Genomic DNA, 50,151 nt, shown 5'->3' on the forward strand with positions numbered 1-50,151 from the left:
GGGCCGGATGCAGTACCTAATAGCCGAGTGGGTAGAGCACCCTACGAAGAAACGCAAATTGGTTCGATCATCACCGATTTGCGTAAGGGGGACTTGATTGGTGTTGTCTGGGGCATATTTTGCATTACGATTTTGGGGACATATCTCGCGGAAAAACTACAGAACTTAAAGCTGTCGCCCCCCCCTAGCCTGACCTACCCCGCCATCATCGAATGGTCCAAACCCCTGCCGCCCGAGCAATGGGCCAAGCGCTCCCCCGAGCTGGAAGCCGCCATCGCCAAGCGTGGGGCCGAATTAGCTACGCAGACGCAGCCTGTGGACGAGACATGAGTACGCCACCGGCAGGTACCACAAAAAAACGGCTGTTTTCGCGCAACGACTACTTGGCCCCCTTGCCAATCCCCACCGGTGAAAATCCCTCAGATGTGCTCAACACCATTTGGCGCAAGAACGAGGTGTTTCTCGATATCGGTAATTACAGCATCGGTTCGGCGGTGATGGGGATATGGCCAATAGTGATGTTGTTTTTGGGGCTGGCCTACGGTCTCAATGATCCTGACGCACTGATATTGGGGGCTTGTATTACAGGCCTCCCTATCTGCTTTGTAATCCAGGGCCTGTTCCGCGAAGTACCTTTACCGGTGCGCTTTAATCGTAAGCGTCCGAGCTACACCGCCTTACAACTCAAGCCTTAATCCGTTTAAACCACTGGTTCACGCGCTCGCACTCAAATGCCGCTGGATCAAAAACATCGCCATGCCATTCAACCATGGCGTCATGCTCTGGATGATTGGGGTTGGCCATCACCTCCAGAAACTCCTCGTAACCAGGCCCGCCACCCACGTCTTCCGGTGGGCAAGCATTGGCGCCGTCGATGCAATACGGCACCTGAGGACAGGCAATAGCGGGTAGCGTTTTTTCGACCTTGATACTGTGATGCCAACTGTCACCAAAATCGTAGAGATAATTGAATGTCCGCTTTCCGTTCAGCGCCTTGATCAGCGTTTTACGGGCTTCCGGGTTTACCGTCGGCCCCCAGCCATCAGGGTCGGGCATGCCGTAGTTCTCACCGGCAATTTCAAACTCATGCAGATGGCTATCACTCCATCCCATCACGACCTGGATGACATGGTGCAGTTTGCCCAAGGTAATGTTCTCAGGCACCGCGAACCGACGCCAAATCTTCGGAGTGATCCACTTCAGCTCGATGTGCAGCAGTAACAGGTCGGGGGCGGGTTTGGGTAAACGGACAGTTTTAACCATGGATCAGGCGGCCTCGCAGTGTTCAGTGTGATTCAAAGAAATGTTCCAAGGCAGCAACTCGCTCACCCGATTGATCGGGTGTTCGGCAATGTGCTCAAGTACGTAGGCCAGATAGGCCTGTGGGTTTAACCCGTTTAGCTTGGCAGTACCCACCAGGCTGTAAATCGCAGCGGCTCGTTCTCCGCCGGCATCGGAACCGGCAAACAAGTAGTTTTTGCGGCCCAGCGCGACGGCGCGTAGCGCCCGTTCGGCGGCGTTGTTGTCGATTTCGATTCGGCCGTCATTGCAGTAGCGCGTTAAGGCCTGCCACCGGTTGAGGGCATAGAGGATTGCACCGCCCAATGCCGACTTTTTCGACAGTTGAGTCAGCGTCTGATTAAGCCATGTGTGCAGGTGCTCCAGCAGCGGACTGGCCCGACTTTGCCGAACCGTTTTTCGCAGGTTGGGCGGCTGCCCTCGGATCTCGCTTTCGATGGCATACAGGGCTGCAATCCGTTGCAGCGCCTCGGCGGTAAGGGGTGAAACCAAGTCTTTGTAGACATCGTAAAACTTGCGCCGGGCGTGAGCCCAGCATGCGGCTTCCTCAATAGTGCCCGTCGCATACAGCTGAGCAAAACCGGCATAACCGTCAGCCTGCAAGATCCCGCTAAAGCCCTTGAGATGAGCGCGCGGATGTTGCCCCTTGCGATCCGGCGAGTAGGCAAACCAAACTGCCGCCGGTGTCGAGTCACCCGCAGGTCGGTCGTCCCGCATGTATGTCCACAGGCGAGCCGTTTTGGTCTTGCCGTTGCCCGGTGCGAGTACGCCAATCGGCGTGTCGTCGGCATGGACTTTGTGACCGCTCATGACGTGGTGCTCAAGGGCATTGATCAGTGGCCTGAGCAACTGACTGCTCTGGCCGACCCAGTCGGCCAGGGTTGAGCGCTCCAGCTCGACGCCCTCACGGGCGTAGATCTCGGACTGCCGATACAACGGCAAATGATCAACAAACTTGGAGACCAGCACATGGGCCAACAACCCCGGGCCTGCAAGGCCTCGGGCTATTGGTCGACTCGGCGCCGGCACCTGGGCGATGTGCTCGCAGCAGCGGCAGACCCACTTCGGACGGACATGGCGAATGACTTTGAAACGTGCCGGAACGTACTCCAGCACTTCGGACACATCCTCACCTAAATAGCGAAGCTTCCCACCGCAGTCCGTGCATTGCGACTCGGGCTGATGCACGTGAGTTTCGCGAGGCAGGTGTTCGGGCAATGGTTTGCGGCGCGAAACTGCGCGAGGTGCCGGTTCGACTGGCGGTGTCATTTCGGCTTGGCTGACTTGCAGCTCTTCAAGGCTCAACTGGAGTTGATCGATCATCGCGTCCAGTTGCTCGGAGCTGCGACCGAACTGCATACGACGCAGCTTGGCGATCATCATTTTCAAGCGCTCAATCTCTGCCCGCTGGGCAGAGACCAGGGCCTTCAAGGCTTGAAGATCGTTCGGCAGGGAGTCGGTCACGAGAGTCATGACCGCATGTTACTGGGGATTTTTTCAGCGCGGCAAGTCAGACCGCGAGGACGGGTGCTGTACGAATTGGCCTGCGCCAATCAATGCCTTCCAACAGCATCGACAATTGCGCAGCCGTTAGCGACACGACGCCGCTGGTTGCTTGCGGCCAGACGAAGCGCCCTTGTTCCAACCGTTTGCAAAACAGACACAAGCCGTCGCCATCCCACCACAACAGCTTGATCCGGTCACCGCGCCGTCCGCGAAAGGCAAAGATCTGACCGGAGAACGGATCGGCTTCCAGCTGTGTCTGCACCAGTGCCGCTAAACCGTCGAAGCCACGACGCATGTCGGTGACGCCTGCGGCAATCCAGATACGGGTTCCAGCGGGCGGGGCAATCATCGCAATAACTGCTGCAAGACGAATTGCAGCGTCTGCGGATCGGGGGCGCCCGTGATACACAGCTTGGCTTTTCCGACCTCAACTGCGATCTCGGAATGACACTCCGCCTGTGGCTGGAGGACTTGTGGCAGATCGATTGGTGCCTCAATCACCTGGACGGGCAAAAGCGTTGCGCTCTGGCTGACGGCGCCGAATAACCCTTCCTGATATTGATGCCGCCAGCGAAACACCAGGTTGGCATTGACGTCATGCTCACGAGCGATCAACGACACGGAGGCGCCAGGCTGGAGGGTCGCCTCGACGACTTGGCGTTTGAACGCCAGCGAGAAGTTGGGGCGGCGGCCGGTTCGACGAGCGGGGGCAACGTTATCCAAGATAGTGTCCACTAAAAAATGGTGTCCACTATCTTGGCTAATTTGGAGGGCTGTCAGGAGAGGGTGCTGGCCGGACGGTTACCTTTAATCGGCAACGCCGCGAGGTGTGTGTACCGCAAGCAGATGGCGAGTACTGGATCGTCCCTTGGGAAAGCGTGACGGCGGCGGCGACGCAACATTCGTCGGTGAGCCAGGCGGGTAAAGCAACAATGGGCTTGTTAATCATCGGCTTTGAAAACCCTGATCCGCTGGCCAAAGACGATAATAAGCATTTCTCACTGGGCTTTAACTGTGGGGGTGGCACCACCGCCATGGCGTTGTGGGAATGCATACGCAGTTACATGGAGATTGGGCCGGATGCAGCGCCGGAGGCGGCTGCACTTAACTCAGGCGGGAGCCTGCGCTACTACATCGATTACATGGGTGATAAAGCTAAAACTCGCGGTTGGATTCTGACGATATTGTGGGAGGGTTTAGTTGGGGTATTTATTTTCAACGCACCTTTGGCCACCTACCTACAAAGAAAAAAGTTATACCCGCCTCCAGACCTGACCTACCCCGCCATCATCGAATGGTCCAAACCCCTGCCGCCCGAGCAATGGGCCAAGCGTTCCCCCGAGCTGGAAGCCGCCATCGCCAAGCGTGAGGCCGAGTTAGCCGCGCAGACGGCACGAGAGCAATTTTGATGCTACCGCCTACTGGGCGCCAAGGCGGTCGGCGAACGTCAGACGGCGTGGGCACCGATGAAATTCTTGCCCCGAGCGCCCTGAAGGGCTTGGGCGATCATCGCCTGGACCTCGTCGGCATCGACGCCGTAGTCGGCGAAGTCAGTCTTTACCCCGAGGCTATGAAGGAACTCGCGCAGACGCGCGCGCGCCTGCTCCAGGTCCGCGCCGAAGACCCGTTGCAAGGTACGGTCGCGAGCATCGTCGCGGCCCCACGCCAGGCCCAGCACCAGCGGCAAGGAGAACGAGCAGGCGATACCATGGGGAAGGCCGTGACGCAGGGTCATTTCGTAGGAAATGGCGTGCGCCAACGCGGTCTTGGTGTTGGAAAACGCCATGCCAGCCTTGAGCGCCGCCAGCGCCATGCGCGCGCGCAGGTCACGATTGCTCAGGTCACGTTGCAGCTTGGGCAGGCACTCGAGGATGTCTTCTATCGCCGACACCGCGAAGGTGTCGGAGAGCGGGTTGGCGTTGACGTTCCAGATCGCTTCCAGGGCATGGGACAGTGCGTCCAGCCCAGTGGACACCGTGACCCCGGCCGGTACCGTGAGCATCAGCTCCGGATCGACAATCGCAGCCTTCGGCCAGGTGCACTCCAGGTGCAACGAGTATTTCTTCTGCGCAGCACTGTCCCAGATGGTCGCCCAGGGTGTTACTTCACTGCCTGTACCGGCAGTGGTCGGGATAGCGATCAGGGCTTTGCTGCGTGCCGGGGTGAAGGGCTTGCCCAGCGCCAGTAAACCAAGCAACTCATCAAATTGCCCGGAATCAGTACCGACGATCAGGGCCTTGGCGGTGTCGATGGCACTGCCCCCACCCAGGGCGATGACCGTCTGGCAATCCTCGGCCTCAGCCCAAAAACGCTCGTAGGTGCTGCGCAACTGGGCCACGTCCGGGTTGGGTTGGACGTCTTCGACGATGTACACCAGGCGTTCGCCCAGCAACGCCTGGACGCGATCGATAAGCCCCAGAGCGCGTGCTTCGGGGAACGTTACCAGCGCGACGTTCTGGCGCTCGGTCAGCGTACTGAGTTGATTGAGGCTGCCGCTGCCGAAGCAAGTGGCTACCGGATTATGGAAATAGGCAGGCATGGTGGTTTCCTTTGTTGTTCCGGCTGGGGACATAGCCGGGGCCGAACAACCTTCGCTCAAATCGATTGATTCAAGGCTTGCATTGAAAGAACGGATATACACACGTGCAGCGCCCTAATGCTGGCTATCGCCTTGAATGCGGCGGCGCAGACGGCTGGACACCAGGTCTGCGGCCACCACCATCAAGGTGATGACGATGATGCACGTCGCCGTCTCTTGGTACTTGAACAGCTTCAGGCTGCTGACCAGCTCAAAACCCAGCCCCCCCGCCCCGACCATGCCCAGCACGGTTGCCGAACGCAAGTTGACCTCGAAGCGGTACAGCACCACGGCAATCCAGGCGGTGATGACCTGCGGGATCACCCCGAAGACGATCACCTGCAGTGGTCTGGCGCCAGTGGCTTGCAGCGCCTCAATCGGCCCTTGGTCGATTTCTTCGATACTGTCGGCAAAGAACTTGCCGAGCATGCCCACCCCGTGCAGCGCCAGGGCCAGGACCCCTGGAAACGGGCCTAGACCAACGGCCGAGACGAACACCAGAGCAAGAATCAGCTCATTGATACTGCGAATGACATTGAGCAACTGCCGGGTACCGGCATACACCCAGCGATTGCGCTGCAGGTTGCGTGCTGCCAGAAACGCCAGGGGGATGGCAAAGACAATCCCCAGCAACGTGCCCCACAAGGCGATCTGCAAGGTCTCCACTGCCGGCTGCCATAAGCGCGGCAAAATGCTCAGGTCTGGCGGCATCGAGCGGGTCAGAAAGTCACCGATCTGCGGCACGCCGTTACTCAATTCTGTCCAGCTCAATTGCGTGCCTTGGGCGCTCCAGTGCAGCAGCAATACAGCCAGCAACATCCAGGCGCCAGTGACGAGCCAGCCACGCGCGGTGTCTGGAGTGCTGACCATCCAGCGGTAAGCCGAAGACTGATTGTTCATCGTCAAAGCCCTCCTTGCAGGTGTAACCGCGCCACGGCAACCGCGACGTGCTGCCCTTCCTCTACCCGCTCCGGTTGTGGGTAGATACGCTGCAGGCTGGCCTCGTCGAGGACCTCATGCTGGCTGTCAAACACCAGCCGGCCTTGGGCCAGACCGATGATGCGGTCGCCAAACTCCTCGGCCAAATCCACTTGATGCAGGTTGCACACCACGGTGATACCCAGCTCGCGGGTGGCATCGCGCAAGTATTGCATCACCCGCCGCGCGGTCTTCGGGTCCAGGCTGGCCACCGGCTCATCGGCGAGGATCACCTTGGGCCGTTGTGCCAACGCACGGGCGATGCCAACCCGTTGCCGTTGCCCACCCGAGAGTGAATCGGTGCGCGCCTCGGCCTTGTGCTGCAAATCAACCTGTTGCAGGCAGTTCAGCGCCAGGGCTACATCGCGGCGACTGAACAGCTGCAGCACCGAAGCCAGGGTCGACAGCGAACCCAGACGTCCGGTCAGCACGTTCTTGAGCACCGACAGACGCGGCACGACATTGTGATGCTGGAAGATCATCGCCACCTGTCGGCGCAAGTCGCGTGGGCAGCCAGCGCCCATGGCATCGATGCCGGCGACCTGCAACTCACCGCTATCAGCCTGCACCAGGCGATTCATGCAGCGAAGCAACGTCGACTTGCCTGCACCGGACTGGCCCAGCACCACAACGAACTCGCTGGCGCCGATATCCAGGTCAATGCCCTTGAGTACCGGATTGTCTGCATAGCCCTTGAGCAGGCCGCGCACGCGGATCATTTCATGCTCCGCAGGTCGAGATCGAGGACCTTGGCGGTTTCGCGCACCACATCATAGGCGGCATCGGTGGTGGGCTGAAAACCGTTGAGCTGGCCCTGATCCCCCCAGGGTACGTCCTTGATATTGGCCATGGCCGCTGCCAGTTTCTGCTTCAGCGCCGGGTCCAGGTCCTGGCGCCAAACCATCGGTGACTCGGGAATGTCGGCTGATGACCAGACGATCTGCAGCTCGTCCGGTTTAACTTGGCCCTGGGCTACAGCGGAGGCGTAGATACGGTCAGCGACCGCAGCGGCATCGACCTTGCGGTTGGCCACCGCAAGAATGCTGGCGTCATGGGAGCCAGAGAAGATCACCCGTGAGAATAGTTTGTCCGGTTGATAGCCCGCCGCTTCCAAGCCGGCCTTGGGAAACAGGTGACCAGAGGCAGAGCTTGGATCGACGAAGGCGAACGTATGGCCCTTGAGGTCGCTCAGCTGTTTGATGCCGCTGTCCTTGCGCGCCACGATCTGGCTGCGGTAGGCACTCTTGCCGGCCTTTTTGGTGACGGCGACAGCGAACGCATCCACACCTGCTACCTGATGGGCCAAGACGTATGAGAACGGGCCCAGGTAGGCCACGTCGAGCTTGCCGGCGCGCAGCGCTTCGATCACGCCGTTGTAGTCGGTGGCCACGAACGGCTGGACCGGCATGCCCAGCTGGCGCTCCAGATCCGCCAGGACCTGTTTGCTGCTTTCGATCATGGCCTGGGAGTCTTCGGAAGGAATCAGACCGATGCTCAGTGACGATTGTGCAGAAACCTGGGTGCACGCCAACAAAGGCAACAGACCAAAGCCAGTCAAACGAAGCAGTTTGGCAAACGGGGTCATGGTGGACGTCCTGCAAAGTGGAGTGAAGGTCGCTCCACACTAGGGCTGTCACGTGACAGTCACAGCTTCAAATCACTATGCGTTTTCCCGCAAAACCATTGATGGAAGCTATGGATGTCTACCACCAAACTGCGCACCTTTCTCGCCGTCGCCCGCCAGGGCAGCTTCAGTGCGGGCGCCCGGGCCCTGGGCCTGAGCCAGCCAACGGTGACCACACAGATCCAGGCCTTGGAGCGTGACTACAACGTCGAACTGTTTTATCGCCGAGGGCGGCGTATCGAACTGACAGTGGTCGGCCGTCAATTGCTGCCGATTGCCCAGCAACTGGGTGTGCTGGAGCTTGAAGCGTTCAATTTGCTGCGCGACTCCGGCAAGCTCAATCGCGGCCAGTTGAAGATAGGTGCGGTTGGGCCGTTCCATGTTATCGAGATGGTCGATGCCTATCGTCATCAGTACCCGCAGATCGACCTGTCGATCAAGGTCGGCAACTCGGCCACAGTGCTGGCAGAGCTGGAAAACTATGTAACGGACGTGGGAGTACTCGCGGGCCTGCATGATGACCCTGCGTTCAGTGCGCAGCTTTATGCGCGCCACCCCGTAGTGCTGTTTGCCAATATCGACCATCCCCTGGCGCGCTTCGATGAAATTCCCTTGCAGGCCCTGCAGGGGCAACCACTGCTGCACAGGGAAAGCGGCTCCACCACCCGTCTGGCTCTGGAGAAGGCCTTGCGTGAACACGAAGTTACGCCACGGCCGGTGATGGAGATCGGCAGCCGCGAAGCACTGCGAGAAGCGGTCATTCGCGGGATCGGCGTTGGAGTCGTGTCGCAAGCCGAGTTCATTGCTGATCCACGGCTCAAGGCCATTCGCTTTTGCGGCGACCCGGTGTGCACCGAAACCTACCTGTATTGCCTTGCTGAGCGGCGTAACAGCCAGGTCATTGATTCGTTTCTGCAATTGGTGACCCAGTACCGAACCGACAGTTACTAGTCTCAACATTGCTGCATCTGATGCAGCAGTTCACTGCGTTCACGGGCAATTGTTGAATGTTCGGTCAGTCAATATCCTCGCGGTTACGGTTACCCCAACTATTCCGAGGAACTGAACATGGTTATGCACGTGCGCCTTGAACACACCGGCGACCCGCAGGTAATGCACCTGCAATCGGCCCAGGTACAAGCTCCGGGGCCAGGCGAAGTATGGCTGGAACAGGTAGCGATCGGCGTCAACCCGCTGGATGTCAACCAGCGCAAGGGTGATGTAGCACTTGCCCTGCCTACAGGCCTTGGCCTGGAAGGTGCCGGCACCGTGACTGCGGTCGGCGCGGGAGTGACCACGGTGCGCCTTGGCGACCGCGTGGCGTATGCCACCGGCCCGTTGGGTGCTTATGCCAGCGCCCGGCTGTTTCCCGCGGAGCGTCTGATCAAACTGCCTGACTCTGTTAGCTTCGAAGCGGCAGCCGCGGTGTTGTTCAAAGGTATCACCGCTCAGTACCTGCTCAAGAGCACCTATCCGGTCGGGCCGGGTACGCGAGTTTTGATCTATGGCGCCGCCGGCGCGCTTGGCCAGTTGCTGGTGCCTTGGGCCAAGCACCTGGGGGCGTTCGTCATTGGCGTGGTGTCCAAATCATCAAGTGTCGAACGCGCCAGAGCTGCCGGTTGCGACGAGGTACTGGTGTTCGATGCGGCGTCGCTGCCCACTCAAGTGCTGGACCTCACCCAGGGGCACAAGGTAGATGTCGTCTATGATTCGGTGGGGCGCGTGTCGCTCCAGGCATCGCTTGATAGCCTGCGTCCACGTGGATTGCTAGTGTCCTTCGGGGTGACCTCAGGTGTCCCCGAGCCGCTGGCAATGAGTACCTTGAACAGCAAGGGCTCGTTGTTTGTAACCCGCCCTTCCCTGGCCGCTCACACTGCCACGGCGCAAGAATATCAAGCGCGAGCGCAAGACGTGCTGGCAGCGCTGGCGGCAGGTATCATCCAGGCGCGGATCTGGCGTCGCTACCCGTTGGCCGAGGTGGCCACTGCCCATGACGACATGCAGCACGGGCGTAGCCAGGGCGCGATTATCCTTATCCCCTGATCCTGAGCGAGGCGCAGCACTGACATGGACCCGTTCGACAGTCGCCAGGCCGATGAGCTGGCTACCCTGCTGGCACTGTTCACTCACGGCTCGTTTGCCGCTGCAGGCCGCCAGTTGCAACGTCATCCTTCGTTACTGTCCAAACGCCTGAGCGCGATGGAGCAGCGCCTGGGCATCCGCTTGGTGGAACGCACCACCCGCCAATTGCGTTTCACCGATGAAGGCTCGCGGTTGGTCGAACGTCTGCAGCATGCCGCCAATCTGATCAGCGACGCTGAACGTGAAGCGGCCCAAGGCGCGACTCAGGTGCGCGGGCGCTTGCGCTTGGCGCTGCCGGCCAACCTGGGTCGGCTGTGGCTGAGCCCAATGCTCGCCGAGTTTGCCCTGGCCAACCCACAAGTAACCCTGGAAATAGAGTACGCGGAGCGTTTTGTCGACCTGGTTGCCGAAGGGTTCGATGCCGCAATCCGCATCGGCGAACTGGCTGACAGCCGCCTGGTGGCGCGCAAGCTGTGTGAACACCGGAGAATCCTCTGCGCCTCGCCTGCTTACTTACAGCGCTGCGGGCAACCAACGTCGCCGGCCGATCTTGCACAGCACAACTGTCTAGGCTTTACCGGCCTGCGTTCTTTCCCGCAATGGCAGTTGTACCGTGAGGATGAATTGCACAGCGTAAAAATACAGGGTTCGATGCAAAGCAATGATAACGAAGCGTTGCTAGGTGCCGCACGCGCCGGAGTCGGCATCATCGCCGGGGGTGACTGGATGATGAAGCGTGATATGGACAGCGGTGGTCTGGTGCGCGTGCTGGCGCAATGGCAACTGGACCACGCTGCCGGCATCTACCTGGTCCGCCCTGGCGCGCGCTTTAATAGTGCAGTCACCAATGCCTTCAAACACTGGATCGAGCTGCAGTTCAGCAAGGGTGCGCCCTGGCGCTAGCCGTTGCGATTCAATCGAACTCGTCGGCCGCCTGCTCAAGGGTCGCGATATCGATCTTCTTCATCTTCAACATTGCCGACATCACGCGACCAGCCCGATCGGCATCCGAATCTTCAAGCAGTTCGAACAAGCGTACCGGCACCACCTGCCAACTCAGGCCGTAATGATCCTTCAACCACCCGCACACCTGCGCCTGCGGATCGCCACCTTGGCTCAGGGCACTCCAGTAATGGTCGATCTCGGCTTGGTCCTGGCAATTGATCTGCAGTGAAATGGCTTCGGTAAAGGTGAAGATCGGGCCGCCATTGAGGGCGCTGAATTGCTGGCCGTCGAGCTCGAAGGAGATGGCCATGACAGAACCTGCCGGGCGCCCGTGGATTTCGGTGCCGACCTCGCTGTAATAGCTGGTGGTGAGAATTCTGGAGGAGCCGCCGAATACCTGGATGTAGAACTTTACGGCTTGCTCGGCCTGGTGGTCGAACCACAGGCACGGGGTGATGGTCTGGATGCGTTGCACGTTCAGCCTCCCAGGGCTGCTGTGCAACCCAGCGCTGGCAACGCCAGCTCCCACACTGGTCCAGCGGTGAGCCAGTAACCTGATGGGAGCTGGCTTGCCAGCGATGGATGAACGCCTTAGTAGTAGGCGTTCTCTTTCTGACTGTGGTCAGTTACATCACGCACACCCTTGAGCTCAGGGATACGCTCGAGCAAGGTGCGCTCGATGCCTTCCTTCAAGGTCACATCGGCCTGGCCACAGCCCTGGCAACCGCCGCCGAACTGCAGCACGGCAATACCGTCTTCGACTACTTCGATCAGGCTGACCTGACCGCCGTGGCTGGCCAGCCCCGGGTTGATCTCGGTTTGCAGGTAGTAATTGATGCGCTCGTTGACCGGGCTGTCTTCGTTGACCATCGGCACCTTGGCATTCGGTGCTTTGATGGTCAGTTGGCCACCCATGCGGTCGGTGGCGTAGTCGACCACGGCATCTTCAAGAAACGGCACACTCACCGCGTCCAGGTAGGCGGTAAAACTGGCCAGGCCCACGGCGGTATCTTCAGGCTTTTCTTCGCCCGGCTTGCAGTAGGCAATGCAAGTTTCGGCGTAGGTGGTGCCCGGTTGGGTAATAAAGATGCGAATGCCAATACCCGGGGTGTTCTGCTTGGACAGCAGATCAGCCAGGTAATCATGCGCGGCGTCGGTAATAGTTATGGCGCTCATGGAAGTTCCTCACAGACTTGTCGGCAGTTTACGCCAACCTGGCCGCCGAACAAAGTCCTAGTAATTCTGTCGGGAAAGCATGACAGGCGCCGGCGCGCCCTGCGCGGGCGTAAACCAGTCACTCAAGCGCCGGTACAAGCGCTTTTCCAGCAACAGGTAGCTGAGCCAGGACAACACTGCAATCAACGGCACGCACAGGCTGAACACGGCATAGGGGTTCAAGTCCAGGCGCTGACTGGCAAACCAGCCGGCATACAGCACCAACACATGAATCAGGTACACCGAGTACGAGCAGTCACCGAGCGCTTTGAGTACCCGATTGCCCTTGAAATAAGGCTCCAGCGAAACGCAGGCCAACACGATCAAGGCACTCGGCAGCCCCCAGTGCAAGACGCGCCGTGATGCATCCAGGTAGTGGATCGCCACCCCGGCGCTCAGCAGGATCGCCAATGGCAGCCACAGCCCCTGAGCGATCCAGCCACGCCGATACAGTACGCCGATGCCAATGCCCAGCAAAAACTCGTAGACAATGTTGTTGCGGTAGAAGTGATTGAGTAGCCCGGCACGCGTCAGCACTTCACTGAACAGCAACAGCGCCGCCGCCACCAACAGCAAGCGATGCTGCTGGCGCACGAGGAACACCAGCGAGAACAGCAGGTAGAAAAACATCTCGTAGTTCAGCGTCCAGCCGACGTTCAAGGTCGGGTACTGGCCGTAACCGCCGGGATTTTCTGCCGGGATAAACAGTAATGACAGCACGAAGTGCTCAAGGTCAATCGCCTGGTGTGGCATCCACTGACGTGCCGTGAGCAGCAACAGCCCCATCAGTGCCGTATAGAACCAGTAGGCAGGAACGATACGCAGCGCCCGGTTGAGCAAAAAGCGCTTGGGCTCGATTGCCTTGTCACGGGTCGACAGGTAGATCACCAGGCCACTGATGACAAAGAAGACATCCACCCCCACGGCCCCACGGTCGACCAGAAACTGCCCGACCGGGCCACTGGCATGGAAGTCGAAGAAGATTTGCATGAAGTGATGGCAGACCACCACCCAGGCGGCGAGCGCGCGTAGCGCCTGAAGCGAAAACAACATCCGGATACCTGTGTGTAAATCCTCCTCAAGCCCTGGTTGCCACCAGAGCCGCGTCAGAGGTCGGACCACAGGTTGCCGGGAAAGGTCAGATGACCTTCCCGGCGGTCGTGTTCAGAGGTTTTCGTAGCGGTTCATGTCCAGTACGCCCGCCTCTACAGTATCGGTTTCCTTGATGTAGCTGTTGAGGTCGTGGAAGTACTCCCAAAATTGCGGGTGGCTGCGACGCACGCCCCAACGCATGACCACGCGCTCGAACTTGGCGGTGTCGTCACGGGCCGCTTCCAGGTCTTCGACGAACTCCGGCACATCGCTGGCCGGGACGTTGAACATGAAGTTGGGATAGCTGCTCAACACCCCGGGGTACAGGGTCAGGGTGTCCAGGCCCGGCTGGTAGCGATAAGCCTCGCCGAGCATGAACGCCACGTTGCTGTGCGCCCGATTGCGCAGCAGGCTGTAGACCTGACGTTGGCCGCCCTGCCCCTCGATACGCAGCAGGGTCGCTTCGGGCAGTTGGTTGATCACTTTGAGCCCGGCCGCCGGGCGCGAGACCAATCGGCTCAGGGTTTGCTCAACATCACGGAATTGCTGATTCATTTGCGGGCGTGAGCAAAAGGCGCCCTGGCAACGGTTGATCGGGTCAGGGGCGGCATTGAGGCTACCGGTGCGCTGGATCAGCTTGAGGCCAAAATCGCGCTTGGGATCAAGCGCATCAAGTTTCAGGGCACTCGGGGTATCGGTGTCGATGTCCTCGTAGTCCATCCACATCTTCACTTTGCCGCTGTTCTGGTACCAGTCGCTGAGGATGGCACCCCGTTGCTCTGCCGGCATCAGGCGCAAAAAGTTGACCTCGGCGCCATTGCGGATCAGATCGAAGTACAAACGCGTCTGAGCCTGGTGCGAGACGTTGCCATAGACATCGAAGTTGACCGCAAGCTGGTAATACGTGCGTTCGAACAACGGGTAGTCGAACAGCCACATGGTCTTGGGTACATCACCGATAAGGCCCTTGGTGACCGAGGCGCTGTCGAAATGCCGGAAAATCGTCAGCAAGGCGTTGTCGTTGCCCGCCCACAAGGTCGACCAGCTTGGTGCTGGCTGGTCAGCATAGGCTTCGCGGCGCAGATTCTCGTAGTCGTTGCGCTTGTCGCGGTAGGCATGCCACAGCGACAGGATGCTGCCGACATCGTCAATCTGGCCAGGCATGGCCAACAGTGGCGTGGCCTGCCCGCGGTACTCGGCATCGGTCAGGTAGCGGTCATGGATCGGCTCCTGGAACAGCGCCCAGAAATGGTCACGAATCACATCGGTCGCAATCTGGCCACGGCATACCGGGCCACGAATAAAGGTCCGGACGAAGTACTCGGCGTTATCCAGCATGAACTGGTAACGGGCCACAGCCGGGATCGCCTCGAAAGTTTCGAAGGGGTTGGCGCGGTGACGCGGGCCGTAGCCCGGGAGCGCATTGGCGTGCCAGTCACCGCTGTAGAACAGCTGCTTGACGCGCTTGAGCTTGTTCGGGCCCATCGGGTAAGTGATGTGGGTTTTATGTACGATCACACCCTGCACCGGCAGCAGTCGATAGTAGAAGTCGGTGCCCGGCGGGTCATTGGGTCGACGCGTGGCGATCAAGTCAATGGCTTGGCCACTTGGCGTGCGCGAACGCACCCACTGGAAGAAATGCCCCTGCTCGCCACCGACGAAATAAACGTGGGCAAGAAACAGGTGTTCGTACAACCAGCGGCCGACCAGCGCCTCGGTTGAACCGGGGCGGTTCAGCAGCGCTTCCCAGTCGGCGATCTGTGCAGCCTCGGTAGCACTTGGCTGGATCGGCTCATGTTCTACCGGCGCGCCTGCTGCCAACCAGCGTTGCAGGGTCTGATACTGAGCGTCGGTCAAGCCTGTAACAGCCAGGGGCATGCCCTCTTTGGGATGGGCGCCGGCATAGGCATCAAACTCACCGGGCTGTGGGCACATGTTGTTGCGGTTAAGGCCCAGGACGATCTCTTCGGGCAATTTGGCATTGGGCGTCAGCGGTGTCTTGTGCCCCAGCTCGAGCATCCTTGCCATCAGCGCGGCTTGGCTGCCCTGGTTGTCGAGCACCGAGTAAAAGCCCTTGCGCTGCCACGCCTCAGTGCTTTGTGCGTCGTAAAACAACCGGGTCGGGGCGACGGCAGTGCTGCGGTCACCTTGATACACCGGCACTTTGGAGGCGCCGCGTGAAGCGCCCTCGGCACTGCCCAGGTTCAGCTGGCAGGCGGCGTCGTTGCAGGCGTGGCAGGCCACGCATTTCTCGGTGAAGATCGGTTGAATGTCCCGGGTATATGAAATAGCCGAGCTCGATTGTGGGGCTTGCCCCAACGCCACGCCGCTGATGAACAGGGCGAAAGCGCCGGCAAGTAAACGATGCACCATGTGCCGAATGTCCTGGGTATTGATAGCTTCACGATTCTACCGGTGCTGGCGGCGTGCCAACATGAATGAAATTCATGTAAATCTTCAACACGTCTAAAAACCGCGCAGCTTTGTTATTATTCCGCAACTTTTGTTTTCGCCCGACCAGGTAGTCCTATGTCTGACCGCAGCGCTCGTTTCCAAGCACTTCAGCAAGCACTCAAAGAGCGCATTCTGATTCTCGATGGCGGCATGGGTACTATGATCCAAAGCTACCGCCTCGAGGAACACGACTATCGTGGCACGCGCTTCGCCGATTGGCCAAGCGATGTCAAAGGCAACAACGACCTGTTGCTGCTCTCGCGCCCGGATGTCATCTCCGCTATTGAGAAGGCGTACCTCGACGCTGGCGCCGATATTCTCGAAACCAACACCTTCAACGCCACGCAGATTTCCCAGGCCGACTACGGCATGGAATCACTGGCCTATGAGCTGAACCTCGAAGGCGCCCGCATCGCCCGCCAGGTGGCCGATGCCAAGACCCTGGAAACCCCGCACAAGCCGCGCTTCGTCGCCGGCGTGCTCGGCCCGACCAGCCGCACCTGCTCGATCTCCCCGGACGTCAACGACCCCGGCTATCGCAACGTCACGTTCGATCTGTTGGTAGAAAACTACCTTGAGGCCACGCGCGGCCTGATCGCAGGCGGCGCCGACCTGATCCTGATCGAGACCATCTTCGACACCCTTAACGCCAAGGCGGCGATCTTCGCCGTGCAGCAAGTGTTCGAAGAAGACGGCGTGGAATTGCCGATCATGATTTCCGGGACCATCACCGATGCCTCCGGCCGCACCCTCTCCGGGCAGACAACCGAAGCGTTCTGGAACTCGGTGCGCCATGCCAACCCGATCTCGGTGGGCCTGAACTGCGCCCTTGGTGCCAAGGACCTGCGCCCGTATCTGGAAGAGCTGTCGAGTAAAGCCGGCACCCACGTTTCGGCGCACCCCAACGCCGGCCTGCCGAACGCTTTCGGTGAATACGACGAAACCCCGGCCGAGATGGCCGTGGTGGTCGAAGAATTCGCCGCCAGTGGTTTTCTCAACATCATCGGGGGTTGCTGCGGTACCACCCCTGGGCACATCCAGGCGATTGCCGAAGCTGTCAGCAAGTACCCACCGCGGGTGATCCCGGACATCCCCAAGGCCTGTCGCCTGTCGGGCCTGGAGCCGTTCACCATCGACCGCAACTCGCTGTTCGTCAACGTCGGCGAACGCACCAATATCACCGGTTCCGCCAAATTCGCCCGGCTGATCCGCGAAGAGAACTACACCGAAGCCCTGGAAGTGGCCCTGCAGCAAGTTGAGGCCGGTGCTCAGGTTATCGACATCAACATGGACGAAGGGATGCTCGATTCCCAGGCGGCCATGGTCAAGTTCCTCAACTTGATCGCCGGTGAGCCGGACATCTCCCGCGTGCCGATCATGATCGACTCCTCCAAGTGGGAAGTGATCGAGGCGGGCCTCAAATGCATTCAGGGCAAGGGCATCGTCAACTCGATCTCGATGAAGGAAGGCGTCGACGCTTTCAAACATCACGCCAAACTGTGCAAGCGCTACGGTGCTGCAGTGGTGGTGATGGCCTTCGACGAAGTCGGCCAGGCCGATACCGCCGCGCGCAAACGCGAAATCTGCCAGCGCAGTTACGACATTCTGGTCAATGAAGTCGGCTTCCCGCCGGAAGACATCATCTTCGACCCGAACATTTTCGCCGTCGCCACCGGCATCGAAGAGCACAACAACTACGCGGTCGACTTCATCGAAGCCTGCGCTTACATTCGCGACCACCTGCCCTACGCGCTGACCTCCGGAGGGGTGTCCAACGTTTCGTTCTCGTTCCGTGGCAACAACCCGGTGCGCGAGGCGATTCACTCGGTGTTCCTCTACCACGCGATTCAGAATGGCCTGACCATGGGTATCGTCAACGCCGGGCAGTTGGAGATCTACGACGAGATCCCGGCAGTGCTGCGCGAGAAGGTCGAGGACGTGGTGCTCAACCGCACCCCGGAGGGCACGGACGCCCTGCTGGCGATTGCCGACGACTACAAGGGCGGCGGTGCGGTCAAGGAAGTCGAGAACGAAGAATGGCGTTCACTGCCGGTCGACAAGCGCCTTGAGCATGCACTGGTCAAAGGCATCACTGCCTTTATCGTCGAAGACACCGAAGAATGCCGCCAGCAATGCGCGCGGCCGATCGAAGTCATTGAAGGCCCGCTGATGAGCGGCATGAACGTGGTCGGTGACCTGTTCGGCGCCGGCAAGATGTTCCTGCCGCAGGTGGTGAAGTCGGCGCGGGTAATGAAGCAGGCGGTTGCGCACCTGATCCCCTTCATCGAAGCCGAGAAAGGCGACAAGCCTGAAGCCAAGGGCAAGATCCTCATGGCCACGGTTAAAGGTGACGTGCACGACATCGGCAAGAACATTGTCGGCGTAGTGCTGGGCTGCAACGGCTACGACATTGTCGACCTGGGCGTGATGGTCCCGGCAGAAAAGATCCTGCAGACCGCCCGCGAGCAGAAGTGCGACATCATCGGCCTGTCTGGCTTGATCACCCCGTCGTTGGACGAAATGGTCCATGTCGCCCGCGAGATGCAGCGCCAGGACTTCCACCTGCCGCTGATGATTGGTGGCGCGACCACTTCCAAGGCGCATACCGCGGTGAAGATCGAACCCAAGTACAGCAATGACGCGGTGGTCTACGTCACCGACGCCTCACGCGCAGTGGGTGTTGCCACCCAATTGTTGTCCAAGGAACTCAAGCCGGGCTTTGTCGAGAAGACGCGCCTGGACTACATCGAAGTGCGCGAGCGTACGGCCAACCGCAGCGCCCGCACCGAACGCCTGAGCTACGCACAGTCGATTGCCGCCAAGCCCAAATATGACTGGGCAGGCTACCAGCCAGTAAAACCGACCTTCACCGGCGCCAAGGTGCTGGAAAACATCGACCTCAAGGTGCTGGCCGAGTACATCGACTGGACGCCGTTCTTCATCTCCTGGGACCTGGCCGGTAAGTACCCGCGCATCCTCACCGACGAAGTGGTCGGCGAAGCCGCCACCGCGCTGTTCAAGGATGCCCAGGAAATGCTCGCCAAGCTGATCGACGAGAAGCTGATCAGTGCCCGTGCGGTGTTCGGCTTCTGGCCGGCCAACCAGGTCAACCATGACGACATCGAAGTCTACGGCGCTGACGGCCAGGCACTGGCGCAATTACATCACCTGCGCCAACAGACGATCAAGCCGGACAGCAAGCCGAACTTCTCCCTGGCCGACTTCGTTGCGCCGAAAGAAACCGGCATCACCGACTATGTCGGCGGCTTCATCACCACCGCCGGTATCGGTGCCGAAGAAGTGGCCAAGGCCTATCAGGACAAGGGCGACGACTACAACTCGATCATGGTCAAGGCCCTGGCCGACCGCCTGGCCGAAGCCTGCGCCGAATGGCTGCACGAACAGGTACGTAAAGACTATTGGGGTTACGCCAAGGACGAGCACCTGGACAATGATGCGCTGATCAAAGAGCAGTATTCCGGTATCCGCCCTGCCCCGGGCTACCCGGCGTGCCCGGATCATACCGAGAAAGAAACCCTGTTCCGCCTGCTCGACGGCACGGCGATTGGAGAGACCGGCCCAAGTGGTGTGTTCCTCACCGAACACTTCGCCATGTTCCCGGCGGCAGCGGTCAGCGGCTGGTACTTCGCGCATCCGCAGGCGCAGTACTTTGCCGTGGGCAAGGTCGACAAGGATCAGGTGCAGAGCTATACCGAGCGTAAAGGCCAGGATTTGAGCGTCAGTGAGCGTTGGTTGGCGCCCAACCTTGGCTATGACGGCTAAAGTTGTAAGCTACAAGCTACAAGCTGCAAGTTGGCCCATGACCTTCTTGTAGCTTGTAACTTGCAGCTACCGCCTACCAAGGAGCCCCTCATGGACGACCCAGCCCAAGGCAAACCACCCACCTTCTGGCAAATGCTGCAAAGCATTCTAGCAGCGGCGTTTGGCGTGCAGACCGGCAAGAACCGCGCGCGCGACTTCAATCACGGCAAAGCCAGCCACTTTATCGCGCTGGGCACCGTATTCACCTTGATCTTCATTCTGGTACTGGTCGGACTGGTGCAACTGGCCATGCACCTGACTGCCCGCTGAAACGTAATCCGCCCGCAGATGTCCATTCTGCGGGCGGTTCATGGTTACCCATCGCGTGATGTCACTGGTGGCTGACCCAATACACGGCGGTCACAACCACCAGGATGATCAGACAGAGTATCGCCCAGGCGTCGACACGGCTGTCACTCTTACCCGCTTTGGTCGAGTTTTCCATTGCATCGCCTCTTGTAGTGATTATGGGAATGCATGTCACCCGTAGCAGTTAAGTTCAGCAATGCCCTTTGCTCAAGCAGGGGCTTTCAATAGTTGACCGGTTCGCTCAAAAACGGATAACGGTAATCCGCGGGGCGACCCTGGGCGCTGAAGCGGTTGAAATCCAGGCCGTAATCGGCCCGATCCTGAAGGTTCAGCCAGCGCCGGGCGCGTGGCGGATCGATCAGTTGCAAGACCGGAACCAAATGGGTGCGCTGCCCATCGCGATCAATTGGCAGGTTCAGCGCATCATCGTGCAGTAATACCATCGCCCACCCCCCCAAGGAAAAGTGTCCGCCCATCAGTACGCTCAGGCGACCATCAATGCGTGCTTGTAGCGCTTGCGGCGAGCTGTTGACAGCACTGAACAGCACATCCTTGCCTGGCGTGCGACCCGCCTCGGTAAACGCCTGCATGGCGCCAAAGGCCATTTCATCGTTGGCCGACCAGACCAATTCAATATTCGGATAGCGCTTGAGCAGTTGCTGAGCCTGCTCATAAGCGCGCTCTTGCCCCCAACCACCGTACACCACCTGGCGCAAGCGCACCTCCGGGTGTTCGGCCAGGGCCCGGCGCATGCCCTGCTCCCGCAACTGCGCGGCAGGGGTGGTCTTGAGCCCGGAAAAGGCCAGCATTTCGATCGGCCGGTTGCTTGCCTTGCGCTTGTGCACCGCAAGCAACGCTTTGAGCATCTGGTAGCCAGCCTGTTCGTCGTTGCCTACCAAGGTGCCTAGCACTGGCGGGTACTTGTCCGGGTGATCTTCAATCAACTCGGTTTGATCTTCAGTCAAGCCGTTATTGACCACAAACAGCTTGACCCCACTGCCGCGCGACAGGCGAATGATCTCCGGGGCAATGTACTGCTCGTTGACCAGCACCAGGTAGTCAGGCCGCTGTGGGCTTTGCAGCACCTTGCGGGCCTGGGTCAAGGCCAGTTCCGGGCGCCGCTCGCTGTACTCGATACGCAGGTCCATGCCCAGGTCCTTGGCCGCGGCTTGCATGAACTGTGAATAGCTGACCCAGAAGGTTTCATTGGAATAGCCCGGATTGAGAAACACCACCGAAGCAGCCTGCGCGCTGGCAGCCAGTGGCAGACTCAGCCATAGGCTTTGGCACAAGGCCTTGAGCATGGGGATTCAACTCCTGCTATTCAAACCGTTAATTATAAACACCGCAGGGGGTCAAACGGCCAAATGGCATTCAGTCTCACTTAGTCCAAATGGTTCTTTTCATATGCAAAAACATCACTTTTGCGCATAACCGCAAACTGCTATCTTTCCTTCCGCTCCGCTTTGGGAGAGCGCGGCCGTGCGCGCGATTAGCTGCAAGCAGCTTGAGAACAGGACCCCTATGTACGTATACGACGAGTACGATCAGCGGATCATCGAGGACCGCGTCAAGCAGTTCCGTGATCAGACCCGCCGCTACCTGGCCGGTGAGCTGAGCGAAGAAGAGTTCCGCCCCCTGCGCCTGCAAAATGGCCTCTATATTCAACGTTTTGCCCCGATGTTGCGGGTCGCGGTGCCCTATGGCCAGCTGACCTCGCGTCAGACGCGGATGCTGGCGAAGATCGCGCGCGACTACGACAAGGGCTACGCCCACATCAGTACCCGGCAGAACGTGCAATACAACTGGCCAGCGCTGGAAGACATCCCCGATATCCTCGCCGAGCTGGCCACCGTGCAGATGCACGCGATCCAGACCAGCGGCAACTGCCTGCGCAACGTCACCACCGACCAGTTCGCCGGTGTCGCTGCCGACGAGGTGATCGATCCGCGCCCATGGTGCGAAATCGTCCGTCAGTGGACCACCTTCCACCCCGAGTTCGCCTACCTGCCACGTAAGTTCAAGATCGCCATCAACGGTGCCAACAGCGACCGTGCGGCCATCGAAGTACACGATATCGGCCTGGAGCCGGTGTACAACGCAGCCGGCGAACTGGGCTTCCGTGTGCTGGTCGGTGGCGGCCTGGGCCGTACTCCGGTGGTCGGCGCCTTCATCAATGAGTTCCTGCCCTGGCAGGACCTGCTCAGCTACCTCGACGCGATTCTGCGGGTGTACAACCGCTATGGCCGTCGCGACAACAAATACAAGGCGCGGATCAAGATTCTGGTCAAAGCGCTCACCCCGGAAGTCTTCGCTGAGAAGGTCGACGCCGAAATGGTGCACCTGCGCGGCGGCAGCACTACGCTGACCGAAGCCGAACTGCACCGCGTGGCCAAGCACTTCGTCGACCCGGACTACAAACAGCTGGATAACCTCGACTTCAGCGAGCTTGAGCAACAGCATCCAGGCTTTGCCCGCTGGCGTACCCGTAACGTCCTGGCGCACAAGAAGCCCGGTTACGTTGCCGTGACCCTGTCACTCAAGCCTACCGGTGTCGCACCGGGCGACCTGACCGACAAACAGCTCGATGCTGTTGCCGATCTTGCTGATCGCTACAGCTTTGGCCAGCTGCGCACCTCTCACGAACAGAACATCATCCTCGCCGATGTCGAGCAGAGCCAACTGCATGCCTTGTGGCTGGAGCTGCGTGAAAACGGTTTCGCCACGCCGAACATAGGCCTGCTGACCGATATCATCTGCTGCCCTGGTGGTGATTTCTGCTCCTTGGCCAACGCCAAGTCGATTCCGATTGCCGAATCCATCCAGCGCCGTTTCGACAACCTGGATTATCTGTTCGACATCGGCGAACTGGACCTGAACATCTCCGGCTGCATGAACGCCTGTGGCCACCACCACGTCGGTCACATCGGCATTCTCGGGGTGGACAAGAAAGGCGAAGAGTTCTACCAGGTTTCCCTCGGTGGCAGCGCCAGTCGCGACGCCAGCCTGGGCAAGATCCTCGGTCCGTCCTTCGCCCAGGACGACATGCCGGATGTGATCGAGAAGCTGATCAATGTCTACGTTGAACAACGCACCGAAGATGAGCGCTTCATCGACACTTACCAGCGTATTGGCATCGACCCTTTCAAGGAACGCGTCTATGCAGCGAATCATTAAGCACAACCAAATCGTCGACGAAACCTGGCACCTGTTGCCCAAGGACGTCACCCTCGACGAACTGACCAACTGCGACGACTACATCGTGCCGTTGCAGCTGTGGCGCGATCACGGCCACGCGCTCAAGGCCCGCGATGGTGGTCTGGGTGTGTGGCTGGATGCCGACGAAGAAGCCGAAGAAATCGGTGATGACGTCAGCTGTTTCCAGGTTATCGCCCTGAACTTCCCAGCCTTCACCGACGGGCGCAACTACTCCAACGCGCGCCTGCTACGTGACCGCTACAAGTTCACTGGTGAGCTGCGCGCCGTTGGCGACGTGCTGCGCGATCAGCTGTTCTACATGAAGCGCTGTGGCTTCGACGCCTTCGCCCTGCGCGCCGACAAGGACCCGGTTGAAGCACTGGAAAGCCTCAAAGACTTCTCGGTGACCTACCAGGCTGCAACCGACGAACCGCAACCGTTGTTCCGTCGCCGCTAAAAAAAGGCCCCGCATGCGGGGCCTTTTTTATTCAGACTGCCGCCTCTTCAAGTTGGGTCAATCTCAGCATCAGCGCCGCGTCGGCTGTTTTTTGTGCCATGACAATCGCATCAATCGCCTTCAGGTACACCTGGCTACTGAGTTCAAGCTTTCGCAACGTACCGTCCGGCGCAACGGGTTCTTCATCTAGCGCCACGCGCAATACTTGCACCACCTCATTATTGAGCGTTGCGGGTACCTGGTCACCACCATTGCAGAAATCCAGGTACTCCAAACCGTCTTGCCAAACCTGAGTGAACGCCTCGAACTGTGCCTCATAGCGGCGCTTAAGGTAACGCTGCCAACTGGTGTCTTCGACCATCCAGACGTGACGGTTGGCGACTGTGTCAGTCGCCCGTACTGCAGTTTCAACACGCTTGACCGTCTGCGGCGTCACATTGGCCATTTGCCGGTACAACATTTCGCTTGAAGGTTCCGGGTAGTCGAGCACAGCGGCCAGATCCTGGCGCAAGGCCAGCCGAATCTCGACATCATCTACCCGTTCTCGACGCAACACGTCATCGCTGATGTCATCCAGCGGGTCCAGTGGGGGCAATTCAACGTTGTCAACTAACGCCCGACGCCGAGCAGTGCGAGCCAACGACAGCACATCGGCCCTGCGCTGGACCTCATAGCGACGGAACAGCTGCCTGTACAGAGCCAACAGTTCAGCACCGTGCTCACTTGAAGTTGCCTCGGAACTACGTTGAAACACCAGAACGGCAATTTCCATGTCACTGAAGGCATCGGCACCGGCATCGCCACAAGTGACCGGAAAGGCTTCGGCGATGGCCTGCAGCTCCTCCCTGAGCCGGGTATGTTGCGACGCCAGTTCGAGCATTGCCCATACTCGCGTGCGCAACTGAGGAGCATTGCGCTGGAATTCTCTGGACACTGAAAGGCGGTCGAGCATTTCACTGAGTGCACGCTGGCGCCGCGACTGGAACAGTGTATTCCACAGCTCACGCCGGGCTGGACTGGCGCCCTCAAGCCAGACTGCTCCCGGCTGCGGCGGCTGCCTTTGAATTTCAGCAGCGAATTCCGCGCCCACTTCGCTCAGTCGGGCAATGGCGCCAGCTTCAAGCGGGTTAAAATACACGTTGAGTCTCAGCGTACTATCAACCTGGGCGCGCAGATCGGTACCAAAACGCGTGCTGGCCAAGTCCGGCAATTGCGTAATTTGATTGTGGCTGAGGTCCACAGTACGCAGCTGGCAAGGCTCCTGATTCATTAAGGTCGTCAATCCGGTAGGCCACTCCCTCAACCGGCAATTGTTCAGCTCCAGATGTTGCAGTTGCACCAAACCGCCAAGTTCGGGTGCCTCACCCAAGTGGTTGTGGCTCATCCGTAAGCGCTGCAGGTGGACAAACCGCGAGAAAACCTGGGCACTGGTCTGATCGAGTACTAGCCCAGTACTGCTCAAGTCCAGATCTTGCAACGGCAAACGGGTCAGCATCGCCAAGCCGTTGTTGCTCAAGCCCTGGTTGTAGCGCAAATTCAGGCGCGTCAATGCGGGTAATCTGGCCAGCGCTTGCACCGCTGCATCGGGGATGCTGCGTAGCAGATTGCTTTGCAGCTCCAGCGACTGCAGCCTGAGCAGTGGCGTTAACGCATTGAACATGGTTTCGTTGGAGGTAAGCCTGATCTCTCTCAAATTCAGATATTCGAGTTCCGTCAATGTGCTGACGTCCGGAGGAATTACGCCCAACGAGTTGCCTTCCAATGTCAGGCGCTGGAGCCGGGGAAAGCAGCGCAAAAATCCGCCAGGCAATTGCGGAAGGTTCATGCGTTCGATACTTAGACTTTGAATGTGTTCGAAACGTGCAGTTAGCACGGGTAGCGATCTGATATCCGGTGCAGTCAGTATCAGCTCCCTGCGCGGACGACGACCTTGTCGGCGCCAGGCACTGAGCAGTTGTGCCCTGATTCTTTGGCGAGAGTGATAGGTAAGGAACTCGCCGCGAACATCCTCTACCCACAGATCAAGGGTTCGTTGCAGCATGTTGCGTTCGCCCTCGAGCCGAAATACGGCGTCTCCCAAAGTTTGATTCTCTTCCAGCAAGCGTCTTTTCAGCGCCTCAAGCTCTGCGTCCCGTAGCGTAGGGAACAGCGCGTTTAGCCGAGCATTGATTACCCGATCGCTGCTGACTATTCCACCTAAAGGATAGCCCACACGGCCGTCTGCCAAACGCAACGGGGAGCGAAACCAGGGCCTGATAGGTTGCTGTCCAAGCAACGTCGCCGCCCTGAATCGATCCTGCACAGCAAGCGAACATAGCTTCGAGCGCAACGATTGGGCACTGTGTATATCGAGATTGACCGCCTCGCGCTCACTATCGGGCAGGGCTTTGAGCAAGGTGGTGTACAACGACTCGCCTTTGCTCAGTTCAAGACCGTGAGCGTCGTAAGCGGCATAGTGTCGACCCTTACGCACGAGAGACTTGAGTTCACCTTCAGGTGGACCTGCGTTGGCCAACAATCGGCCAGTTAACGTATCTTCACGTAGCTGGATACAAACCGTGTCGCTCCACCCCGGCAATTGGCCCATTAGCCCCACCGCCAGGCGATCGCTGTCCAGGTTTGCCAGTGTGGGTTCATACAATCCCTGGATGGCTCGACTCAGGGCAAACTGGCGCTGATAGATACGGGCCTCCTCGGCCAAGTGCAACGGAACGCGGCCATCAGCGGCCTGCAACTGCTGGCGCTCCTCGGCGTTTGCGGCGCTGATGATCTCTTGGGCGCCCGCGTCGGTGAGCAAAGGAAAATCCCGGATCAAACGCTGTTGTTCAATGCTGCCAGGCACACGGCCACGCTGATCCATAATCCGGTAGATCTCATCGCGTCGCATAACGGCACGCTCGGCAATGAGCCGGCGCAATACCGCCAGGCGTTTATCCGGCTCGACAGAGGAACCAAACAACGCAAGGGCTTCCGCCGGGTCCAGGTCTGCCAACACCTTATCGGCCAGCTGATTGGCGTACAACTCTTGGACCGATATACGTATGACCCGCCCGCTCGGCCAGCGATTTGCGCCATAGCGAACGGGCACTCGATAAGGATCAGCATCGTCATATACTTCAAGCACCCGCTCTGGCCAGCGTACTAAGTCCAGGCTCAACCCCGGTCCCAGGTCCAGCCCCTCCGTTTGAGCTTGGCCACTGCTCAGGCTGTCAATCAACCGGGTCACCCGCCGATTGACCTGAAAGTGCCGCAAGGCATCACCCAGCAGCGGCGGTACCGGCAACTGATCAACGTGCATGCGTCGCAACACATCGTCGTCAACCCCACTGATCTGCGCTGCCTGTTTCAGCGCGTCATCCGACAACCCGCGTGTAGCGTGACCAATCCTTCTGAGCAGTTGAACATGACTCCACTGCAACGGATGCTCACCAACGACTTGCCAGGCTCCTTCGCCGTTGTGCCTGAGTGCTGGTTGATAGGCGTCAGCGTCGTTGGGATGGCGGGTCGACCAGGTGCCGTCTGCCCCCTGGAACACTTCAAAGACCTGCTCCTCGATGCGGATGTAGGTCTTGCCATCCAGCACGTGCAATCCTTGAGCATCAGGGGCGATGCCGGCCAGGTCGATCGTGCGGGCATAGGGCAGCAGATCAGGTTTCCACAAGCGCTGCTCGCCCCCGGGCAGCGTGACCCGCAGCAAGCCGTCCATGAGCTCGCTCTCCCCTATTGGCGGTGCCGTATGGCCGGCAGCCCCCAGACCGGCGGCAAAGGCTATGTTCAACGCCACTGACTCCATGTGCGCCAGTGCCTGATCCAGCTCGCCGGCCTCCCAGGCATGTGCGCCGTCGATCACCTCGTTGACCAGTTGCACACCCGCCACCACCGCCATCAACGCGCCGATCGCGGGCACAAAGAACGCAGCGGCATTGAGTACATTCAAACCAACGTTCTCCCAGTACGCTAGGCGTTGCCACTTGGCTTTTTCATCAACCTCCCTGCTTGGCACCGCCAGATAGAGAGCGTTGGCCTTAATTCTTTTCAGATGCTGGTCTTGCCTGTAGCCGAACAATTCAGATTTGATCTGCTCATCACGTAGGTGCATGTTGGCGGTAGCGGTGAACTCACCGATGTACAACGCATCGGTCACGCGCTTGAAGACGTGTTCCTGCTGATCTTGCGGCACAAAACGACGAAACAGCTCCAAGTACACAGGGTTCAGTAGATTTACCCGCAAGTCGTGCTTGAACGCAGCTACCGTTTCGTATTCTTTGAGTGGGTAGAGGGCCGCGCCCGGCAAGTAGGCAATGATTGGCTCTTTTTTATCGCTGGTGATGCGGTCGGCACTGAACACCACCACGCCGTCCAGCGGTACTTCAAACATACTCAATGAATAATATTTGACAGGGCGACCATGGAAAGTCGGCGAGCGCTGGCCAAGGAGTAGGCCGTCCAACATCGCACGTCCCGATTCAGTGATTTCATTTTTCATGAAGGCCACTTGCGCCGCCAGTCGCAGATGATCCTTATCAGCGTCAATTGATAAGGTGCGTACAGTATCGATAGTTGCAGAATCGTTGAATATCGTGTCCAGGTGCGCTTGGTACTTGCCGCCCAGATCCAGCTTATGGCACAACGTCGCGAAGTGCTCCGGCTTGATGTCCAGTTTTTGGGTGTAGCGGTATTGAAAGCTCGGATGCGCGGTATTCGAGTCAGGCTTGAGTTCAATGGAGAAAGCGCCCTTGGGCGTCAAGGCACTGCGCATATCGAACGTGGACCCTTCGGCAAAATTTTGCAGCGCCGCTTGCATCAACGTTTGCTGACGCGGCACTGTGCGCAGCAGAGTACCCAGCAGCTCAGGCGTTTCGTGGATTTCCACCAACTGGTCAGTGTTGACGTTGAACGGGGGATTCAACGCGCCAAACAGCTTGTCGCGTTTCAATTCAGCCTCGAGCAAAGGCTCGGTAAACGCCCCGACGCCCTGAAAATCTTTCAAGGCCGTGGCCAGGGCTTGAACTGAACGTTGGCTCAGATCCTGAGCGGCTAGCAATAGTTTCTGCTCCGCCTCCGTTGCCTGGACGAACCAGGAAGCAGCGCCAGAGGGCGTCCAATGCGCCGCACGCAGGCTTTCACGCAAGCGTTTGAGGTCAGCAGGTGTGGCGTGTTTGAGCCAGTCAGGCAGCCGCTCGGCAAGGAACCGGCCGTGTAGGCCAGGGACAGCGGGAACATGAGAAGTTGGCATCGGTGTTTTCCTGTAGGTAACGGGACCCACAGGAAAAACGATTAGACCTCTGCCAAGGCATTACATATTGCTCAGCGCCATTGGCCGAGTTTGCTCCAGAGCCCGAGCAAGGTACTTTCAATCGAGCCGCTTGCCGCCAACCCTACGCGCTCTTGCAGGCTTTTACGCTCGGCATAGTGCAGGTGATACAGGTTCGACTCGCGTGCCCGCTCGCCAAGGTACTCGTCACTGGTTTTGAGTTCGTCGACCAGTTGTTTGTTCAGCGCAGCCACCCCTAGCCACACTTCACCGGTGGCCACCTCATCGATATGCAGCTGTGGGCGATAACGCGAGACGAAGTCCTTGAACAATTGATGCGTGACGTCCAGGTCTTCCTGGAATTTCTCCCGCCCCTTCTCGGTGTTTTCACCAAACACGGTCACGGTTCGTTTGTACTCACCGGCCGTGAATACCTCAAAATCGACATCGTGTTTTTTCAGCAGGCGGTTGACGTTGGGCAACTGTGCAACCACACCAATGGAACCAAGAATGGCAAACGGTGCACTGACAATCTTGTCACCAATACAGGCCATCATATAGCCGCCGCTGGCGGCGACCTTGTCGATGCAAACAGTCAACGGAATGCCCGCCTGGCGGATCCGCGCCAACTGCGAGGAGGCCAAGCCATAGCTGTGAACCATGCCACCACCGCTTTCAAGGCGCAGCACCACTTCATCGCGCGGCGTGGCCAGGCTCAGCACCGCAGTGATCTCGTGGCGCAGGCTCTCGGTAGCCGAGGCCTTGATGTCACCGTCGAAATCAAGCACGAACACCCGCGGTTTGTCTTCAGGGGCTTTCTTTTGCTGCTTTTGTGTCTTGGCCTGCTGCTTGCGCAGGGCCTTGAGCTGGGCTTTGTCCAACAGGCTGCTTTCCAGACGCTCACGCAAGTCCTTGTAGAACTCGTTGAGCTTATTGACCTGCAATTGCCCACCGGCTTTACGTCGACCTTTGCCACGCAACCCGGCAATCGCCGAAAGCACAACCAGAATCGCGATCACCAGGGTCGCGGTCTTGGCGAGAAAGCTTGCGTACTCTGCAAGAAACTCCACAGTAACTCCTTAACATGCCGGCGCCCGAACGGCGCGAACCGATAGTCAAGCATACCGACGCAGCCTTGCCCCTGCCAGCGTAGGAAATGTCCAGCAATGCAGTTCAAACGCTCTTTTCAAACGCTTGTATGTTTTTTCGTTGACAGCCCGCTGGAGGCAACCTAACCTCGGCCTCATTCTTAATGCAGGCGTATGACGTGGGCAGCATCTACCTGATTCGACATGGCCAGGCCTCATTTGGTGCAGACGACTATGACGTCCTCTCGCCGCTGGGCATCCGTCAAAGCGAAGCCCTCGGCGAGCACCTGGCCCAATTGGGGGTGCGCCTGGACCGCTGCCTGGCGGGCGATCTACGCCGTCAACAAGACACCGCGCGCCTGGCACTGGCGGTGATGCACAATGCCGGAGTGGAGGTGCCACTGCTGGAAACCGACGACGCCTTCAACGAATTCGATGCCGACGCGGTAATCCGTAGTTTGTTGCCTGGCCTGTTGCCGGACGAGCCAGAAGCCCTGCACATCTTGCGTAACGGTGCGCACAACCGCAGCGAGTTCCAGCGCCTGTTTGCCCTGTTGATCCAGCGCTGGCACGGCGGTGAGTATGCCGGTGAAGGCTGCGAATCCTGGCAAGCTTTCACCCTGCGCGTCGATGCGGGCCTGCAGCGGGTGCTGCAGCAGGCCGCCAGCGGCGACAATGTTGCGATCTTTACGTCGGGTGGGACCATCACCGCCCTGCTCCACCTGGTAACCCGTATCACTGCCAGCCAGGCGTTCGAATTGAACTGGCAGATCATTAACACCTCGCTCAGCCAACTGAAGTTTCGTGGCCGCGAGGTGGCCCTGGCTTCCTTCAACAGCCAAGCCCATGTGCAGCTGCTGAAGGTGCCGGAGCTCATCACCTATCGTTGAGCCCCGGCCCGTGGCAACCTTGATAGGTTGTCGTAATCACTTAATAAGGAACACACCATGAGCGAAGTAGCAAAAGCCGTCGAAGCGATGAAAGCCAAGTTCAACCCTGCCGCTGCTGCCGGCCTGGACCTGGTCTTCGGTTTCAACATCACTGACGAAGACAAGCACTACGCCCTGATCGTCAAGGATGGCACCTGCGAAATCCAGGAAGGCGAAAACGCCGACGCCAACTGCACTCTGGTGCTGGACAGCGAAACACTCAAAGGTATCGTCAGCGGCGACACCGACGGTATGCAGGCGTTCATGGGCGGCAAGCTGCGCGTCGAAGGCGACATGATGCTGTCGATGAAGCTGAGCGAGCTTTTCCCGGCCTGAGCCCTGCGCTGATGCCGATCAAAACCGAAGCCTTTAACGGCTTCGGTTTTTTTTCGCCCAGGTTTTGTCAGGTTCGCTATCAGGGGCGTTGATCAGCCAGCAACACGCCGACCAATAAGGCTGCGCCGGACTTGTTCGGGCCGGTCGCGAGAATTAGATTAGCCAATAATCTCTGGCTTCAATCATAAGGGAACAGTATGACGCTCACCGACCAGTCCACCCAGGTCCGCCCCGGCGAAGAACTCGATGCCGCCGTCATCGACCCTTATCTGAAAACGCACATCGCCGGTCTCAGCGGCACGCCCCATATCAGTCAGTTCCCCGGGGGTGCTTCCAACCTGACCTACCTGGTGCAGTACCCGCAGCGCGAATTCGTCTTGCGTCGCCCGCCGTTCGGCCATAAGGTCAAGTCAGCCCATGACATGGGGCGCGAATTTCGCATTCTCAACCAGCTCAACAGCGGCTTCCCTTACTGCCCCAAGGCCTACGTACATTGCACCGACGAAACGCTGATTGGCGGCGAGTTCTACGTCATGGACCGGGTCAAAGGCATCATCCTGCGCTCGGACCTGCCGCCAGAGCTGGGCCTGGATGCCCAACGCACCGAAGCACTGTGCAAGAGCTTCATCGAACGCATGGTTGAGCTGCACCAGGTGGACTACAACGCCTGTGGCCTGGGCGACCTGGGCAAGCCTGAAGGCTATGTGCAACGTCAGATCGAAGGCTGGAGCAGCCGCTACGAAAAGGCCCTGACCCCGGATGCGCCGCGCTGGGAAAAGGTCATCACCTGGCTGCGCAACAAGATGCCAGCCGATCATCCCAAGCCTGCCATCGTGCACAACGACTACCGCTTCGACAATGTCATCCTTGATGCCGAGAACCCGATGCGCATCATCGGCGTGCTCGACTGGGAAATGACCACCATCGGCGATCCGTTGATGGACCTGGGCAACACCCTGGCCTACTGGATCGAAGCCACTGACTCGGCAGCGATGCAACTGATGCGTCGGCAACCAAGCAATGCCCCAGGCATGCTCACGCGCCAGCAATTCGTCGACTATTACGCCGAACGCGCCGGCATAACAATTGATAACTACGACTTCTACTACACCTACGGTTTGTTCCGTCTTGCCGGAATCGTCCAGCAGATCTACTACCGGTTCTTCCACGGCCAGACTCAAGACAAGCGCTTCGCCCAGTTCATTCATATGAACACGTTGCTGGAGCATATGAGCCTGCAGGTCATTGCCAAGTCCAGCCTCTGACGCCTACAACAAGGAAAAGACCATGTCCAAGACTCAACTGTTCGACCTCGACGGTAAGATCGCCTTCGTTTCCGGTGCCAGCCGTGGCATCGGCGAGGCTATTGCGCACTTGCTGGCTCAACAAGGTGCCCATGTGATTGTCTCCAGCCGCAAGCTCGATGGCTGCCAGCAAGTCGCCAACGCCATCGTCGCCGCTGGCGGCAAAGCCACCGCCATTGCCTGCCACATCGGCGAAATGGAACAGATCAGCGCCGTGTTCGCCGGCATTCGCGAACAGTTCGGCCGCCTGGATATCCTGGTCAACAACGCCGCCACCAACCCGCAGTTCTGCAATGTCCTGGACACTGACCTGAGCGCCTTCCAGAAGACTGTCGACGTCAACATTCGCGGTTACTTTTTCATGTCGGTCGAAGCCGGCAAGCTGATGCGCGACAACGGTGGTGGCAGCATCATCAACGTCGCCTCGATCAACGGCGTGTCGCCGGGGATATTCCAGGGCATCTACTCGGTGACCAAGGCGGCCGTGATCAACATGACCAAGGTCTTCGCCAAGGAGTGCGCGCAGTTCGGCATTCGCTGCAACGCCCTGCTGCCGGGACTTACCGACACCAAATTCGCCTCGGCGCTGGTCAAGAACGATGCCATCCTCAACACCGCGCTACAGCAGATCCCACTCAAGCGCGTGGCCGATCCAAAAGAGATGGCCGGTGCGGTGCTGTACCTGGCCAGCGATGCCTCTAGCTACACCACGGGTGTGGCATTGAATGTCGATGGCGGCTTCCTGTCCTGATCCGTTGCAGATTCAAGTACCGTCGTAGGAGCCAGCCTTGCTGGCGATGGCAAGGCCAGCTCCCACAGATGATAGGTTACTGTGCCGGCAGCACCGGCGGTTTGTTGGCATCCTTGAGCAGAAACACCACAAACTTTGCCGGTTTGTCCTGACTGGCGTTGCGACCCACGGTGTGCACATCGGCCGGGCCTTCATAAAAGCTCTGGCCGGGGCTAAGGGTGACCTCTTTGCCGCCTCTGACGCCCATCACCACCGCCCCCTCGAGCACGTAGACAAAGCCATGGGCATCGTGGCGATGCACCGGATCGGCACCGCCTGGCGGGTACGCCACTTCCAGCATCAGTACCTCCTTGCCCGGGTAGTCGGGCAGTGCCTGGGTCATCACCGGGGTAACCGTGGGTGCTGGCGCGTTGCTGGTCGAGCTCTGCGCCTGAACCGAGGTGACACCGATCAAGGCGGCAAGCATAAGCAAGGGCTGGATGCGCATTTTGCTCTCCTGATCTGCTGATCAACGTTACACGGGCGTGTTTGCCAACCACCTGTGGAAATTCAGCGTACCCAGCCGCGCATCGGCCGCAGGGGTCAGCGAGCGGTCATCAATGGGGGCGCCGAAATACGTTGCCTGTGGATCGGCGATCACTTCGCGGGCGTCGTGGTGGTGCGCCAGGTAACTGCGCACAAAGTCCACCAATGGCTTGCGCTCGGGGCCGGCGACTTCTACGGTGCGGTTGGCCGGCGCCTGCTCGACAAGCTCGGCCAGCGCCTGCTCGACAAGCTCGGCCAGCGCCTGAGCCACATCAAATGAGGCCACCGGTTGCAAGGCGGCGGTGGTCAGGCGCACCTGGTTACCCTCGGCACCGGAGTAGGCAATGGCGCCCATGAATTCGAAGAACTGCGTGGCACGCAAAATGGTATAGGGGACACCTGCGTGTTTAATCAGCTCTTCCTGGGCCATTTTGGCGCGAAAGTAGCCGCTGTCGAGCATGCGCTCGGTACCGACTACCGAGAGGGCGATATGGTGACCCACCCCGGCGAGTTTTTCGGCGGTGAACAAATTGCGCCCACAGGTTTGGAAAAACGCCAACACCGCCGCGTCTTCGAACGACGGCGAGTTGGCCACGTCTACGACCACTTGCGCGTCCGTCAGTGCGTCTTCCAGGCCTTCACCGGTCAGGGCGTTGACACCGGTTTGCGGTGAAGCGGCCAGCACCTTGTGCCCCTTCGCTCGCAAGTTGTTGCACAGCTGGGTACCGATCAGGCCGGTACCACCGATCACGACGATTTTCATGGCTGAGTCTCCCGCACATGGTGGCGGCAGGCATGTCCGGCGCTACAGGAAAACTGACCTGTCAGGCGGCTGGCGGCCTGCTCGACGGTGGTATTGCAAGCAACCATGGTAGCTGGGGTTTGCGTTGCAACGCGCCGGTGTGGATCAGTGGTGCACTAGAACGGTTACGCGGCGGTGGTCAATCCAGCTCAGAAACGCTCATCCAGAATTGCCGGCAAGGTCAGTTCGCGGACAAAACTGGCCGACGAAAGACTCAAGGCCATGCGTACCACCTGAACCACATCGTGCAGCGGAATCAACTGCCCTTCTCCTCGTTGCTCGGCCTGTTCACGCGGGGTGGCCAACGCATCGTCGGTGTTCAGGTAGCCCAGGTTCAAACAGGTCACGCCCAACCGCTGCTGACGATAGCCCTCGCGCAGGGCATCGGCGATACCACGCAAGGCAAATTTGGAAGCGCCGAACGCCACTTCCGGACGCCCGCTACGCACCAGCCCCGAGGTTGATCCGGTGAGGATGATCCGTGGCCGGGTACTTTGCAGCAGGCGTGGCAACAGACGTTTGAGCAGCAGCAACGGCGCGCTGATGTTGCAGCTGACAATGGCCTGGATCTGCGCATCGTCACCGCTGAGAAAGTCGTACGTCGAAGTGAAGGCCTGGGGCTCCCAGATGCCCAGGTTATAGATCAGGGTGTCCAGCCCCTGCCCCTCGAGCGCCTGCTCCAGCGTTGCTACTGCCTGTACAGGCTGCAGCAGATCAGCCTCGATCCACTGCAGTTCAATACCTGGCCGGGCCACCAGCCCTTCAGGTCTGCTGCGCGACACGCCAACCAGGCTATCACCCGCCTCACCCAAACCCTCGATCAAGGCCCTGCCCAACCCCTTGCTTGCGCCTACCACCATGGTTCTCATCGCCTGTCTCCTGACGTGGCTTACGGTCTGAGCCAGGCATGCGAACAGAGCAATGGCGAATTGGCAATTGGCCAGCTGTATCCAGATATGTACCCGCCGCTATGCCAGGTAACGCCGGAACCACGCAGGTCCGTGGTTACCTGGTGCGCCCGGCAAAAGTCGAAGGCAAGGTGCCGGGGGTTGTCGTGGTGCCGACAAGGCACTCGCCGTCATTCCGGCGAACGTGAACGCCGCCGCACGATCGAGAAATTCGCGCCGATTGATTCGACCGTGAGCGTAGTAGTCGTAGAGCTCAAGCAGTTGCGGGGCAAAGTCTTTGGCGGTGAGACGTTCCATGGCTACGCACTCGCTAAGATCAATCAGCAGACCTGAGTCTGATTGATTAAAGCAGGCTTGCCCCGCAACGGGTCAGCACAACGCTCAAGCAATGGCACTGCGACTGATGCCAGTCTGGCTACGTCCCAGGCGCTGCTCTTCTCGCACCTGACCGACCAGAGTGAATACGTCATGACAGGTTGAAAGGCTGTCCAGGCGTACTTCAGTGACAATCAGGTCCTCACCCTTTCCTAAACGGATGGTCAGCCATACCCCATCAGCACAGGACACCTCACAGCAGTCTGGTTCAAACGCACGCTCGATGAGCTGGCGCAGTTCAAGCGTGGAATACCCAATCAATGACATGGTGCGATCCTCGTAGTGGACAGCCCAAAGCTTCAAGTACCACCAACTGCTCAGTGTATGCCAATTGAAAATGCTTGGCGCTGAATAAAATCCGATTGAATTTTTTCAACGATCCAGCACTCATTCATTGCAGTGAAAGGTTTTTTCGGCTCACTGCTTAGAAAGGATCGTCAAAGGCATATGAACAATGCGAAATATTTCGTCATCGACTATCAACTGCGTGGCACTCCCAAGTCATTCGTCATTCGGGCCGAACGGATGGATAATGCCGAGGCCTGGCACTGGGCAAGCTGTGATGCCGGGGTTGGCATAATACCGCGCTCCAATCTGGACAAGGTCAAGAAAGTCAGCAAACCCTTGGCCGAGCGCTTCGGCATCACCGAGGTGACGTGGCGTCAGTCCGGTTAAGGCGCACTGAGCGATGCCCACAAATGCTGGGCCGCGTAAGCGCGCCAAGGTCGCCAGCGCAGGGCGCGCTCAGCCAGCGGCGTCGGCTCAGGCTCCAGTAAGCGGATGGCTTTGAGCAACGCCACGTCGCCTAACGGAAAGGCATCGCCATCACCGAGTTGACGCAGGGCCAAGTACTGGGCGCTCCAGGGCCCGATCCCGCGCTGGTGGCACAAGCGTTTGACCCAGGTTTGCAGGTCGCTGTCGGGCTGTAGCAGGCTGGGATCTTCGAGCATCGCCTTGGCCATACCCGACAGGGTTGCCGCCCGCGAGCGGGGCATACCCAGATCGCTTAGGTCGTCTTCGGCAATGGCCTGCGGTTCAGGAAACACGTGGGTCAGACGTTTATCAGTAGCCAGGGCTGGTGCCAACGGCAGACCATGACGAACGACCAAACGTCGGGCCAGGGTCATCGCCCCAGCAACGCTGATCTGCTGGCCCAGCACCGTGCGCATCACCTGTTCGAACGCCGCCCAGCCGCCGGGCACGCGCAAACCTGGGCGCTGCGCGATCAGCCGCGCCATCAGCGGGTCACGACGCAACTGACACTCAATCGACACAGGGTCAGCATCCAGGTCAAACACCCGCCGCAGCCGTGCGACCAAGCCTGGCACCAGCCTCGCTGGTAAACCGTGAATACTCACTGCCAACTGCTGCCCGTTCCGGCGTCGGCAATGAATGATGCCCTGCCGCCCGCCGATCACCACCGTACGCCAATAGGCACCGGCTTCGACTACCTCGACTCCCGGAATCGAACGCGCCTGCAAAAAATTCAGCATCGATGGCCAATGATACGGCGCACGGTAGCGCAACCAGACAGTCAGCACTGCTCCGTGCTGGACACTGCGACGGTAGCTTTGAAGGGAGTTGAGCGCTTTCATCCGCGGGTCTTCGCCTGTTGTTCGACACCAACAGGGATCTTACAAAGAATTTCGCACAAACGGCGAAACGCATCGCAGCCAGGCACTACACGCGCCTGGCTGCGATGCGTCTAACGGCGTTACTTACCGTTGGTGAGGGTGTTGTAGCTGGTGATCAGGTTGCGATAGTCGGGGATGTGGTTGGAGAACAATGTACCCAGACCTTCAACGTCGTTGCGCCAGTCGCGGTGCAGCTCACAGGCCAGGCCGAACCAGGTCATCAGTTGGGCGCCAGCTTGCGACATACGGTCCCAAGCCGAATCACGGGTCAGGGCGTTGAAGGTCCCCGAAGCATCGGTGACCACAAAGACATCAAAACCTTCAGCCAGGGCCGACAGCGCCGGGAACGCCACGCACACTTCAGTCACGACACCGGCGATGATCAGTTGTTTCTTGCCGGTGGCTTTCACTGCCTTGACGAAGTCTTCGTTGTCCCAAGCGTTGATCTGGCCAGGACGGGCAATGTATGGCGCGTCCGGAAACTGTTCCTTAAGCTCAGGCACCAGCGGGCCATTAGGGCCGGTTTCAAAGCTGGTGGTGAGGATGGTCGGCAGGTTGAAGTACTTGGCCAGGTCGCCCACCGCCAACACGTTGTTCTTGAACTTATCCGGATCGATGTCACGCACCAGCGACAGCAGACCGGTCTGGTGATCGACCAGCAGAACCGCAGCGTTGTTCTTGTCCAGACGGACGTATGGTTTGCTCATGGTCTAACTCCTTGCGTAGGTGGTCCGGTGCCGGAAGCACCGGAGGGTCAGGATCAGCGTGCCGAATCCAGTTGTTCGTGGTCGTTGGCGACCTGTTGTGCCTTGAGGTAGCTTTCGATCAGCAATTGGTAGTGCGGGAACACCGCGCTGTAGGCTTCGGCCCACTGTTGGGCGTCCGCGCGGTTCCAGGTGCGTTGTACTTCCGAGCACACCGCAGCGGTGTCCATCGGCACCACGCCAGCCTGCATGATGCGGGCCAGGGTGATTTCTTCGGCCATCTTCGAGTAGGTGCCGCTGGCGTCGATCACCGCGAACACCTGATAGCCTGCAGCGACTGCGCTGATGCTTGGGAATGCCATGCACACGCTGGTGATGGTGCCGGCGATGATCAGTTGCTTCTTGCCGGTGGCCTCTACTGCCTTGACGAACTCTTCGTTGTCCCAGGCATTGATTTCACCTTTGCGAGCGACGTACTTGGCATGCGGCGCGGCTTCGTGGATTTCCGGAATCAGCGGGCCGTTAGGGCCTTGAGGCACGGATGCGGTGGTGATCACCGGGATCTTGGCCAGACTTGCGACCTTGGCCAGGGTAATGGCGTTGGCGCGCAGTTCGGTCATGGGCATATCCTTGACCGTCTGAAACAGACCACTCTGGTGGTCGATCAGCAACATCGCAGCGTTATCGGGATCGATACGCGGGACCTGGCCATTGAAATTGGCAACATTGGCAAATGTACTCATGACACATTCTCCTTGAGGTCAGGCGGCAAGTTGTGCTTGCCGCCAAAGTCAAAGGTCGGCCCAAGGACGACCTTTGGGTTATTGAGAGTAATTCTAGTGGTGCGCGCCGCCCGATCCATTCATCTGGCCGAAGCGACCGGCCTTGAAGTCCTCGAAGGCTTCGGCAATTTGCGCCTCGCTGTTCATCACGAACGGGCCGTAACCGACGATGGGCTCGTCCAGCGGTTCGCCACTGAGCAGCAGCACCGACACGTCGGTTTGCGCTTCGAGCAGCAGCTCATCACCGGCACGGTCGAACAGCACCAATTGTGCAGGGCCGACGGCACGTTCAGCGTTGACCAGCAGTTTGCCGCGCAGAACCACCAATGCGGTGCTACGCCCTGCCGCACTAGGCAGGCGAACTGACGCACCAGGCTTGAGCTGCAGGTCCCAAACATCCATCGGCGTAAAGGTCTGCGCCGGGCCTTTGTGCCCACGGTACTCGCCAGCGATGACCCGCAGGTTGCCGCTACCGGCGCCCAGTGGCACGCTCGGGATGTCGCTGGCAAGCAGGGTTTGGTAGCCGGCCGGCGCCAACTTGTCCTTGGCGGGCAAGTTGACCCACAGCTGCACCATCTCCAGCGTGCCACCCTTGGCGGCAAACGCCGGGGAATGAAACTCTTCGTGGAGAATGCCGTTGGCTGCAGTCATCCACTGCACATCGCCTGGGCCGATCAGGCCGCCTGCACCGGTTGAATCCCTGTGCTCCAGTTCGCCCTGGTAGACGATGGTCACGGTCTCGAAACCGCGATGGGGATGCTGGCCAACACCACGACGCGCCGTGGTCGGGGTGAAATCGTGGGGACCGGCATAGTCCAGCAGCAGGAACGGACTGATGTGCTGTGCCAGGTTGTCGTAGGTAAACAGGCTGCGTACCGGGAAGCCGTCACCGACCCAATGTGGGTTGGGGCTGCTGTAGACGCCTTGGATCTTTTTCATGAGATTGCCTCCTCTCGTGTATGGATACACCTTACGAGCGCAACAGCTTTCGCGGTAGATCAGCTAAACTGCCCTCAGCGTTCCATATGGAGAACACTGGTGGAAGACCTTAACGACCTTTACTACTTTGCCCAGGTTGTCGATCACGGCGGCTTTGCCCCGGCCGGTCGCGCTCTGGACATGCCCAAATCAAAACTCAGCCGACGCATCGCTGGCCTCGAAGAACGCTTGGGTGTGCGCCTGATTCAGCGTTCGACCCGGCACTTTTCAGTAACCGAAATCGGCCAGGCCTATTACCGCCATTGCGTGGCGATGCTGGTAGAAGCTGAAGGCGCTGCCGAGTTGATCGAGCGCAGCCGCGCCGAGCCACAAGGGGTGGTGCGCCTGAGTTGCCCGACGGCGCTGCTGGATTTCTGGGTGGGGGCGATGCTGACCAAGTTCATGGTGCAGTGCCCGCTGGTACAACTGCACATTGAAAGCACCAATCGCCATGTCGACCTGATTCAGGAAGGCATCGACATCGCCTTGCGCGTGCGGGTGCCACCGCTGGAAAGCAGCGATCTGGTGATGAAAGTACTGGCGCGCAGCACCCAGCACCTGGTGGCCACGCCTGAATTGCTTTCGCGCCTGCCGGAACGCCCGGTCCCAGCGGATCTCAACGCCCTGCCGAGCTTGCATTGGGGCAATCCGCAGCGTGATTACCACTGGAACCTGCAAGGCCCGGATGGCGCCAGTGCCAGCCTGCGACACAACCCACGACTGGTCACCGATGACCTGGTGGTGTTGCGTCAGGCGGCGCTGGCCGGGGTCGGTGTGGTGCATTTGCCGCTGGTGGTGGTACGCGAAGACCTCGATGCTGGGCGTCTGGTCCGCGCCACGCCGAACTGGGCGCCGGAATGCGGCGTGGTGCATGCGGTGTTCGCCTCGCGGCGCGGGTTACTGCCCTCGGTGCGCAGCTTGCTGGACTTTCTTGCAGCAGAGTTCGAGGCCAGCGATATCGCCTGATGATCGCGGCTATAGCCGTGTTCAGTTCGCCTGCAGGAATGCTTGCAGCTGTTCGCTACAGGCCGCCGGATCTTCCTGCATGAAACAATGCCCGCCATTCACCTGCTGCGCGGTGACCTGGCGATTGTCTTGCACCCAGCGCTGTACAGACTGCGGCACGAAGGGATAAGTATCCTCGCCATAAAGCACCAACGTCGGTGTTTGTACTTGAGTCAACGAGGCCCACATGCGCCGTGGAAATGAGCTGAAGATTTCCACTTCGCGGCTGGGTCGACACTTGAGCACCACGCCTTCGCCACAGTCACCGATGGCATGCTCAAGATAGGCCTGCAAGCCAGCTTCGCTCCAGCCCTTGAAAATTCCCCGGCCTTCGAGCGAGGCACGTGCCGCGCTGCGATCCGGCCAGTGACTGCGACGGTTCGCAGCCTTGCGCGCCAAGGCATGGTGGCGGTGCAGGCCAACCAGCGCGGCGGCGCCCATGATGCCCATCATCGAGCGACTGAACAGCACCGGGTCGAGCAATACTGCCCGTGCAAACAATTGCGGCTGCCGTGCCAGCATCAGCCCGGTGAGCACCCCGCCAAAACTGTGGCCGACAGCAAAAAGTGGCACATCGGCGTACTCGCCACGGCCTGCTTCGAAGGCCTCGATGGCCAATTCGGCGGTGCGGTTCCAACCCTGAAACGGGCCGCCATGATCACTGTCGCCATGGCCCTGGACATCGCACAGCCAGAGGTCGAAGTGTTCGGCCAGGCGTGCCAGCAATGGCTGGTAGACCAGACAGCAAAAGCCATTGCCGTGGAGAAAGTGCAGCAAGGGTTTGCCGCTGACGGGTGAGCGCCAGCCGCGCAAGGTAAAGCCAGCACGTGTGTCATGGGACCAGGGAATCAACTGCATGTGCCAGCGTACTCATTCAGGAAAAGCTCGATTCTACAAACAGCAGCGGGTAAAGCGATATCACCAACAGCGCTGCCATCAACATATTGAACGCCATCAGCCAACGTGGCTTCTGCAACACGCTGCGTAAAGCGCTACCAAACATCACCCAGACACAGACGCTGGGCAGGTTGACCAAGGCAAACACCGCCGCGATCACGATCACGTTGGTGACATAGCCTTGGGCAGGTGTATAGGTAGTGATTGCCCCTACCGCCATGACCCAGGCCTTGGGGTTGACCCACTGGAACGCCGCCGCGCCCCAAAAACCCAAGGGCTTGCGAGTCGCAGAGTTGCTCACCGACAACGGCCCGGAGGTGGCGATTTTCCATGCCAGGTACAACAGGTAAGCCGCGCCCACATAGCGCAGCACCGTGTAGATCGGTGGATACGCCTTGAACACCTCACCGAGGCCAAAGCCCACCGCCAGCACCATAACCATGAAGCCGACACTGATGCCCAAGGCATGCGGGATCGAGCGGCGCACGCCAAAATTCACCCCGGAGGCCAGCAACATGGTGTTGTTGGGCCCGGGGGTGATCGAGGACACGAAAGCGAACAGCACAAAGGCGGTTATCAGGTCGAGTGAGCTGAGCATGGCAGGCATTCCAAGGAGGTCAGTGGCTGTGATTGACACTAACGGAGTCCTGCCCTGCCTCAGCCATACAGTTGCTAAAAATAATGCCGCTACACTTGACTGTCCTGGTTACGCCAGCGCCTCGGCAACAAACTCCAGGCGGTCCTGGCCGAAGAACATTTGCTCGCCGACAAAGCAGGTGGGCGCACCAAACACGCCGCGGCGCACGGCTTGCTCGGTCACAGCCTTGAGCGCCTCCTTGACCTGAGCATCAGCACACCAGGCCTGAATCTGTTCGGGGTCGAAACCGGTTTGCTGCAATACAGCCGCCAGCTCTCCAAGGTCGCCCAGATTACGCTGCTGCTCCCACAACGTCGGGAATACAGCGGCTAGGAAGGCCTGCAAACGTTCAGGCTGGAACACCTGCACAGCGGTGGTCGCACGCATCAAGTTGAGGGTATTGATCGGAAACCCCGGCGGGAACGCCAGGGTCACGCCGTAGCGTTTGGCATAACGCTGCAAATCCACCAACACGTGACGTGCCTTGGCCGGCACAGTAACCGGCGAGGCATTGCCGGTGGCCTGGAACACCCCGCCCAGCAGCATCGGTCGGTACACCAGTTGCGCATCGTGACGGGCACACAGCGCTGGCAGTTGCGTCCAGGCCAGGTAACTGGCCGGGCTGCCAAGGTCAAAGAAAAATTCGACGGTCTTGCTCATTGCACGGTTCCTTATGGTTGTGAGGGCTTACCAGGGTTCCATCCATGGCCGCAGATCGAGCTCGAAGGTCCAGGCGTCACGTGGCTGTGCGTGCAGGAACCAGTAGCTGTCGGCAATGTGTGCGGGATCGAGGATGCCGTCCTGGGCTTTTAGCGCATAACGCTCGGGAAAACTGTCGCGAATGAACGCGGTATCGATGGCGCCGTCGACCACCACGTGAGCGATATGGATGTTACGCGGGCCAAGCTCGCGCGCCATGCTCTGAGCCAAGGCGCGGATGCCATGCTTGGCGCCGGCAAATGCGGCAAACCCCGCAGCGCCACGCAACCCGGCAGTGGCACCGGTAAACAGGATAGTCCCGCGTTCGCGGGTGACCATGCGCCGCGCCACCGCCTGAGCGGTCAAAAAGCCGGCGAAACAGGCCATCTCCCAGATCTTGAAGTACTTGCGCGCCGTCTCGTCGAGAATACTGCAAGGCACGTTGGCGCCAATGTTGAACACGAACGCTTCAATCGGACCGAGAGTACTTTCGATCTGCTCAACCAGCGCTGCCACCTGCTCTTCCTTGCGCGCATCGGAGGCAAAACCATGCGCCTCACCGCCCTCGGCGCGAATCTCGTCCACCAATGGCTGCAACTTGTCGGCACTGCGGCGGGTCACGCAGGCGATGTAACCCTCGCGGGCAAAACGCTTGGCAATCGCACCGCCCGTTGCATCACCGGCCCCCACGACCAATACCACTTTCTTGCCTTGAGTCATCTATCGCCCCTTTGGTAAACGATCATTTAGTAAACGAACGCTATGCTATGATTCAGGCTTCGTCAAGCCAGTAACCAGGAGCAGGTCGGCGTGCGCTACTCCACCACCCACAAAGAACAAACCCGGCAAAAGCTGTTGGAAAGCAGCGGTGCCCTGGCCAAGCGCGGGGGCTTCAATGCCACCGGCGTGGCCGGGTTGATGAAGGCCATCGGTCTGACCGGTGGGGCCTTCTACAATCATTTTCCGTCCAAGGACGACTTGTTCAGCGAAGTAGTGCGCCGTGAGCTGTCCCACAGCCCCATGGCCCAGCAACCGATGAACCGCCAACGGCTTGAGCGCTGCCTGGACCAGTATTTGAGCCTGGCCCATGTGCACAATCGCGAAGGCGGCTGCGCGATACCGGCGTTGGGCGCCGAGATTGCCCAGGCGCCGCTGCCGGTTCGCGCGGAGGCCGAGCACTGGCTGCGTACTCTGCATCAGGCCTGGGCCGATACGCTTGACGATCCGCAACTGGCCTGGGCCCTGCTCAGCCAATGCGTGGGAGCATTGGTGATCGCGCGCATGCTGGCCAGCGAGGACAGCCAGCAGGAAGTCCTCAAGGCCTCGCGTGATTTTCTTGCCGGGGCCCTGCATGAAAGGCTATGAATCCCTGCTACTGAGCCTTGCCCTGCTCTTCCCCGCCAGTGCCCTCGCCGCTTGCCCGGTCGGCCAGTATGAGATCTGCCTGGGCAGTTGCATCTGCTCCCCCTTCGATCCAGGCCAGGCCGGCACTGTGCTTGACGACCTCGGGCGCATGGCCAGCAGCTCCCTGGCCGTGGCGCTGCAGCAGGCACGCGATAGCGCGGCGGCCGGGACGGTAATGCCGATTCCGCTACACATCCGTGCCCAGCTTGAACCTTTCTACGACTTTCAGGTGCTCGACGCAGCGCGCTACAAAGTCGGTGATCGGCAGGCGCTGGACAGCGCCAATGCCCTGCTGCAAAACCCGGACGTCAATGCTGTGACCCTGATCGACATTATCGTCTTCCGTCATCAGGTCGATGCCGAAGACAACGTCGCTCTCTGGGCCCATGAACTGCAGCATGTGCAGCAATATCAGACCTGGGGCGTGGCAGAATTCGCCCGGCGCTATTCGCGCGACTTCGATGCCGTTGAAGCACCGGCTTACGAGATCCAGGCCAACGTCAGCAAAGCCCTGCGTGAACGGGCGTCCGGCCAGGCGCGCTGAACTACACTTATTAGTTGCCCCATACCAAATGGCCCGAGGTCGTCGCTGGCAGTGACGGCCCCGTTGACGTTGGACTTCTATCAGGAGCACACGCAATGGACGAAGCCAAGCTGCAGGACTTCATGGGAAAACTGGTCAACGACATGGGTGCTGCCGCCCTGCTGGCCAACCTGATTCTCGGCGATGAACTGGGCTTGTACCGGGCCATGGCCGATAGCCAATTCATCACCCCCGAACAACTGGCCGAAAAGACCGGCTGCAACGCCCGGCTGCTGCGCGAATGGCTCAGTGCCCAGGCGGCCTCGGGCTATATGCAACACCAGGATGGCCGTTTTCGCTTGCCCGAAGAGCAAGCCATGGCCCTGGCTATCGAGGACTCACCGGTGTATGTCGCCGGTGGCGCATCGGTGATTGCCGCGCTGTACCACGACAAAGACAAACTGGTGGCGGCCATACGCGGTGACGGCGCGCTACCTTGGGGCGACCATCACCCGTGCATGTTCAGCGGCACCGAACGTTTCTTCCGTCCCGGCTACCGCGCGCACCTGGTGGCTGAATGGCTGCCAACCCTGACCGGGGTGATCGACAAACTGCAAACCGGTGCCAAAGTCGCTGACGTCGGCTGCGGTCATGGTGCCTCGACGGTGATCATGGCCCAGGCGTTTCCCTCATCGCAGTTCTATGGCTTCGACTACCACGGGCCATCGATCAGCGTGTCCAATCAACGTGCCGCCGAAGGCGGGGTCGGCGACCGCGCCCAGTTCATTCAGGCCAGCGCCAAGGACTTTCCCGGCAAGGACTTTGACCTGATCTGCTATTTCGACTGCCTGCACGACATGGGCGACCCGGTCGGTGCCGCACGCCATGCCTTCGAGGCGCTGAAGGACGATGGCTCGGTGCTGCTGGTCGAGCCCTTTGCCCATGACAGCCTGGATGAAAACAGTACGCCGGTGGGTCGCCTGTTCTATGCCGCCTCGACCTTTATCTGCACGCCCAACTCGCTGTCCCAGGAAGTCGGTCTTGGCCTTGGCGCACAGGCTGGGGAATCACGCTTGCGGGCGGTATTCGAAGAAGCCGGCTTCAAACACTTTCGCCGGGCTAGCGAAACGCCGTTCAACTTGATTCTGGAGGCGCGCAAGTAGCCGGGATCGGCGTAGGCCCGCTCCTATCGGACCCGTGTGTGGTCTTCTGGAGCGGGCACTAATCCTCAGCCTCAGGGAAATGTCGGCAGCTCTTGCGCTCAGCCAGCTCTTTGTCACTGGGGCGCTGCTCGACGAACACCGCGTGGCCGTCCTTGTAGATCTCCAGATAACCCCACACCAGGTCTTCTTCTCGCTGACCCGGTTTGGGCGGCTCGCGCCACCAGGGTTCTCGACTGATTAACTCCATGGTTAAGGCTCCCGCTGAAAAACATGCCTTCACTATAGACAGTGACAACTGCTGCAACCCTGCCCTAATCCGGTGCAAACCCACTAGAATGAGAAACCTTCTCCACCCGGCAACCTCCATGGATATCGAGCTGGCCCGCACTTTCCTTGAAATCGTCCGCAGCGGCAGCCTGATGGCCGCCGCTGAACGCTTGCACGTCACCCAGACTGCCATCACCGCCCGGGTGCAGAAGCTGGAGCAACAGCTTTCCTGTCAGTTGTTCATCCGCAGCCGCAGCGGCGCCAGCCTGACGGCCGACGGCGAGGCCTTCGTAGTCTATGCCAACCAGCTGGTACAAACCTGGGAGGCCGCACGCCGCGACCTGCCGTTGCCCGAAGGCTGCCACCAGGTGTTGCACATTGGTGGCGAAGTGAGCCTGGGCAATCCGATGGTGCTTGACTGGGTCAGTGCCCTGCACCGGACCCTGCCCAGCCACGCCATCCGCAGCGAAGTCAGCGATGGCGAGTCATTGCTGCGCAAGTTGGAAATGGGTGTGCTCGACGCCGTGTTGGTCTACCAACCCACCTACGGGCCCGGCTTGCAGGTTGAGCAACTGATGGAAGAAAAGCTCATCCGCATCCGCCGCAAGGACAAACCCGACCCCTATATCTACATTGACTGGGGCCAGGCTTTTCGCCGCCAGCACGACGCCGCCCTGCCGGAATGCGCGCGCCCTGCCCTGAGTTTCAACCTGGGGCCTTTGGCCTTACAGTTCATTCTCGAACATGGCGGCAGTGGTTACTTCCGCACCCGTGTGGTGCAGAGTTACCTGGACCGCGGGATCTTCGAACGCGTGCCCCAGGCGCCGGAGTTCACCTACCCGACCTACCTGGTCCACGCCCGCGAGCGCGACAGCGCCGCGCTGCAACAGGCTTTCAGGGTGCTGCGTCAACTGGTGGCCGACGGTGAAAGCGACTGGTCACAGCGCTGGGACCCGGTGATCTGAGGGTGCTACGGCACTGAGCAAATGGCGTTTGAGGCCGGCGATCAGGTCGGTCTGGGTGATCACCCCAACCAGTTGCTGACCGTCGAGCACCGGCAGACAATGCAGCCCCTGCTCGCTCAGCAACGGAATCAACGCCACCGCTGGCTCATCACTGCGCACGGTAATCACCGGTCGACTCATGATCTGTTCGACCCGCACCTGCTGCCGACGCAACAGCCCCCGCCAACTGAAACGCCCTTGCGCCATGGCCGCCCCGATCAGGTCTGTCAGCGTGACAATACCTACCATCTGCTTGTGCTCATCCAGCACCGGCAATGCCTTCAAATGGTGACTCGATAGCTGCTGCCAGGCCTGTTGCAGGGTCATCCCAGGCGTGGCCTGCTGCACATCGCGTGACATCACAGACGCCGCAGTAATCCCGCCAAGGCTGCGCTGCAAGGCATGCTGTTCGGTTGCCAGAATGATCCGCTCCAGCTCATCGCGGGTGATATCGACAAACTCGCCCAGTTCCTCCAGCGCCTGGTCCAAGTCGGCGCTACTGACCCCAACGCGCTCACCGGGCAGCACATCATTGGTGTGGTGCAGGTCTTTGCGGGGTGCTGCAGTCTTGGGATAACGCACCCCGGTCAAACGGTTGTACATCACGGCGACCGCCACCAGCACCAGGGCGTTGAGCATGATTGGCTCAAACACCCGGTCGCCCAATGCAGCAAGTGTCGAATCCGCCAACACCACGCTCACCGCCACCCCGCCGCCGGGTGGGTGCAGGCAGCGCAACACACACATCACCACCAGCGCCAGGCCAAGGGCCAAGGCTGCCACCCAGAGTGCCGAGCCGAACCAGTGGTGCAGCACCAGCCCCACTAGCGTCGCACTGGCATAACTGCCAATGAACGGCCAAGGCTGCGCCAGTGCCCCGGAATGCACCGCAAACAACAACACCGCCGACGCCGCCAAGGGCCCGAGCAGGTGCAGCGCGACGGCACTTCCGAAGGCATAACTGCAGGCCATGCCCGCCAGAAACAACCCGAGCAAGGCACCAAAGCCTGCGCGTAGCCATTCTTTCGGGGGGATATTCAGCGGGGCCGGCAATAGCCGGGTAGACCAGTTATTCAGACGGCGGGAAGACATGAGGAAATCAGGCACCTGGCAGAAAAAAATGCCCGGCCAAAACGGCTGGGCTGAGTATCGCGAGAGCAATACCTAAAGGGCTCCGTCCATGGAGATGGAATTTTTTCGCTTGTAGCTCAAGCGTGGCGGGGATTTTGCCGGGGATGCTTGAGGGGGTGGTAATTCAAAAAAATGAGGGGTGGCAGCAATATTTTTGAGGGATGCGCCTGCCGAGGTAAGCGCGGGCATGCGGCGTTACGGTGGCAACCAGTATTGTTGGCGATAGGGTCGTGCCATGGCAGCCCTTTGATGGTGCCTGCAGCGCTGGCAAAGCCGGCTGCCACAGGCTCGGTGTTCACATGATCATTGTGAGGGCCAGTCTTGCTGGCGATAACATTCGTTCAACATCACCGATTGAGGGGCGGCGGCAAAAACTGAGTGCAACACCTGACCTTTCCGGTACCGTGCTGCCTCTATGTCTTATTCCGAACTCAGCGTTGAAGAGCGCGCCGCCATTCAAATCGGTCATGCCCAAGGCTTCAGCCTGCGTAGGATTGCCTGCTTGATCACCCGATCCCCTGCGACCATCAGCCGCGAACTGCGTCGCAACCGAGATGCCTGTGGCGGCTACTCGGCCCGCGTGGCCCAGCAGCAGATGCATGCCCGCCGCCAGGTCTGTCGACCGATGCGAAAGCTGTTGCCAGGTAGCGAGCGCTTCGAGTTGGTAATTCATATGCTGCGCGAGCGTTTGTCTCCCGAGCAGCTTGCGGGCAAGCTGCGCAGCATGAACATACCCAACCTCAGAGATGCCTACGTCTGTCGCGAGACAATCTACAACGCCATCTATGCCCTGCCGGTCGGTGAGCTGCGCAAGGAGCTGATCGTCTGCCTTCGCCAAAGCAAGACGACGCGCAGGCCGCGCGCTGGCGGTGTGGATCGACGCGGCCAAATCCCCGAGATGGTCAGCATCCATGTGCGCCCGCCGGAGATTGAAGACCGTCTGATGCCGGGACATTGGGAAGGCGATCTGATCAAGGGCAAGGCCAACGCTTCGTCCGTTGGTACCCTGGTCGAACGTACCAGTGGTTACCTGATGCTGGTGAAGATGAACGACGCGACGGTGACCTCGGCGATGGAGGGCTTCAGCGCCGCGCTCAATCGAATGCCGGCGGCGATGCGCAAAAGCATGACCTACGACCATGGTCGGGAGATGGCGCGACACGCCGAGATCACCCAGAAGACCGGCATCGCGATTTACTTCTGCGACCCGCACAGCCCCTGGCAGCGTGGCAGCAACGAAAACATCAACGGGCTGATCCGCCAGTACTTGCCCAAGGGCACGGACTTGTCGGTACATAGCCAAGAAGAACGTGAGCGATCCACGAACCCCACCTGCCCAGTGGTGCGACTTTGTTTTACCGTGGCATCTCCGGTGAGCAGTTCCACGGCAGCAACGCCTCGTAGTCGGCTAGGTTCTGTACGAAAAGAGATGTCGCAAACACCGCATGGAACAAGCCAGCGAGACCATAGCGGCATAGCTTTTCGCGAGCTT

Annotated in this window: 47 protein-coding genes and 4 pseudogenes; 21 read left to right on the forward strand and 30 right to left on the reverse strand. The window is 59.6% G+C overall.

The annotated features are described in order from the left end of the window. Together ACQRAX_RS24155 and ACQRAX_RS24160 are read left to right on the forward strand one after the other, a co-directional pair. Positions 1–330 (forward strand): annotated as a pseudogene (locus ACQRAX_RS24155) (hypothetical protein); the annotation flags it as partial. Further along, positions 327–662 (forward strand): annotated as a pseudogene (locus ACQRAX_RS24160) (hypothetical protein); the annotation flags it as partial. The pseudogenes ACQRAX_RS24155 and ACQRAX_RS24160, both read left to right, overlap by 4 nt. Before the next feature lie 22 nt (positions 663–684). Here the strand turns inward: ACQRAX_RS24160 and ACQRAX_RS24165 are convergent. Genes ACQRAX_RS24165 through tnpA form a run of 4 tightly spaced genes read right to left on the reverse strand, consistent with a single transcriptional unit; the run spans position 685 to position 3,528 of the window. Next, entirely contained in the window at positions 685–1,263 is a 579-nt protein-coding gene (locus tag ACQRAX_RS24165) for a plasmid pRiA4b ORF-3 family protein (RefSeq protein ID WP_412041481.1), read from the reverse strand. 3 nt (positions 1,264–1,266) lie between these two features. Then, positions 1,267–2,772, reverse strand: a complete 1,506-nt coding sequence (gene tnpC / locus ACQRAX_RS24170; protein ID WP_412041482.1) for an IS66 family transposase — start codon at positions 2,770–2,772, stop codon at positions 1,267–1,269. 37 nt (positions 2,773–2,809) lie between these two features. Next, on the reverse strand, positions 2,810–3,154 hold the full coding sequence (gene tnpB / locus ACQRAX_RS24175) for an IS66 family insertion sequence element accessory protein TnpB (RefSeq protein WP_412041483.1): 345 nt from the start codon (positions 3,152–3,154) through the stop codon (positions 2,810–2,812). Continuing rightward, positions 3,151–3,528, reverse strand: a complete 378-nt coding sequence (tnpA, locus tag ACQRAX_RS24180; protein WP_412041484.1) for an IS66-like element accessory protein TnpA — start codon at positions 3,526–3,528, stop codon at positions 3,151–3,153. The genes tnpB and tnpA overlap by 4 nt, the downstream gene beginning before the upstream one ends. Before the next feature lie 77 nt (positions 3,529–3,605). On the opposite strand from tnpA, the pseudogene ACQRAX_RS24185 reads away from it, so the two are divergent. Continuing rightward, positions 3,606–4,214 (forward strand): annotated as a pseudogene (locus ACQRAX_RS24185) (hypothetical protein); the annotation flags it as partial. Positions 4,215–4,252: 38 nt separating this feature from the next. On the opposite strand, the gene psrA reads toward ACQRAX_RS24185, so the two are convergent. The 4 genes from psrA to phnD form a co-directional block, all read right to left on the reverse strand. Beyond that, the gene (gene psrA / locus ACQRAX_RS24190; RefSeq protein WP_412041485.1) at positions 4,253–5,344 is read right to left on the reverse strand and encodes an iron-containing alcohol dehydrogenase PsrA; all 1,092 of its coding nucleotides are present in this window, start codon (positions 5,342–5,344) and stop codon (positions 4,253–4,255) included. A 114-nt stretch (positions 5,345–5,458) separates the two neighbouring features. Beyond that, on the reverse strand, positions 5,459–6,283 hold the full coding sequence (gene phnE, locus ACQRAX_RS24195; protein WP_412041486.1) for a phosphonate ABC transporter, permease protein PhnE: 825 nt from the start codon (positions 6,281–6,283) through the stop codon (positions 5,459–5,461). 2 nt (positions 6,284–6,285) lie between these two features. Further along, a complete protein-coding gene (gene phnC / locus ACQRAX_RS24200) occupies positions 6,286–7,080 on the reverse strand; it encodes a phosphonate ABC transporter ATP-binding protein (RefSeq protein WP_412041487.1) in 795 nt (264 codons plus the stop codon). Continuing rightward, positions 7,077–7,946, reverse strand: a complete 870-nt coding sequence (phnD, locus tag ACQRAX_RS24205) for a phosphonate ABC transporter substrate-binding protein (RefSeq protein WP_412041488.1) — start codon at positions 7,944–7,946, stop codon at positions 7,077–7,079. The genes phnC and phnD overlap by 4 nt, the downstream gene beginning before the upstream one ends. Before the next feature lie 114 nt (positions 7,947–8,060). Here phnD and ACQRAX_RS24210 point away from each other — a divergent pair, with 114 nt between their 5' ends. The 3 genes from ACQRAX_RS24210 (at position 8,061) to ACQRAX_RS24220 (ending at position 10,970) form a co-directional block, all read left to right on the forward strand. After that, positions 8,061–8,936 (forward strand): LysR substrate-binding domain-containing protein, encoded by an 876-nt coding sequence (locus tag ACQRAX_RS24210; protein WP_412041489.1) that lies wholly within the window; start codon positions 8,061–8,063, stop codon positions 8,934–8,936. Between the two features lie 117 nt (positions 8,937–9,053). Then, positions 9,054–10,028 carry a quinone oxidoreductase family protein gene (locus ACQRAX_RS24215; RefSeq protein ID WP_412041490.1) on the forward strand — a complete coding sequence of 325 codons (975 nt, stop codon included), beginning with the start codon at positions 9,054–9,056 and terminating at the stop codon, positions 10,026–10,028. 24 nt (positions 10,029–10,052) lie between these two features. Further along, positions 10,053–10,970, forward strand: coding sequence for a LysR family transcriptional regulator (locus tag ACQRAX_RS24220; protein WP_412041491.1), 918 nt, complete (start codon positions 10,053–10,055; stop codon positions 10,968–10,970). Positions 10,971–10,980: 10 nt separating this feature from the next. On the opposite strand, the gene ACQRAX_RS24225 is transcribed toward ACQRAX_RS24220, so the two are convergent. The 4 genes from ACQRAX_RS24225 to ACQRAX_RS24240 all read right to left on the reverse strand — a co-directional run bounded on the left by ACQRAX_RS24225 (position 10,981) and on the right by ACQRAX_RS24240 (position 15,692). Beyond that, the gene (locus ACQRAX_RS24225; RefSeq protein ID WP_412041492.1) at positions 10,981–11,487 is read right to left on the reverse strand and encodes a VOC family protein; all 507 of its coding nucleotides are present in this window, start codon (positions 11,485–11,487) and stop codon (positions 10,981–10,983) included. A 116-nt stretch (positions 11,488–11,603) separates the two neighbouring features. Further along, complete coding sequence (gene nfuA, locus ACQRAX_RS24230; RefSeq protein WP_045179985.1) at positions 11,604–12,188, reverse strand: Fe-S biogenesis protein NfuA; 585 nt, start codon at positions 12,186–12,188, stop codon at positions 11,604–11,606. A 57-nt stretch (positions 12,189–12,245) separates the two neighbouring features. Then, positions 12,246–13,280: an acyltransferase family protein gene (locus ACQRAX_RS24235; RefSeq protein ID WP_412041493.1), complete on the reverse strand. Its 1,035-nt coding sequence runs from the start codon at positions 13,278–13,280 to the stop codon at positions 12,246–12,248. A gap of 111 nt (positions 13,281–13,391) precedes the next feature. Continuing rightward, a complete protein-coding gene (locus tag ACQRAX_RS24240; RefSeq protein ID WP_412041494.1) occupies positions 13,392–15,692 on the reverse strand; it encodes a fatty acid cis/trans isomerase in 2,301 nt (766 codons plus the stop codon). Between the two features lie 156 nt (positions 15,693–15,848). Between ACQRAX_RS24240 and metH the strand changes: the two genes are divergently transcribed. Further along, entirely contained in the window at positions 15,849–19,556 is a 3,708-nt protein-coding gene (gene metH, locus ACQRAX_RS24245) for a methionine synthase (protein WP_412041495.1), read from the forward strand. 90 nt (positions 19,557–19,646) lie between these two features. Further along, a complete protein-coding gene (locus tag ACQRAX_RS24250; protein WP_301841038.1) occupies positions 19,647–19,865 on the forward strand; it encodes a DUF2970 domain-containing protein in 219 nt (72 codons plus the stop codon). Between the two features lie 260 nt (positions 19,866–20,125). Here ACQRAX_RS24250 and ACQRAX_RS24255 read toward each other — a convergent pair whose 3' ends face one another. Next, a complete protein-coding gene (locus ACQRAX_RS24255) occupies positions 20,126–21,208 on the reverse strand; it encodes an ABC transporter substrate-binding protein (protein ID WP_412041496.1) in 1,083 nt (360 codons plus the stop codon). A gap of 220 nt (positions 21,209–21,428) precedes the next feature. Between ACQRAX_RS24255 and ACQRAX_RS24260 the strand changes: the two genes are divergently transcribed. Continuing rightward, on the forward strand, positions 21,429–23,081 hold the full coding sequence (locus tag ACQRAX_RS24260) for a nitrite/sulfite reductase (RefSeq protein WP_412041497.1): 1,653 nt from the start codon (positions 21,429–21,431) through the stop codon (positions 23,079–23,081). Then, positions 23,065–23,559 carry a DUF934 domain-containing protein gene (locus ACQRAX_RS24265; RefSeq protein ID WP_412041498.1) on the forward strand — a complete coding sequence of 165 codons (495 nt, stop codon included), beginning with the start codon at positions 23,065–23,067 and terminating at the stop codon, positions 23,557–23,559. The genes ACQRAX_RS24260 and ACQRAX_RS24265 overlap by 17 nt, the downstream gene beginning before the upstream one ends. Positions 23,560–23,590: 31 nt before the next feature. Here ACQRAX_RS24265 and ACQRAX_RS24270 read toward each other — a convergent pair whose 3' ends face one another. Then, entirely contained in the window at positions 23,591–28,795 is a 5,205-nt protein-coding gene (locus ACQRAX_RS24270; RefSeq protein WP_412041499.1) for an NEL-type E3 ubiquitin ligase domain-containing protein, read from the reverse strand. A 71-nt stretch (positions 28,796–28,866) separates the two neighbouring features. After that, on the reverse strand, positions 28,867–29,883 hold the full coding sequence (sohB, locus tag ACQRAX_RS24275) for a protease SohB (RefSeq protein ID WP_412041500.1): 1,017 nt from the start codon (positions 29,881–29,883) through the stop codon (positions 28,867–28,869). Between the two features lie 197 nt (positions 29,884–30,080). Between sohB and ACQRAX_RS24280 the strand changes: the two genes are divergently transcribed. The 4 genes from ACQRAX_RS24280 (at position 30,081) to ACQRAX_RS24295 (ending at position 33,221) form a co-directional block, all read left to right on the forward strand. Further along, positions 30,081–30,791, forward strand: a complete 711-nt coding sequence (locus tag ACQRAX_RS24280; RefSeq protein WP_412041501.1) for a histidine phosphatase family protein — start codon at positions 30,081–30,083, stop codon at positions 30,789–30,791. A 57-nt stretch (positions 30,792–30,848) separates the two neighbouring features. Then, entirely contained in the window at positions 30,849–31,166 is a 318-nt protein-coding gene (locus tag ACQRAX_RS24285) for an SCP2 sterol-binding domain-containing protein (protein WP_101293303.1), read from the forward strand. A gap of 197 nt (positions 31,167–31,363) precedes the next feature. Further along, a complete protein-coding gene (locus ACQRAX_RS24290; protein WP_412041502.1) occupies positions 31,364–32,431 on the forward strand; it encodes a phosphotransferase family protein in 1,068 nt (355 codons plus the stop codon). A 22-nt stretch (positions 32,432–32,453) separates the two neighbouring features. Beyond that, a complete protein-coding gene (locus tag ACQRAX_RS24295; protein WP_412041503.1) occupies positions 32,454–33,221 on the forward strand; it encodes an SDR family oxidoreductase in 768 nt (255 codons plus the stop codon). Positions 33,222–33,297: 76 nt separating this feature from the next. Here the strand turns inward: ACQRAX_RS24295 and ACQRAX_RS24300 are convergent, their stop codons facing one another. From ACQRAX_RS24300 to ACQRAX_RS24320, 5 genes and pseudogenes are all read right to left on the reverse strand, one after another. Then, entirely contained in the window at positions 33,298–33,708 is a 411-nt protein-coding gene (locus tag ACQRAX_RS24300) for a cupin domain-containing protein (RefSeq protein ID WP_412041504.1), read from the reverse strand. 27 nt (positions 33,709–33,735) lie between these two features. Further along, positions 33,736–34,509, reverse strand: coding sequence for an SDR family oxidoreductase (locus tag ACQRAX_RS24305; RefSeq protein WP_412041505.1), 774 nt, complete (start codon positions 34,507–34,509; stop codon positions 33,736–33,738). A gap of 188 nt (positions 34,510–34,697) precedes the next feature. Next, complete coding sequence (locus ACQRAX_RS24310) at positions 34,698–35,417, reverse strand: SDR family NAD(P)-dependent oxidoreductase (RefSeq protein WP_412041506.1); 720 nt, start codon at positions 35,415–35,417, stop codon at positions 34,698–34,700. Positions 35,418–35,594: 177 nt separating this feature from the next. Continuing rightward, a pseudogene (locus ACQRAX_RS24315) lies at positions 35,595–35,753 on the reverse strand (YghX family hydrolase); the annotation flags it as partial. 84 nt (positions 35,754–35,837) lie between these two features. After that, complete coding sequence (locus ACQRAX_RS24320) at positions 35,838–36,098, reverse strand: DUF1652 domain-containing protein (RefSeq protein WP_412041507.1); 261 nt, start codon at positions 36,096–36,098, stop codon at positions 35,838–35,840. Positions 36,099–36,278: 180 nt separating this feature from the next. On the opposite strand from ACQRAX_RS24320, the gene ACQRAX_RS24325 reads away from it, so the two are divergent. Beyond that, positions 36,279–36,506: a DUF6555 family protein gene (locus ACQRAX_RS24325; protein ID WP_412041508.1), complete on the forward strand. Its 228-nt coding sequence runs from the start codon at positions 36,279–36,281 to the stop codon at positions 36,504–36,506. On the opposite strand, the gene ACQRAX_RS24330 is transcribed toward ACQRAX_RS24325, so the two are convergent. The 4 genes from ACQRAX_RS24330 to ACQRAX_RS24345 all read right to left on the reverse strand — a co-directional run bounded on the left by ACQRAX_RS24330 (position 36,503) and on the right by ACQRAX_RS24345 (position 39,890). Next, complete coding sequence (locus ACQRAX_RS24330) at positions 36,503–37,426, reverse strand: DNA-3-methyladenine glycosylase family protein (protein ID WP_412041509.1); 924 nt, start codon at positions 37,424–37,426, stop codon at positions 36,503–36,505. The two genes, ACQRAX_RS24325 and ACQRAX_RS24330, sit on opposite strands and share 4 nt — an antisense overlap. Before the next feature lie 119 nt (positions 37,427–37,545). Further along, on the reverse strand, positions 37,546–38,172 hold the full coding sequence (gene ycaC / locus ACQRAX_RS24335) for an isochorismate family cysteine hydrolase YcaC (protein WP_412041510.1): 627 nt from the start codon (positions 38,170–38,172) through the stop codon (positions 37,546–37,548). Positions 38,173–38,225: 53 nt separating this feature from the next. Then, the gene (locus tag ACQRAX_RS24340) at positions 38,226–38,912 is read right to left on the reverse strand and encodes a hydrolase (RefSeq protein ID WP_412041511.1); all 687 of its coding nucleotides are present in this window, start codon (positions 38,910–38,912) and stop codon (positions 38,226–38,228) included. 93 nt (positions 38,913–39,005) lie between these two features. After that, the gene (locus ACQRAX_RS24345; RefSeq protein ID WP_412041512.1) at positions 39,006–39,890 is read right to left on the reverse strand and encodes a pirin family protein; all 885 of its coding nucleotides are present in this window, start codon (positions 39,888–39,890) and stop codon (positions 39,006–39,008) included. A gap of 96 nt (positions 39,891–39,986) precedes the next feature. On the opposite strand from ACQRAX_RS24345, the gene ACQRAX_RS24350 reads away from it, so the two are divergent. Next, the gene (locus ACQRAX_RS24350; protein WP_412041523.1) at positions 39,987–40,895 is read left to right on the forward strand and encodes a LysR family transcriptional regulator; all 909 of its coding nucleotides are present in this window, start codon (positions 39,987–39,989) and stop codon (positions 40,893–40,895) included. Positions 40,896–40,916: 21 nt separating this feature from the next. Here ACQRAX_RS24350 and ACQRAX_RS24355 read toward each other — a convergent pair whose 3' ends face one another. From ACQRAX_RS24355 to ACQRAX_RS24370, 4 genes are all read right to left on the reverse strand, one after another. Further along, positions 40,917–41,792 carry an alpha/beta fold hydrolase gene (locus ACQRAX_RS24355; RefSeq protein ID WP_412041513.1) on the reverse strand — a complete coding sequence of 292 codons (876 nt, stop codon included), beginning with the start codon at positions 41,790–41,792 and terminating at the stop codon, positions 40,917–40,919. 16 nt (positions 41,793–41,808) lie between these two features. Continuing rightward, a complete protein-coding gene (locus tag ACQRAX_RS24360; RefSeq protein WP_412041524.1) occupies positions 41,809–42,438 on the reverse strand; it encodes a LysE family translocator in 630 nt (209 codons plus the stop codon). A 99-nt stretch (positions 42,439–42,537) separates the two neighbouring features. Then, positions 42,538–43,128, reverse strand: a complete 591-nt coding sequence (locus ACQRAX_RS24365; protein WP_412041514.1) for a 2-hydroxychromene-2-carboxylate isomerase — start codon at positions 43,126–43,128, stop codon at positions 42,538–42,540. A 27-nt stretch (positions 43,129–43,155) separates the two neighbouring features. Further along, complete coding sequence (locus tag ACQRAX_RS24370; protein ID WP_412041515.1) at positions 43,156–43,887, reverse strand: SDR family oxidoreductase; 732 nt, start codon at positions 43,885–43,887, stop codon at positions 43,156–43,158. Between the two features lie 90 nt (positions 43,888–43,977). Between ACQRAX_RS24370 and ACQRAX_RS24375 the strand changes: the two genes are divergently transcribed. The 3 genes from ACQRAX_RS24375 (at position 43,978) to ACQRAX_RS24385 (ending at position 46,257) form a co-directional block, all read left to right on the forward strand. Then, positions 43,978–44,532 carry a TetR/AcrR family transcriptional regulator gene (locus ACQRAX_RS24375; protein ID WP_412041516.1) on the forward strand — a complete coding sequence of 185 codons (555 nt, stop codon included), beginning with the start codon at positions 43,978–43,980 and terminating at the stop codon, positions 44,530–44,532. After that, positions 44,519–45,115 (forward strand): DUF4157 domain-containing protein, encoded by a 597-nt coding sequence (locus ACQRAX_RS24380; protein ID WP_412041517.1) that lies wholly within the window; start codon positions 44,519–44,521, stop codon positions 45,113–45,115. The genes ACQRAX_RS24375 and ACQRAX_RS24380 overlap by 14 nt, the downstream gene beginning before the upstream one ends. Before the next feature lie 95 nt (positions 45,116–45,210). Continuing rightward, positions 45,211–46,257 (forward strand): class I SAM-dependent methyltransferase, encoded by a 1,047-nt coding sequence (locus ACQRAX_RS24385; protein ID WP_412041518.1) that lies wholly within the window; start codon positions 45,211–45,213, stop codon positions 46,255–46,257. Between the two features lie 58 nt (positions 46,258–46,315). Here the strand turns inward: ACQRAX_RS24385 and ACQRAX_RS24390 are convergent, their stop codons facing one another. Then, positions 46,316–46,504 (reverse strand): hypothetical protein, encoded by a 189-nt coding sequence (locus ACQRAX_RS24390; RefSeq protein ID WP_412041519.1) that lies wholly within the window; start codon positions 46,502–46,504, stop codon positions 46,316–46,318. A 118-nt stretch (positions 46,505–46,622) separates the two neighbouring features. Between ACQRAX_RS24390 and ACQRAX_RS24395 the strand changes: the two genes are divergently transcribed. Then, entirely contained in the window at positions 46,623–47,489 is an 867-nt protein-coding gene (locus ACQRAX_RS24395; protein ID WP_412041520.1) for a LysR family transcriptional regulator, read from the forward strand. On the opposite strand, the gene ACQRAX_RS24400 is transcribed toward ACQRAX_RS24395, so the two are convergent. Next, on the reverse strand, positions 47,463–48,620 hold the full coding sequence (locus ACQRAX_RS24400) for an HPP family protein (protein WP_412041521.1): 1,158 nt from the start codon (positions 48,618–48,620) through the stop codon (positions 47,463–47,465). The two genes, ACQRAX_RS24395 and ACQRAX_RS24400, sit on opposite strands and share 27 nt — an antisense overlap. Before the next feature lie 454 nt (positions 48,621–49,074). Between ACQRAX_RS24400 and ACQRAX_RS24405 the strand changes: the two genes are divergently transcribed. Next, on the forward strand, positions 49,075–50,151 hold a 1,077-nt coding region (locus ACQRAX_RS24405), incomplete at its 3' end, for an IS30 family transposase (protein WP_427867761.1).

Origin of the sequence: Pseudomonas sp. UM16 (assembly GCF_050312595.1) — a bacterium.
Classification (GTDB): domain Bacteria; phylum Pseudomonadota; class Gammaproteobacteria; order Pseudomonadales; family Pseudomonadaceae; genus Aquipseudomonas.

Bases quoted from the DNA above. Each gene is read 5' to 3' on its own strand.
- phnD (WP_412041488.1), bottom strand. From the start codon at position 7,946: ATGACCCCGTTTGCCAAACTGCTTCGTTTGACTGGCTTTGGTCTGTTG.
- ACQRAX_RS24370 (WP_412041515.1), bottom strand. From the start codon at position 43,887: ATGACTCAAGGCAAGAAAGTGGTATTGGTCGTGGGGGCCGGTGATGCA.
- ACQRAX_RS24390 (WP_412041519.1), bottom strand. From the start codon at position 46,504: ATGGAGTTAATCAGTCGAGAACCCTGGTGGCGCGAGCCGCCCAAACCG.
- ACQRAX_RS24290 (WP_412041502.1), top strand. From the start codon at position 31,364: ATGACGCTCACCGACCAGTCCACCCAGGTCCGCCCCGGCGAAGAACTC.
- phnC (WP_412041487.1), bottom strand. From the start codon at position 7,080: ATGATCCGCGTGCGCGGCCTGCTCAAGGGCTATGCAGACAATCCGGTA.
- psrA (WP_412041485.1), bottom strand. From the start codon at position 5,344: ATGCCTGCCTATTTCCATAATCCGGTAGCCACTTGCTTCGGCAGCGGC.
- ACQRAX_RS24365 (WP_412041514.1), bottom strand. From the start codon at position 43,128: ATGAGCAAGACCGTCGAATTTTTCTTTGACCTTGGCAGCCCGGCCAGT.
- ACQRAX_RS24320 (WP_412041507.1), bottom strand. From the start codon at position 36,098: ATGTCATTGATTGGGTATTCCACGCTTGAACTGCGCCAGCTCATCGAG.
- ACQRAX_RS24355 (WP_412041513.1), bottom strand. From the start codon at position 41,792: ATGCAGTTGATTCCCTGGTCCCATGACACACGTGCTGGCTTTACCTTG.
- ACQRAX_RS24300 (WP_412041504.1), bottom strand. From the start codon at position 33,708: ATGCGCATCCAGCCCTTGCTTATGCTTGCCGCCTTGATCGGTGTCACC.
- ACQRAX_RS24250 (WP_301841038.1), top strand. From the start codon at position 19,647: ATGGACGACCCAGCCCAAGGCAAACCACCCACCTTCTGGCAAATGCTG.
- ACQRAX_RS24330 (WP_412041509.1), bottom strand. From the start codon at position 37,426: ATGAAAGCGCTCAACTCCCTTCAAAGCTACCGTCGCAGTGTCCAGCAC.
- nfuA (WP_045179985.1), bottom strand. From the start codon at position 12,188: ATGAGCGCCATAACTATTACCGACGCCGCGCATGATTACCTGGCTGAT.
- ACQRAX_RS24395 (WP_412041520.1), top strand. From the start codon at position 46,623: ATGGATATCGAGCTGGCCCGCACTTTCCTTGAAATCGTCCGCAGCGGC.
- ACQRAX_RS24340 (WP_412041511.1), bottom strand. From the start codon at position 38,912: ATGAGTACATTTGCCAATGTTGCCAATTTCAATGGCCAGGTCCCGCGT.
- ACQRAX_RS24260 (WP_412041497.1), top strand. From the start codon at position 21,429: ATGTACGTATACGACGAGTACGATCAGCGGATCATCGAGGACCGCGTC.
- ACQRAX_RS24305 (WP_412041505.1), bottom strand. From the start codon at position 34,509: ATGAAAATCGTCGTGATCGGTGGTACCGGCCTGATCGGTACCCAGCTG.
- tnpB (WP_412041483.1), bottom strand. From the start codon at position 3,154: ATGATTGCCCCGCCCGCTGGAACCCGTATCTGGATTGCCGCAGGCGTC.
- phnE (WP_412041486.1), bottom strand. From the start codon at position 6,283: ATGAACAATCAGTCTTCGGCTTACCGCTGGATGGTCAGCACTCCAGAC.
- ACQRAX_RS24210 (WP_412041489.1), top strand. From the start codon at position 8,061: ATGTCTACCACCAAACTGCGCACCTTTCTCGCCGTCGCCCGCCAGGGC.
- ACQRAX_RS24295 (WP_412041503.1), top strand. From the start codon at position 32,454: ATGTCCAAGACTCAACTGTTCGACCTCGACGGTAAGATCGCCTTCGTT.
- ACQRAX_RS24240 (WP_412041494.1), bottom strand. From the start codon at position 15,692: ATGGTGCATCGTTTACTTGCCGGCGCTTTCGCCCTGTTCATCAGCGGC.
- tnpC (WP_412041482.1), bottom strand. From the start codon at position 2,772: ATGACTCTCGTGACCGACTCCCTGCCGAACGATCTTCAAGCCTTGAAG.
- ACQRAX_RS24380 (WP_412041517.1), top strand. From the start codon at position 44,519: ATGAAAGGCTATGAATCCCTGCTACTGAGCCTTGCCCTGCTCTTCCCC.
- ACQRAX_RS24385 (WP_412041518.1), top strand. From the start codon at position 45,211: ATGGACGAAGCCAAGCTGCAGGACTTCATGGGAAAACTGGTCAACGAC.
- ACQRAX_RS24400 (WP_412041521.1), bottom strand. From the start codon at position 48,620: ATGTCTTCCCGCCGTCTGAATAACTGGTCTACCCGGCTATTGCCGGCC.
- ACQRAX_RS24220 (WP_412041491.1), top strand. From the start codon at position 10,053: ATGGACCCGTTCGACAGTCGCCAGGCCGATGAGCTGGCTACCCTGCTG.
- ACQRAX_RS24235 (WP_412041493.1), bottom strand. From the start codon at position 13,280: ATGTTGTTTTCGCTTCAGGCGCTACGCGCGCTCGCCGCCTGGGTGGTG.
- metH (WP_412041495.1), top strand. From the start codon at position 15,849: ATGTCTGACCGCAGCGCTCGTTTCCAAGCACTTCAGCAAGCACTCAAA.
- ACQRAX_RS24270 (WP_412041499.1), bottom strand. From the start codon at position 28,795: ATGCCAACTTCTCATGTTCCCGCTGTCCCTGGCCTACACGGCCGGTTC.
- ACQRAX_RS24310 (WP_412041506.1), bottom strand. From the start codon at position 35,417: ATGAGAACCATGGTGGTAGGCGCAAGCAAGGGGTTGGGCAGGGCCTTG.
- ACQRAX_RS24265 (WP_412041498.1), top strand. From the start codon at position 23,065: ATGCAGCGAATCATTAAGCACAACCAAATCGTCGACGAAACCTGGCAC.
- ACQRAX_RS24325 (WP_412041508.1), top strand. From the start codon at position 36,279: ATGAACAATGCGAAATATTTCGTCATCGACTATCAACTGCGTGGCACT.
- ACQRAX_RS24345 (WP_412041512.1), bottom strand. From the start codon at position 39,890: ATGAAAAAGATCCAAGGCGTCTACAGCAGCCCCAACCCACATTGGGTC.
- ACQRAX_RS24255 (WP_412041496.1), bottom strand. From the start codon at position 21,208: ATGCTCAAGGCCTTGTGCCAAAGCCTATGGCTGAGTCTGCCACTGGCT.
- ycaC (WP_412041510.1), bottom strand. From the start codon at position 38,172: ATGAGCAAACCATACGTCCGTCTGGACAAGAACAACGCTGCGGTTCTG.
- ACQRAX_RS24165 (WP_412041481.1), bottom strand. From the start codon at position 1,263: ATGGTTAAAACTGTCCGTTTACCCAAACCCGCCCCCGACCTGTTACTG.
- ACQRAX_RS24285 (WP_101293303.1), top strand. From the start codon at position 30,849: ATGAGCGAAGTAGCAAAAGCCGTCGAAGCGATGAAAGCCAAGTTCAAC.
- ACQRAX_RS24360 (WP_412041524.1), bottom strand. From the start codon at position 42,438: ATGCCTGCCATGCTCAGCTCACTCGACCTGATAACCGCCTTTGTGCTG.
- ACQRAX_RS24215 (WP_412041490.1), top strand. From the start codon at position 9,054: ATGGTTATGCACGTGCGCCTTGAACACACCGGCGACCCGCAGGTAATG.